At 70.9% G+C, this 55,843-nt stretch carries 57 protein-coding genes (1 of these 57 only partly in view); 30 read left to right on the forward strand and 27 right to left on the reverse strand.

All coding sequences use genetic code 11. The features are described from left to right. Positions 1-107: 107 nt before the first annotated feature. The 3 genes from argG to J5V96_RS16450 form a co-directional block, all read right to left on the reverse strand. Entirely contained in the window at positions 108-1,550 is a 1,443-nt protein-coding gene (gene argG / locus J5V96_RS16440; RefSeq protein WP_208505465.1) for an argininosuccinate synthase, read from the reverse strand. Positions 1,551-1,735: 185 nt separating this feature from the next. After that, positions 1,736-2,464 carry an amino acid ABC transporter ATP-binding protein gene (locus J5V96_RS16445; protein WP_307793724.1) on the reverse strand — a complete coding sequence of 243 codons (729 nt, stop codon included), beginning with the start codon at positions 2,462-2,464 and terminating at the stop codon, positions 1,736-1,738. Then, positions 2,461-4,692 carry an ABC transporter permease subunit gene (locus J5V96_RS16450; RefSeq protein WP_208505467.1) on the reverse strand — a complete coding sequence of 744 codons (2,232 nt, stop codon included), beginning with the start codon at positions 4,690-4,692 and terminating at the stop codon, positions 2,461-2,463. Before J5V96_RS16450 ends, J5V96_RS16445 begins: the two co-directional genes overlap by 4 nt. Positions 4,693-4,818: 126 nt before the next feature. Here J5V96_RS16450 and J5V96_RS16455 point away from each other — a divergent pair, with 126 nt between their 5' ends. Continuing rightward, a complete protein-coding gene (locus J5V96_RS16455) occupies positions 4,819-5,532 on the forward strand; it encodes a ZIP family metal transporter (RefSeq protein ID WP_208505469.1) in 714 nt (237 codons plus the stop codon). 30 nt (positions 5,533-5,562) lie between these two features. Here the strand turns inward: J5V96_RS16455 and J5V96_RS16460 are convergent, their stop codons facing one another. After that, positions 5,563-6,315 carry a DeoR/GlpR family DNA-binding transcription regulator gene (locus J5V96_RS16460; protein WP_208505471.1) on the reverse strand — a complete coding sequence of 251 codons (753 nt, stop codon included), beginning with the start codon at positions 6,313-6,315 and terminating at the stop codon, positions 5,563-5,565. A gap of 47 nt (positions 6,316-6,362) precedes the next feature. Between J5V96_RS16460 and J5V96_RS16465 the strand changes: the two genes are divergently transcribed. Together J5V96_RS16465 and J5V96_RS16470 are read left to right on the forward strand one after the other, a co-directional pair. Continuing rightward, positions 6,363-6,731: a DUF4406 domain-containing protein gene (locus J5V96_RS16465; RefSeq protein ID WP_208505473.1), complete on the forward strand. Its 369-nt coding sequence runs from the start codon at positions 6,363-6,365 to the stop codon at positions 6,729-6,731. 10 nt (positions 6,732-6,741) lie between these two features. Beyond that, positions 6,742-7,011, forward strand: coding sequence for a hypothetical protein (locus J5V96_RS16470; RefSeq protein WP_208505477.1), 270 nt, complete (start codon positions 6,742-6,744; stop codon positions 7,009-7,011). A 31-nt stretch (positions 7,012-7,042) separates the two neighbouring features. Here J5V96_RS16470 and J5V96_RS16475 read toward each other — a convergent pair whose 3' ends face one another. Genes J5V96_RS16475 through J5V96_RS16505 form a run of 7 tightly spaced genes read right to left on the reverse strand, consistent with a single transcriptional unit; the run spans position 7,043 to position 13,310 of the window. Continuing rightward, positions 7,043-8,170, reverse strand: a complete 1,128-nt coding sequence (locus J5V96_RS16475; protein WP_208505478.1) for a hypothetical protein — start codon at positions 8,168-8,170, stop codon at positions 7,043-7,045. Further along, on the reverse strand, positions 8,164-8,928 hold the full coding sequence (locus tag J5V96_RS16480; RefSeq protein WP_208505480.1) for a hypothetical protein: 765 nt from the start codon (positions 8,926-8,928) through the stop codon (positions 8,164-8,166). Before J5V96_RS16480 ends, J5V96_RS16475 begins: the two co-directional genes overlap by 7 nt. Then, entirely contained in the window at positions 8,925-9,956 is a 1,032-nt protein-coding gene (locus tag J5V96_RS16485) for a vWA domain-containing protein (RefSeq protein WP_208505482.1), read from the reverse strand. Before J5V96_RS16485 ends, J5V96_RS16480 begins: the two co-directional genes overlap by 4 nt. Further along, complete coding sequence (locus tag J5V96_RS16490) at positions 9,953-10,942, reverse strand: VWA domain-containing protein (RefSeq protein ID WP_208505484.1); 990 nt, start codon at positions 10,940-10,942, stop codon at positions 9,953-9,955. The genes J5V96_RS16485 and J5V96_RS16490 overlap by 4 nt, the downstream gene beginning before the upstream one ends. Beyond that, positions 10,933-11,406, reverse strand: coding sequence for a hypothetical protein (locus J5V96_RS16495; RefSeq protein ID WP_208505487.1), 474 nt, complete (start codon positions 11,404-11,406; stop codon positions 10,933-10,935). The genes J5V96_RS16490 and J5V96_RS16495 overlap by 10 nt, the downstream gene beginning before the upstream one ends. Next, complete coding sequence (locus J5V96_RS16500) at positions 11,393-12,283, reverse strand: DUF58 domain-containing protein (protein WP_208505489.1); 891 nt, start codon at positions 12,281-12,283, stop codon at positions 11,393-11,395. Before J5V96_RS16500 ends, J5V96_RS16495 begins: the two co-directional genes overlap by 14 nt. A gap of 25 nt (positions 12,284-12,308) precedes the next feature. After that, a complete protein-coding gene (locus J5V96_RS16505) occupies positions 12,309-13,310 on the reverse strand; it encodes an AAA family ATPase (protein WP_208505492.1) in 1,002 nt (333 codons plus the stop codon). A gap of 206 nt (positions 13,311-13,516) precedes the next feature. On the opposite strand from J5V96_RS16505, the gene J5V96_RS16510 reads away from it, so the two are divergent. The 8 genes from J5V96_RS16510 to J5V96_RS16545 all read left to right on the forward strand — a co-directional run bounded on the left by J5V96_RS16510 (position 13,517) and on the right by J5V96_RS16545 (position 20,822). Beyond that, positions 13,517-14,803, forward strand: coding sequence for an adenylosuccinate synthase (locus J5V96_RS16510; protein WP_208505494.1), 1,287 nt, complete (start codon positions 13,517-13,519; stop codon positions 14,801-14,803). Between the two features lie 288 nt (positions 14,804-15,091). Beyond that, complete coding sequence (locus tag J5V96_RS16515) at positions 15,092-15,667, forward strand: alternate-type signal peptide domain-containing protein (protein WP_208505496.1); 576 nt, start codon at positions 15,092-15,094, stop codon at positions 15,665-15,667. An 11-nt stretch (positions 15,668-15,678) separates the two neighbouring features. Beyond that, positions 15,679-16,248 carry a signal peptidase I gene (locus tag J5V96_RS16520; protein ID WP_208505498.1) on the forward strand — a complete coding sequence of 190 codons (570 nt, stop codon included), beginning with the start codon at positions 15,679-15,681 and terminating at the stop codon, positions 16,246-16,248. Positions 16,249-16,284: 36 nt separating this feature from the next. Further along, entirely contained in the window at positions 16,285-16,950 is a 666-nt protein-coding gene (locus J5V96_RS16525) for a hypothetical protein (RefSeq protein WP_208505500.1), read from the forward strand. Beyond that, entirely contained in the window at positions 16,943-17,599 is a 657-nt protein-coding gene (locus tag J5V96_RS16530) for a hypothetical protein (protein WP_208505503.1), read from the forward strand. Before J5V96_RS16525 ends, J5V96_RS16530 begins: the two co-directional genes overlap by 8 nt. Further along, entirely contained in the window at positions 17,599-19,116 is a 1,518-nt protein-coding gene (locus J5V96_RS16535; RefSeq protein ID WP_208505505.1) for an Ig-like domain-containing protein, read from the forward strand. Before J5V96_RS16530 ends, J5V96_RS16535 begins: the two co-directional genes overlap by 1 nt. Positions 19,117-19,150: 34 nt before the next feature. Then, on the forward strand, positions 19,151-20,485 hold the full coding sequence (locus J5V96_RS16540) for a lactonase family protein (protein ID WP_208505507.1): 1,335 nt from the start codon (positions 19,151-19,153) through the stop codon (positions 20,483-20,485). Between the two features lie 19 nt (positions 20,486-20,504). Continuing rightward, positions 20,505-20,822 (forward strand): chorismate mutase, encoded by a 318-nt coding sequence (locus J5V96_RS16545; protein ID WP_208505509.1) that lies wholly within the window; start codon positions 20,505-20,507, stop codon positions 20,820-20,822. Positions 20,823-20,847: 25 nt separating this feature from the next. Here the strand turns inward: J5V96_RS16545 and J5V96_RS16550 are convergent, their stop codons facing one another. From J5V96_RS16550 to J5V96_RS16560, 3 genes are read right to left on the reverse strand one after another with little or no spacing between them, the layout of a single operon-like run. After that, complete coding sequence (locus J5V96_RS16550) at positions 20,848-21,564, reverse strand: hypothetical protein (protein ID WP_307793729.1); 717 nt, start codon at positions 21,562-21,564, stop codon at positions 20,848-20,850. Further along, entirely contained in the window at positions 21,561-22,481 is a 921-nt protein-coding gene (locus J5V96_RS16555) for an ABC transporter ATP-binding protein (protein ID WP_208505511.1), read from the reverse strand. Before J5V96_RS16555 ends, J5V96_RS16550 begins: the two co-directional genes overlap by 4 nt. Beyond that, positions 22,478-22,864, reverse strand: a complete 387-nt coding sequence (locus J5V96_RS16560) for a GntR family transcriptional regulator (RefSeq protein WP_208505513.1) — start codon at positions 22,862-22,864, stop codon at positions 22,478-22,480. The genes J5V96_RS16555 and J5V96_RS16560 overlap by 4 nt, the downstream gene beginning before the upstream one ends. Positions 22,865-23,169: 305 nt before the next feature. Here J5V96_RS16560 and gdhA point away from each other — a divergent pair, with 305 nt between their 5' ends. From gdhA to J5V96_RS16575, 3 genes are all read left to right on the forward strand, one after another. After that, complete coding sequence (gene gdhA / locus J5V96_RS16565) at positions 23,170-24,516, forward strand: NADP-specific glutamate dehydrogenase (protein ID WP_208505515.1); 1,347 nt, start codon at positions 23,170-23,172, stop codon at positions 24,514-24,516. Between the two features lie 188 nt (positions 24,517-24,704). Next, a complete protein-coding gene (locus J5V96_RS16570) occupies positions 24,705-25,172 on the forward strand; it encodes a nuclear transport factor 2 family protein (protein ID WP_208505517.1) in 468 nt (155 codons plus the stop codon). Next, positions 25,172-25,738 (forward strand): TetR/AcrR family transcriptional regulator, encoded by a 567-nt coding sequence (locus J5V96_RS16575; RefSeq protein ID WP_208505519.1) that lies wholly within the window; start codon positions 25,172-25,174, stop codon positions 25,736-25,738. The genes J5V96_RS16570 and J5V96_RS16575 overlap by 1 nt, the downstream gene beginning before the upstream one ends. 59 nt (positions 25,739-25,797) lie before the next feature. Here J5V96_RS16575 and J5V96_RS16580 read toward each other — a convergent pair whose 3' ends face one another. From J5V96_RS16580 to J5V96_RS16615, 8 genes are all read right to left on the reverse strand, one after another. Next, positions 25,798-26,193 (reverse strand): RidA family protein, encoded by a 396-nt coding sequence (locus J5V96_RS16580; RefSeq protein WP_208505521.1) that lies wholly within the window; start codon positions 26,191-26,193, stop codon positions 25,798-25,800. Between the two features lie 68 nt (positions 26,194-26,261). Further along, complete coding sequence (locus J5V96_RS16585; RefSeq protein ID WP_208505523.1) at positions 26,262-27,050, reverse strand: ABC-2 transporter permease; 789 nt, start codon at positions 27,048-27,050, stop codon at positions 26,262-26,264. Beyond that, on the reverse strand, positions 27,047-28,021 hold the full coding sequence (locus J5V96_RS16590; RefSeq protein WP_208505525.1) for an ABC transporter ATP-binding protein: 975 nt from the start codon (positions 28,019-28,021) through the stop codon (positions 27,047-27,049). Before J5V96_RS16590 ends, J5V96_RS16585 begins: the two co-directional genes overlap by 4 nt. A gap of 138 nt (positions 28,022-28,159) precedes the next feature. Next, on the reverse strand, positions 28,160-28,597 hold the full coding sequence (locus J5V96_RS16595) for a pyridoxamine 5'-phosphate oxidase family protein (RefSeq protein ID WP_208505527.1): 438 nt from the start codon (positions 28,595-28,597) through the stop codon (positions 28,160-28,162). A 121-nt stretch (positions 28,598-28,718) separates the two neighbouring features. Further along, on the reverse strand, positions 28,719-29,072 hold the full coding sequence (locus J5V96_RS16600; RefSeq protein WP_208505529.1) for a YciI family protein: 354 nt from the start codon (positions 29,070-29,072) through the stop codon (positions 28,719-28,721). Next, the gene (locus J5V96_RS16605; protein ID WP_208505531.1) at positions 29,069-30,355 is read right to left on the reverse strand and encodes an RNA polymerase sigma factor; all 1,287 of its coding nucleotides are present in this window, start codon (positions 30,353-30,355) and stop codon (positions 29,069-29,071) included. The genes J5V96_RS16600 and J5V96_RS16605 overlap by 4 nt, the downstream gene beginning before the upstream one ends. After that, the gene (locus J5V96_RS16610) at positions 30,352-30,726 is read right to left on the reverse strand and encodes a YciI family protein (protein ID WP_236015051.1); all 375 of its coding nucleotides are present in this window, start codon (positions 30,724-30,726) and stop codon (positions 30,352-30,354) included. Before J5V96_RS16610 ends, J5V96_RS16605 begins: the two co-directional genes overlap by 4 nt. A gap of 1 nt (position 30,727) precedes the next feature. Beyond that, positions 30,728-31,090: a YciI family protein gene (locus J5V96_RS16615; protein WP_208505534.1), complete on the reverse strand. Its 363-nt coding sequence runs from the start codon at positions 31,088-31,090 to the stop codon at positions 30,728-30,730. A gap of 272 nt (positions 31,091-31,362) precedes the next feature. Here J5V96_RS16615 and J5V96_RS16620 point away from each other — a divergent pair, with 272 nt between their 5' ends. Continuing rightward, complete coding sequence (locus J5V96_RS16620) at positions 31,363-31,521, forward strand: hypothetical protein (protein WP_208505536.1); 159 nt, start codon at positions 31,363-31,365, stop codon at positions 31,519-31,521. 70 nt (positions 31,522-31,591) lie between these two features. Here the strand turns inward: J5V96_RS16620 and J5V96_RS16625 are convergent, their stop codons facing one another. The 4 genes from J5V96_RS16625 to purL form a co-directional block, all read right to left on the reverse strand. Further along, positions 31,592-35,170, reverse strand: a complete 3,579-nt coding sequence (locus J5V96_RS16625; RefSeq protein ID WP_208505538.1) for an ATP-binding cassette domain-containing protein — start codon at positions 35,168-35,170, stop codon at positions 31,592-31,594. A 184-nt stretch (positions 35,171-35,354) separates the two neighbouring features. Beyond that, complete coding sequence (locus tag J5V96_RS16630; RefSeq protein ID WP_208505540.1) at positions 35,355-35,870, reverse strand: hypothetical protein; 516 nt, start codon at positions 35,868-35,870, stop codon at positions 35,355-35,357. A 68-nt stretch (positions 35,871-35,938) separates the two neighbouring features. Next, entirely contained in the window at positions 35,939-36,115 is a 177-nt protein-coding gene (locus J5V96_RS16635) for a hypothetical protein (RefSeq protein ID WP_208505668.1), read from the reverse strand. Next, the gene (gene purL, locus J5V96_RS16640; RefSeq protein WP_208505542.1) at positions 36,115-38,436 is read right to left on the reverse strand and encodes a phosphoribosylformylglycinamidine synthase subunit PurL; all 2,322 of its coding nucleotides are present in this window, start codon (positions 38,434-38,436) and stop codon (positions 36,115-36,117) included. Before purL ends, J5V96_RS16635 begins: the two co-directional genes overlap by 1 nt. Before the next feature lie 101 nt (positions 38,437-38,537). Here purL and J5V96_RS16645 point away from each other — a divergent pair, with 101 nt between their 5' ends. Then, on the forward strand, positions 38,538-40,181 hold the full coding sequence (locus J5V96_RS16645) for a hypothetical protein (RefSeq protein ID WP_208505544.1): 1,644 nt from the start codon (positions 38,538-38,540) through the stop codon (positions 40,179-40,181). Between the two features lie 549 nt (positions 40,182-40,730). Here J5V96_RS16645 and J5V96_RS16650 read toward each other — a convergent pair. Continuing rightward, positions 40,731-42,923 (reverse strand): beta-L-arabinofuranosidase domain-containing protein, encoded by a 2,193-nt coding sequence (locus J5V96_RS16650; RefSeq protein WP_208505546.1) that lies wholly within the window; start codon positions 42,921-42,923, stop codon positions 40,731-40,733. Between the two features lie 120 nt (positions 42,924-43,043). On the opposite strand from J5V96_RS16650, the gene J5V96_RS16655 reads away from it, so the two are divergent. The 14 genes from J5V96_RS16655 to J5V96_RS17440 form a co-directional block, all read left to right on the forward strand. Beyond that, complete coding sequence (locus J5V96_RS16655) at positions 43,044-44,036, forward strand: LacI family DNA-binding transcriptional regulator (protein ID WP_236015053.1); 993 nt, start codon at positions 43,044-43,046, stop codon at positions 44,034-44,036. After that, positions 44,033-45,022, forward strand: coding sequence for a LacI family DNA-binding transcriptional regulator (locus J5V96_RS16660; RefSeq protein WP_208505548.1), 990 nt, complete (start codon positions 44,033-44,035; stop codon positions 45,020-45,022). The genes J5V96_RS16655 and J5V96_RS16660 overlap by 4 nt, the downstream gene beginning before the upstream one ends. 144 nt (positions 45,023-45,166) lie before the next feature. Next, complete coding sequence (locus tag J5V96_RS16665; RefSeq protein WP_307793733.1) at positions 45,167-46,804, forward strand: type 2 periplasmic-binding domain-containing protein; 1,638 nt, start codon at positions 45,167-45,169, stop codon at positions 46,802-46,804. Then, a complete protein-coding gene (locus J5V96_RS16670; RefSeq protein WP_208505558.1) occupies positions 46,801-47,781 on the forward strand; it encodes an ABC transporter permease in 981 nt (326 codons plus the stop codon). Before J5V96_RS16665 ends, J5V96_RS16670 begins: the two co-directional genes overlap by 4 nt. A 5-nt stretch (positions 47,782-47,786) precedes the next feature. Beyond that, positions 47,787-48,698, forward strand: a complete 912-nt coding sequence (locus tag J5V96_RS16675; protein WP_208505664.1) for a carbohydrate ABC transporter permease — start codon at positions 47,787-47,789, stop codon at positions 48,696-48,698. Next, positions 48,695-49,396, forward strand: a complete 702-nt coding sequence (locus tag J5V96_RS16680; RefSeq protein ID WP_208505561.1) for a YesL family protein — start codon at positions 48,695-48,697, stop codon at positions 49,394-49,396. Before J5V96_RS16675 ends, J5V96_RS16680 begins: the two co-directional genes overlap by 4 nt. Positions 49,397-49,556: 160 nt before the next feature. Further along, on the forward strand, positions 49,557-50,372 hold the full coding sequence (locus J5V96_RS16685) for an amino acid ABC transporter substrate-binding protein (RefSeq protein ID WP_208505564.1): 816 nt from the start codon (positions 49,557-49,559) through the stop codon (positions 50,370-50,372). A gap of 147 nt (positions 50,373-50,519) precedes the next feature. Continuing rightward, positions 50,520-51,179, forward strand: coding sequence for an amino acid ABC transporter permease (locus J5V96_RS16690; protein WP_208505566.1), 660 nt, complete (start codon positions 50,520-50,522; stop codon positions 51,177-51,179). Then, a complete protein-coding gene (locus tag J5V96_RS16695) occupies positions 51,166-51,939 on the forward strand; it encodes an amino acid ABC transporter ATP-binding protein (protein WP_208505568.1) in 774 nt (257 codons plus the stop codon). The genes J5V96_RS16690 and J5V96_RS16695 overlap by 14 nt, the downstream gene beginning before the upstream one ends. 470 nt (positions 51,940-52,409) lie before the next feature. Continuing rightward, the gene (locus J5V96_RS16700; protein WP_208505570.1) at positions 52,410-53,327 is read left to right on the forward strand and encodes a PhnD/SsuA/transferrin family substrate-binding protein; all 918 of its coding nucleotides are present in this window, start codon (positions 52,410-52,412) and stop codon (positions 53,325-53,327) included. After that, the gene (gene phnC / locus J5V96_RS16705; RefSeq protein WP_208505573.1) at positions 53,327-54,157 is read left to right on the forward strand and encodes a phosphonate ABC transporter ATP-binding protein; all 831 of its coding nucleotides are present in this window, start codon (positions 53,327-53,329) and stop codon (positions 54,155-54,157) included. The genes J5V96_RS16700 and phnC overlap by 1 nt, the downstream gene beginning before the upstream one ends. Beyond that, positions 54,138-54,986, forward strand: coding sequence for a phosphonate ABC transporter, permease protein PhnE (gene phnE / locus J5V96_RS16710; RefSeq protein WP_208505576.1), 849 nt, complete (start codon positions 54,138-54,140; stop codon positions 54,984-54,986). Before phnC ends, phnE begins: the two co-directional genes overlap by 20 nt. Further along, complete coding sequence (locus tag J5V96_RS16715; protein ID WP_208505578.1) at positions 54,983-55,771, forward strand: tyrosine-protein phosphatase; 789 nt, start codon at positions 54,983-54,985, stop codon at positions 55,769-55,771. The genes phnE and J5V96_RS16715 overlap by 4 nt, the downstream gene beginning before the upstream one ends. After that, positions 55,752-55,843 carry the 5' end (the start) of a TetR-like C-terminal domain-containing protein gene (locus J5V96_RS17440; protein ID WP_208505580.1) on the forward strand. Its footprint extends 562 nt past the window's final position, so only the first 92 of its 654 coding nucleotides appear in the window; the start codon lies at positions 55,752-55,754; its stop codon lies off the right edge, out of view. The genes J5V96_RS16715 and J5V96_RS17440 overlap by 20 nt, the downstream gene beginning before the upstream one ends.

Genomic DNA, 55,843 nt, shown 5'->3' on the forward strand with positions numbered 1-55,843 from the left:
GCCCGCCCGGCGCGCGCGCCCCCCCCCCCCCCCCCCCCCCCCCCCCCCCCCCCCCCCCCCCCCCCCCCCCCCCCCCCCCCCCCCCCCCACTTCTGTGCTTTTGAGGGTCAGTCGGTGCCGGTGTCGAACGCGGCCGACTCGCTGGCGGCCTCGACGGCCGAAGCGGCCTCCTCCTCGCCGAGGCCCGCGGGCTCGGCGGCGAGGGTAATGTCCGAGGCGTGGCCCTGCTCGAGCGCGCCGACAAGCTCGGCGGTCGGGCCGCCGATGAGGCCCATGCCCGCGTACTGCTCGAGGCGGGTGCGCGAGTCGGCGATGTCGAGGTTGCGCATGGTCAGCTGGCCGATGCGGTCGGTCGGGCCGAAGGCGGCGTCGCCGACGCGCTCCATCGAGAGCTTCTCGGCGGCGTAGGAGAGCGCGGGGCCCGAGGTCTCGAGGATCGTGTAGTCCTCGCCGCGGCGCAGACGCAGCGTCACCGAGCCGGTGATCGCCGATCCGACCCACTTCTGGATCGACTCGCGCAGCATGAACGACTGCGGCTCGAGCCAGCGGCCCTCGTACATCAGGCGGCCGAGGCGGCGACCCTGCTCGTGGTAGGTGGCGAGGGTGTCCTCGTTCAGGATGCCGTTGACGAGGCGCTCGTAGGCGATGAACAGCAGGGCCATGCCGGGGGCCTCGTAGATGCCGCGCGACTTCGCCTCGATGATGCGGTTCTCGATCTGGTCGCTCATGCCCAGGCCGTGGCGCCCGCCGATGCGGTTGGCCTCGAAGACCAGCGCCACCGGGTCGGTGTACTCGACGCCGTTGAGGGCCACCGGGCGGCCGGCCTCGAACGTGACGGTGACGTCCTCGGTCTCGATCTGCACCTCCGGATCCCAGAAGCGCACGCCCATGATCGGCTCGACGGTCTCGAGCGAGACGTTGAGCTCCTCGAGGGTCTTGGCCTCGTGCGTCGCGCCCCAGATGTTCGCGTCGGTCGAATAGGCCTTCTCGGCCGAGTCCCGGTACGGGAAGTCGTGGGCGACGAGCCACTCGCTCATCTCCTTGCGGCCGCCGAGCTCGCTCACGAACGTGGCGTCGAGCCACGGCTTGTAGATGCGCAGGCGGGGGTTGGCCAGCAGGCCGTAGCGGTAGAACCGCTCGATGTCGTTGCCCTTGTAGGTGGAGCCGTCGCCCCAGATCTCGACGCCGTCCTCCTTCATCGCGCGCACGAGCAGCGTGCCGGTGACGGCGCGCCCCAGGGGCGTGGTGTTGAAGTAGGTGCGGCCGCCGGAGCGGATGTGGAACGCACCGCACGCGAGGGCGCCGAAGCCCTCTTCGACGAGCATCGGCTTGCAGTCGATGAGGCGCGACGCCTCGGCGCCGTACTGCAGGGCGCGACCGGGGATCGCCTCGATGTCGTCCTCGTCGGGCTGGCCCAGGTCGCCCGTGTAGGTGAAGGGGATCGCGCCCTTGTCGCGCATCCACGCGACGGCGACGGAGGTGTCGAGACCCCCGGAGAAGGCGATGCCGACGCGCTCGCCGACGGGAAGGGACTCGAGGACCTTGGACATGGATCCGAGTTTACCGGGGCCCGACACGCCGCCCTGACGGCCCCGCGCCTGTTGCGGCCCCGCCCCGCCCGGCCCCGTCGCTGAGAACACGTGCTCTCAGCGACGGGGTGCCAGATCCGGCCGGATCCGGCATGTGCTCGCTGAGAGCACGTGTTCTCAGACAGACAGACAGGGAGGCTGGCCGCTCAGAGCACCTTCGAGAGGAAGTCCTGGAGGCGCTCGTTCTTCGGGGCGCCGAACAGCTCGGCCGGCGGGGCCTCCTCGACGACAACGCCGCCGTCCATGAACACCACCCGGCTCGAGACCTCGCGCGCGAAGCCCATCTCGTGGGTGACGAGCACCATGGTCATGCCGCCCTCGGCCAGGTCGCGGATGACCTGCAGCACCTCGCCCACCATCTCCGGGTCGAGCGCGCTGGTGGCCTCGTCGAACAGCATCACCTCGGGCTCCATCGCCAGGGCGCGGGCGATGGCCACGCGCTGCTTCTGGCCGCCCGAGAGCGAGGCCGGCTTGGCGTCGGCCTTCTCACGCAGCCCGACGCGATCGAGCAGTCCCAGGGCCCGCTCGCGGGCATCCGCCTTCGACAGCTTGCCGAGCTCGACCGGCGCGAGGGTGATGTTCTCGAGCACGGTCATGTGCGGGAAGAGGTTGAAGTGCTGGAACACCATGCCGATGCGCTGGCGCACGTCGTCGAGCTTCACCGACTTGTCGGTGAGGTCGACGCCGTCGATGATCACGTGGCCCGCCGTGGGCTCCTCGAGCTTGTTGAGGCACCGCAGCAGCGTGGACTTGCCCGATCCGGAGGGACCGATCACGGCGACGACCTCGCCCTGGGCGACGGTGAGGTCGATGCCCTTGAGCACCTTGTTGTCGCCGAACGACTTGTGCAGATCCTGCACGACGATCTTGCTCACGAGTTGAACTTCCTCTCCAGGCGGTCGGCGAGCAGGGTCAGCAGGGTGATGACCACGAAGTAGATCACCGCGACCACCGTCAGGATCTGGGCCGACATGTAGGTCGAGGCGATGATCTGCTTCGACTGGAACGTGAGCTCCGCGAGGCCGATCACGCTCAGCAGCGACGTGTCCTTGAGCGTGATGATGCTCTGGTTCACGAACGACGGGATCATGATGCGGAAGGCCTGCGGCAGCACGACCTTGCGCATCGTCTTCCAGTGGCCGAGGCCGAGCGAGCGCGACGCCTCGTTCTGACCCGGGTCGACGGCCAGGATGCCGCCTCGGATGATCTCGGTCATGTAGGCGCCCGTGTTCAGGGCGAGCGTGATCGCACCGGCGACGAACGGGCTGAACTTGATGTCCGACCCCTCCAGCAGCTGCGGCACGGCGAAGAACACGAAGAACGCCTGGATCAGGATCGGGGTGCCGCGGAACACGTACACGTACGCGGTCGAGATCCAGCGGAACGGCAGGATCTTCGACAGGCGGCCGAACCCGAAGATGATGCCGAGGACGAAGGCCGCCACCAGCGCCACGATCGTGGACAGGAGGGTCCAGCCGAGACCCTGCATCAGGGTCGGCCAGTACTTCGCCGTGATCGAGAAGATGTCGCTCGGGGCCTGCTCGGCAGACGCCCCGGATCCGCCCTCGGATCCGTCCGTGCCGACGTAGGTCGCGATGATCTCGTCGTACTCGCCGCTGGCCTTGAGGTTCGCGAGACCCGCGTTGAACATCTCGATCAGCTCGGGGTTCTGCCCCTTGTTCACGGCGAAGCCGTACTCGCCGCCGAGCGCGGGCTCGTCGATGAGGCGGAAGCCGGATCCCTGCGTGATGCCGTAGGCGAGCACCGGGTAGTCCTCGGCGTAGGCCACGGCCTGGCCCGCCTTGACGGCGTCGACCATGTCGGTGGTCTCCGCGTAGGGCGTCACCTTGAGGTCGTACTTCTCCTTCAGCGACTCCGCATAGGTCTGGCCCTGCGTGCCCGTCTTGACCGCGACGGTCTGGCCCTGCAGGTCGTCGAGCGTCTCGATGTCGCTGCTGTCGAGCACGCCGAACTGGATGCCGCCGGTGAAGTAGCCGTCGCCGAAGTCGAAGGTCTGGCGGCGCTCATCCGTGATCGACATGCCGGCCATGACGCCGTCGACCTGGTTCGACTGCAGCGCCTGGAGGGCGGCGTCGAAGCCCAGCTGCTGCCACTCGACCGTGAAGTTCTGGTTCTTCGCGATCGCGTTCAGCAGGTCGATGTCGATGCCCTTGAGGGCGGATCCGTCGTTGAACTCGAACGGCGCGTACGTGGTGTCCGTGCCGATGAGGAAGTTCTCGCCGTTGCCGAGCGGCGGGGTCTGCTCTGCGTCGCCCGATCCGTTGTCGGATCCGGATCCGATGTAGGTCGCGATGATCTCGTCGTACTCGCCGCTGGCCTTGAGGTTCGCCAGGCCCGCGTTGAACTTCTCGATCAGCTCGGGGTTCTCGCCCTTGTTGACCGCGAAGCCGTACTCGCCGCCGAGGGCCGGCTCGCCGATGAGGCGGAAGCCGGATCCCTGCGTGATGCCGTAGCCGATGACCGGGTAGTCCTCCGCGTAGGCGACCGCCTGGCCCGCCTTGACCGCGTCGACCATGTCGGTGGTCTCGGCGTAGGGCGTGATCGTGAGGCCGAGCTCCTCCTCGAGCGACTCGGCATACGTCTGCCCCTGGGTGCCCGTCTTCACGGCGACGGTCTGGCCCTCGAGGTCGTCGAGGCTCTGGATGTCGCTGCTGTCGAGCACGCCGAACTGGATGCCGCCAGTGAAGTAGCCGTCGCCGAAGTCGAACGTCTGCTCGCGCTCGTCGGTGATCGACATGCCGGCCATCACGCCGTCGACCTGGTTCGACTGCAGCGCCTGCACGGCGGCGTCGAAGCCCAGCTGCTGCCATTCGACCGTGAAGCCCTGATCCTCGGCGATCGCGTTCATCAGGTCGATGTCGATGCCCTTGAGCGTCGACCCGTCGTTGAACTCGAACGGCGCATAGGTGGTGTCGGTGCCGATGACGTAGGTGTCTTCGGTCGCGGCGGCGGCCGGCGACGCGACGGCGAGGCCGCCCACGAGAGAGCCGGCGGCGATGCCGGCCGCGGTGAGCAGGGCACCGAGCCGGGGCAGGAGAGTTCGTCTCCGCTGCGGCTCGGGAGTCGGGGTGATCTTCGCCATCTTCGGCAGATTCCTCCACATCGGGTGAATGGGCCGGTTGGCCCCTCACACTTTAGCTGGGCGTTCCCGGGCGTCCGCGGGCGCTCCTTCGCCGCGAGGCGGCTCGCGGCGTGAGATCGTGGCGCTGTGATCGAGAGCCTGCTGTGGGGTGTGGTCGGGGCGGCGCCCCTCGTGCTGGGCGCTGTGCTCGCGGGCCTGCGGCGCTGGCCGGATCGCCTGATCGGCATCGTGCTCGGCTTCGGCGCGGGCGCGCTGGTTGCGAGCATCGCCTTCGAGCTGTGGGAGGAGGGCCTCCAGCAGGGAGGCCCTCTGCCCCTCGTGCTCGGTGTGGTGCTGGGCGCGGCGGTGTACTTCGTCGCCGACCGGCTCGTCGAGCGCCGCGCCGCCAAGGCCGGCGGCGCTGCGGCCGCCGGCGTGCCGCTCGCCCTGGGCGCGCTGCTCGACGGCGTGCCCGAACAGCTCGTGCTCGGCTTCGGCCTCGCCGATGGCCAGGGCGTGAGCATCGCTCTCGTCGTGGCGATCTTCGTGTCGAACCTGCCCGAATCGGTCGGATCGTCCGCGGATCTCCTCGACGGCGGTGTGAAGAAGCCGGCCGTGCTCGGGATCTGGTCGGCGGTGGCCGTGGTCTGCGCGCTGTCGACCGTGCTCGGCTGGGCGCTCGCCGACGTCGCGACGGTGGGCGTGCGCACCGGCCTCAACGGCTTCGCCGCGGGAGCGCTGCTCGTGATGCTCGTCGACTCGATGGTGCCCGAGGCGCAGCGACGTGCGAAGGACGTCGCCGGGGTGGCCACCGTCTTCGGCTTCGCGCTCGCCGCGGGACTGGCGACCGTGCCCTTCTGAGGCGCCGCCCGGCGGATCAGGCGCGCCGGATCAGGCCCGCACGATGCGCGTGCCCGCCGCGTCGAGCGCGCGGAGCGTCGGATCGGATGCGGGGGCGTCGGTCACGATGCCGGCCACCCCGTCGAGGCCCAGCACCGCGTAGCGCGAGGCCGATCCGATCTTCTCCTCGCTGGCGAGAACGAACGTCTCGGCCGCGCGCGACGCGAGCGTGCGCTTCATGGCGGCCTCGTCGGCATCGCCGGTGGTGAGCCCGGCGGTCGGATGCACTCCCGTGACGCCCAGGAAGAACAGGTCGGCGCTCACGCGCATCGCCGCCTCGACCGCCGCGGCGCCGCAGGCCACGGCGGAGTGCTTGAACAGCTGCCCGCCGATGAGCAGCACGTCGGCGCGATGGTCGAGCAGGGCCGCGGCGATCGTCGGGCTGTGCGTGATCACCGTGCCGTCCCAGGTGCGGGGAAGAGCCTCGATCATGGCGAGCGTGGTGGTGCCGCCGTCGAGGATGACCGCGGCGCCGGGCTCTATCAGGGCGACGGCGGCCGCCGCGACCCGGCGCTTGCTGTCGGGGGCGACGCTGGCGCGCGACGCGTAGTCGACGACCGCCGGGGAGGCCGGGAGCGCGCCGCCGTACACGCGCTGCGCGAGCCCCGCCGCGTCGAGCTCTCTCAGATCGCGCCGGATCGAGTCCTCCGAGAGCCCCAGCTCGGCCGCGATCTCCTTGGCGACGATGCGCCCGTCGCGGCGTAGCCGATCCAGCAGCAGGTCTTTGCGAGCCGCAGCGAGCATCCGTATTCCTTCCCGTTCTTTCACGTTCTTGCACTATCGTACCGGACATGACGAAAAAACCCCTGCTGATTCTGATCGCCGGTCCCTACGCCTCCGGAACCGACGGCGACCCCGAGCTGATGGCCCGCAACCTGAAGCGTCTCGAGGAGGCCGCGTGGCCGATCTTCCGCGCCGGGCACGTGCCGATGATCGGCGAGTGGGTGGCCCTGCCGGTGCTCTCGAGCGCGGGGGCGTCGGGCCCGACCGACCCGCTGGCGGCCGAGGTGATGTACCCCACGGCCGACAGGCTGCTGCAGCACTGCGACGCCGTGCTGCGCCTGCCGGGCGCATCCCGCGGGGCGGATCAGGATGTCGCCATCGCCCGCGAGCGCGGCATTCCGGTCTGGTACAGCCTGGAGGAGATCCCGGCGGCATAGCCTGGGGGACATGACGAACTACGCGCCGCGCGCCAAGAACGGAATCGCCTGGGCCGCCTTCTGGTTCGGCCTCGCCGGGCTCGTGCTGATGCCGATCCCGCTCTTCATCGGCTTCATCCTGGGCGGCGGTCTGTCGCTCGTCGCGGCGGTCCTCGCGGTGATCGCGCTGCTCAAGGGCCTCTCGCGCGAGGGCAAGGGCATCGCCCCTACCGTGTTCGCGGGCATCTTCATCGCGCTCACCTGGACCGGCATCGCCAACGGCGGCGGCATCCTCTGGTGACGCCCGGGCGTCGGATGCCCGAGGGCGGGTCTCAGTACTCGGCCATCCGACGCTCGAACTCCTCGCGGTCGGAGTCCTTGAGCAGGCGCTCCGCGTAGAACGAGATCCGCAGCCCCTCGATCGGCTCGCCGGTCTTGTCGTGCTGCACCTGGCGATCCGCGGTCCACTCGCCGTCGGGGTCGTTCGAGAGGTCGACGATCGACGCGTAGAACGCGATCGCGCCGCTCGGATCCTCGGTGTACCACTCCCACGCCACCTGTGTTCGCGGGTCGTCGCTGCCGTAGAACTTCTCGAGCAGATCCGGATCCATGCCGGAGGCCGGGTCGTTGAACGCGTACAGCTCCCACCAGTCGTGCCGGGCGAGCACGTCGTCGATCGTGTCGAGCACGGCGAGCTTGGTGTCGTAGTCGTCGAGGGCCTCGTTGGTCGACCACGTGGTCGACGTGTAGCGCACGAGCATCGACTCGCCGCCGTAGCCGTTGCGCTCGGGGCGGATGTCCTCGGCGGGTGCGGGCGTCCAGGTGTATCCGAATCGGTCGGTGAGCTCGGTGCGGATCTCCGACGAGATCTGATCCCAGAGCGTGCGCACCTCCTCGAGAGACGGACGCGCGAGGGTCGTGGAGGCGTCCTCGCCGGCCACCCCGGGGAAGGCCTCCTGATGGCGCTCCTGCTCGGTCTTCTGCTGAGCCTCGAGGCCGTGGGCGGTGGTGCGCATCGCCGCGAGGGCGCCGACCGTGCCGACGTTCAGCAGCAGGGCGATCGCCAGCCCCCACGCGCCGAGCGTGCGGCCCCGCGGCGAGAACAGCGCGGCCACGAGCGCCCCGACGACCAGCAGCTGCAGCGCGATGACCGCCGCGGAGTAGAGAGCGTGGACGGCGCCGAACACGAGCATCACCACCAGCGTCAGGGCGAAGGCGGCCGCCGCGCTGAACGCGATCCACGCGAAGAGCGAGGGCCTCACACGGGCGGGCGCGAGAGCAATGGGCGCGCCTGCCACCGGCGGGCCGCCGACCAGGGCGGCGCCGCGGGGGCGGGCCGCGCCGCGGTATCCGCCCGGCGGCGGCAGGGGAGGAGCGCCGTCGGAGTGCGTCACGTACCGCTGGCCGGTGTGCGCGTCGAGGCGACCCTGCGGCCTCGGGAAGGGCTGCTGGTCTACCACGGCTTCTCCGCCCCTCCCGCGTCGTCGCCGTCGCCGTCGTCCCGGTATTGCTGGCGCTCGCCGTCGCCCTCGTTGAGCTGATCCTCGAGCCGGTCGAGCTGCTCGTCCGATGGCTGGTTCTCGTCGGACTGGTCCGGATCCTCCGACGGCTGGGGGCTCGGCTCGGTCTCCGGATCCGGCTGCTGCTTGTCCTTCAAGCGGTCCTCGAGGTCGCCCAGGCTCTGACCCGCGCTGCGCTGGTCGTCGGGCGACTGCTCGTCGGCCTCCTCCGAGCGGCAGTCCTCGGGGGTGTCGGCCACGATCCCCAGGGCGTCTGCGAAGTGCTGCTCGGCGGCGGCCTCGTCGCCCGCGGCGCGGGCGGCGTCGCCCTGGCGCTCGATGGTGATGCCGAGGTTGATGTACACGGCGCACGACTCGAGAGGCGGCGGGTTCAGCGCGAGCGCCGACTCGAACTGCGCGCGGGCACCCGGCAGGTCGCCCGACATCGCCAGGCCGACGCCCACGTTGTACGGCGCCTTGTACGGCTCGAAGACGTTCAGGGGCTCCTGGCCGTGGGCCGCGGTCGTCGATCCGGCGTGGTCGCCCGCGACGTGCGCGGTGATCGCGTGGTGCGCGAAGGCGTACATCGAGACGATCTTCACCGGCAGGATCAGCGCGGCGACGGCGATCGGGATGGCGATCGCCAGCAGCAGGCGCCGCCGCCGCGCGCGCCGGCGGTTCGCCTCGAGGAGGGCGGCGCCGTCCAGGGGAGTGCTCATCGGACACCTCCCTCGCGCTCGACGTCCCCGCCCGGGCGCGCGCCGGCCGCGGGGCGCACGAGGCGCAGCACGGCGGGCGCACCGGCGGAGACGAGGAGCAGGTCGGCCGCGAGCAGCGCGACGAGCAGCAGCGCCAGGATCCATCCGAGCTCGGTGACGTCGCCGGTCGTTCCGTCGGACCGCGTCGTCGTGGACGTCGGCGCCTCGGGAAGGTCGGGCTCCGTATCGGCCGTGCGCAGCTGGAAGCCGACGCCCAGGTCGGAGGCGATGGTCTCCAGCGCGGCCTGGTCGACCTTCGACAGGGCGGGCTGCCCCGAGCCGTCCGGGATGAACTCGCCGCCCCCCGTCGCGACATCGCCCGTCTGCACGCGCATCCGGCCGCCCTCGGTCGTGCCGTAGCCGAGCACCGCGCCGCCGTCGAGAAGCCCCGCGGCCTCGCGGAACGACTCGGGAGGCGTCTGCGCGGTCTGCTCGCCGTCGCCGAGGTAGAACACCATGCGGGATCGGTCGGGCGCGCTCTTCGCGGCCTTCTCGAGCTCGTCGACGAGCACACGGTGCGCGATGCCGATCGACGACCCCTTCGACCGCGCGGTGACCTCGGGCGTCAGCACGTCGAGGGCCGACGCGAGCGCCGCCGTGTCGGTGGTCAGCGGCAGGCGCAGCTCGACGGCCGCGTCGAAGGTGATGAGCGCGAAGCGGGCGCCCGGGTACTCCCGGATGATCGCCGCGACGTCCTCGCGCACGCCCGTCAGGCGCGGCTCGCCGTCGCCCCAGTCCTCGGCGACGATGCTGGCGGTGCTGTCGATCAGCAGCACGATGTCGGTGTCCGTCGTGAGCGTCTCGGTCTCGCCGCCCGCGATCCCGGGGCGCAGGGCCAGCAGCCCGACCGCGAGCAGGGCGCACAGGCGCAGGATCCACGGGGCGCGGCGCACGCCGCGGGCGCGCCAGAGCGCGCGCACAGCCAGGAAGCCGGCGCCCAGCAGCAGGGGCGCGAGCAGCAGGGGGTGCAGCACCGGTTGGAAGATCACAGCCTGACCCTCCACAGCAGCGCGACGGCCGACAGGACGAGGGCCAGCAGCACCGCGATCCACACGTCGGGCACGTCGCGGTGCACGATGCGCGGCTCCGCGAGCGCGGTGGCCTGCTCCTCCTGCACCTCGTCGATGATGTCCGCGACGGTGGTGGCGCCGCGCAGCGCGTAGGCGTAGCCGCCCGTCGTCTCGGCGGCCGCGGTCAGCTCGGCGCTGATCTCGTCGTCCTTGCCCTCGACGGGGTTCAGGGCGAACACCCGGATGCCCCGCTCGGCCGCGTACTGGGCGGCCTCGTCGATCGACACGATGCCGGCGCCGAACGCCTCGTTGTCGGTCGCCAGCACGATCGAGCGCGAGCGCTCCTCGTCGAGGTGGTCGAATCGCAGCGCGCAGGAGGCGAGGCCGTCGCCGATGAGCGACGATCCGGTGCCGTTCAGCGTGCCCACCCAGTGCTCGGGCACCTCGGCGACGTAGTCGTCGAAGGCCGCGCGGATGGACTGGATGTTCTCGCGCACGAACGTGTAGTCGTCGGTGAGGGGGAAGATCTGCACCGCCGAGCTGTTGAAGATCGTCAGGCCGATGCGCTCGCCCTCGAAGCCCTCGAGCAGCTCGAGGAAGACGCTCAGCACCTCCTTGTCGACCTCGCTCATGGATCCGGAGACGTCCAGGCACAGCATGATGTCGCGGCTGGTGTCGACCGGCTGGATGGTCTGCGCCGCCATCGGGCGGGCCGCGACGACGCCGGCGATCACCGTCGATCCGGCCAGCAGGGCGACGGCGCCCGCGATCGCTGCGGCGCGACGGCGCACGGCCCGGCGGACCGAGGGCAGCTCGCGCAGGCGCTCGGCACGCGACACGGGAGCACCGGCGCCCGATCTGCGCAGAGCACGTCGCCCGAGCAGGATGCCGCCCGCGATCGCCGCGGCCGCGAGCAGCGCCGCCGCAAGGAGGGCCCAGGGGTTCGCGAGGTCGATCAGTGCCATTCGCTCACCACCTTGCGCGCCGCCGCGGCGCCGGCGGCCGGATCGACCGCCGGCCCACGCCCGAAGATGCTCGGGTAGTAGTGGCGGCGCAGCGCGTCGATGAGCGCCGGATGCACGTCGAGCCGCACGAGGTCGTCGAGGGCGAGCACGGGCGCCTCGATGCCGCTGTACTCGTTCACGAACGCGCGCGTCAGGCGGCTCAGCTCGAGGTTGGCCTGGCGTGCGCCGATCTGCCGCGCCTGCCAGCGCTGCGCGACGCCGTCGATCGCACCGAGGTACTCCTGGCGCAGCAGCGCGAGGGCGTCTGCCGACACGCCGCCGACGAACTGCGTCGCGCGGCGCGCACGCGTGACGTGCACGATGACCCAGATCGCGGCGATCACCAGCACGATGATCCCGAAGGCCAGCAGCATCCAGCCGGGCGCGTACTGCACCGGCGGGTAGAACTCGTCAGGTTCGGACACGAGCCGCCCTCCGCCCCAGCAGCCGCAGCAGCGCGGGCACCGCGTCATCCTGCGTCGCGAGCTCGGCGTGGTCGACCTCGAGCGCCGTCAGCAGCGCGTCGCGGCGCGCGGTATCGGCGGCGTGGCGCTCGTCGATCTCGCCGAGCACCTCCTGGTCGCCGTGCAGGAATCCGGGCACGACCCATCCGGTGTCGACATCGCGGCGGGCGGATCCGTCGCTCACGCGCAGCACGGGGTCGGCGTCGCGCAGCGTCAGCCACAGCACGTCGTGCTGCGTGCGCAGGCGGCGCAGCAGCCGCTCGGTGTCGCCGGCGATCGGAGCCTCGTCGGTGACGATCACGACGATCATGCGGCGCGCGATCGTGCGCGCGACGAAGTCGAGCAGCCTCTCGCGGTCGCTCGCGGCGCCCTCGGGCAGGGAGGCGGCGTCGATCGTGCGCAGCGCGTGCTCCAGCGCGCCCTCGGAGCGGCGCGGCGGGAGGCGCTTCACCCCGCCCGCGTCGCCCCACACCATCGAGAAGTCATCGTCGTGGCGCAGCGCGAGCACCCCCAGCGCGCCCACCGCCAGCACGGCGAGCTCCCGCTTGGGGCGGTCATCGGCCGCGAGCGCCGACAGGCCGCGGCCCGCGTCGACCACGAACAGGATCGTGTGCATGCGGTCGGCGCGCATGCGCTTGATCATCGGCACGTTCTTGCGCGCGGTGGCCCGCCAGTCGATGTCGCGCACCTCGTCGCCCTGCTGGTACTCGCGCAGATCCTCGAAGTCGTGGCTGCGCCCGCGCATCAGCGACGCATAGGCGCCGTCGAGCGCGTGGGTCGACTTCTTCGACGAGTGGATGAAGAGCTTGCTCTTCACCCGCGTGATCAGCGAGGGCATGGTGATCCTGTATCGGCGGCCCGGATCAGGGCGTGGGCACGGAGGCGAAGATCGCGTCGATGATCTCCTCGCTTCGGATGCCGTCGGCCTCCGCCTCGAAGTTCAGCAGCACGCGGTGGCGCAGCACGAGGTGGCGGAGCGCGCGGATGTCCTCGGGGATCACATGGTTGCGGCCGTTCAGCAGCGCGAGGGCGCGTGATGCCTGCAGGAAGGCGATCGAGGCGCGGGGGCTGGCGCCGTACTTGAGGTAGCGCGCCTTTTCCTCGCCGATGTACGGCTCCGGATTGCGGGTGACGTACGCGAGCCCGACGATGTAGTTGCGGATCGCCGCCGAGACATGGATCCGGCTCGCCACGTCCTGCAGGTGGAGCACGTCGGCCAGCGACACTGTGCTGTGCACGTGGTGCTCCGGATCCAGGGCGCCGGAGTCGATGCGCGCGAGGATCTCGAACTCCTCCTGCGGGGAGGGGTACTCGACGATCTCCTTGAGCAGGAAGCGATCCATCTGCGCCTCGGGCAGCTCGTAGGTGCCCTCCTGCTCGATCGGGTTCTGCGTCGCGATCACGAGGAACGGCTTGGGCAGGCGGTGCACCTCGCCGCCGATGGTCGTCTGGCGCTCCTGCATCGCCTCGAGCATCGCGCTCTGCGTCTTGGCCGAGGAGCGGTTGATCTCGTCGAGCAGCACGAAGTTGGCGTGCACGGGACCGAGCACGGTGCGGAAGGATCCGGTGCTCGCGTCGTAGATCTGGTTGCCGGTGATGTCGGAGGGCAGCAGGTCGGGGGTGCACTGGATGCGCTTGAAGAGCGCATCCACCGTGTCGGCGAGCGTCGAGGCGGCCGTGGTCTTGGCGAGTCCCGGAACCGACTCGAGCAGGATGTGCCCGTTCGCGAGGAGGCCGATGAGCAGGCTCGTGCGCAGGCGCTCCTGGCCGACCATCTTCGACGAGTACGCGTGCGAGACGGTCCTGATCACCTCGACGGCCCTGGCCATCTCCTCGGGCGTGGGACCGGCGACGGTCTCGCTCATGTTCGCTCTCCTCGTGTCGGGATCGCGCGGCGCTTCGCGCAGACGCTCCAGCCTATCCGGCCCATTTCATACCGGAATGATGGCCGCCCCAGGCGGGGGCAGCGGGCCCCGGTAGACTGGCACCGGCCCAGAACGCAGCCCGAAAAGCGGGAGAGAGGTCTTGGGCGAATCGAGCCTCGAGCTCGTGCACAGACAAGGGGAAACCCATGCCGGGAATCGTGATCGTCGGCGTCCAGTGGGGCGACGAAGGCAAGGGCAAGGCGACGGACCTCCTCGGTGAGCGCACCGACTGGGTGGTCAAGTTCAACGGCGGCAACAACGCCGGTCACACGGTCGTGATCGGGGGCGAGAAGTACGCGCTGCACCTGCTGCCGTCGGGCATCCTGTCGCCCGGCGTCAACGCCGTCATCGGCAACGGCGTCGTCATCGACCTCGAGGTGCTGTTCCAGGAGCTCGACGCGCTGGGTGCGCGCGGCATCGACACGTCGAAGCTGCGGGTGAGCGCCAACGCGCACGTCATCACGCACTACCACCGCACGCTCGACAAGGTCACCGAGCGCTTCCTCGGCAAGCGCCAGATCGGCACCACCGGTCGCGGCATCGGCCCGGCCTACGCCGACAAGATCAACCGCGTCGGCATCCGGGTGCAGGATCTGTTCGACGAGTCGATCCTGCGTCAGAAGGTCGAGGCCGCACTCGACCAGAAGAACCACCTGCTGGTGAAGATCTTCAACCGCCGCGCCATCTCCGCCGACGAGATCGTCGAGGACCTGCTGTCGTACGCCGACCGCGTGCGCCCCATGGTGTGCGACACGGGCCTGCTGCTCAACGACGCGCTCGACCGCGGCGAGGTGGTCGTGTTCGAGGGCGGCCAGGCCACCATGCTCGATGTGGACCACGGCACGTACCCGTTCGTGACGTCGTCGTCGGCGACCGCGGGCGGCGCCGCCACCGGATCGGGTGTGGGCCCGAACCGGCTCGACCGCATCGTCGGCATCGTCAAGGCGTACACCACCCGCGTCGGCGCCGGGCCGTTCCCGACCGAGCTGTTCGACGAGAAGGGCGAGTGGCTGCGCAAGACGGGCTTCGAGTACGGCACCACGACCGGTCGCCTTCGCCGCACCGGCTGGTACGACGCCCCCATCACGCGCTACGCCACGCGCGTGAACGGCATCACCGACCTCGTGATGACCAAGCTCGACGTGCTCACGGGCCTCGACGAGATCCCCGTCTGCGTGGCCTACGACGTCGACGGCACGCGCTTCGAGGAGGTGCCGGTCAACCAGACCGACTTCCACCACGCGAAGCCGATCTACGAGACCTTCCCGGGCTGGTCCGAGGACATCACGGGCGTGCGCCGCTTCGAGGACCTGCCGCAGACCGCGCAGGACTACGTGCTCGCCCTCGAGGAGATGTCGAACACCCGCATCTCCGTGATCGGCGTCGGCCCCGCCCGAGACGCCGTCATCGTGCGGCACGACCTGGTCGACTGACCCGCGCAGTCCCGAAGCCCCGCCGCTCCGCGGCGGGGCTTCTTCGCGTCCGGGGCGCTGGCCCGGCCGCGGCGGGGGCACATCCTGTGCGCCGGGGGCACGTGCGCGTCGCGAGGGCGCATCCGGCGGGGAGCGTCCTCGCGCGCGCGATGTGGTTTGGGTGCGGACCGGGCCGGGGTCCGGGCGTTCTCCCGGTGATCTAAGCGGGTCTACCGGTCTGCTGCGCATCCCGATATGCTGGCCGTCCGCGCCGTCGCGGATGGCGCCCGATGCCCTATGGGAGGGGCCATGAACAAGAGCACAAAGGGCGCACTCGCCATCACCGCGGCAGCGGTCTTGCTGCTGGGCGGGGGAGGCACGCTCGCCTACTGGACCGCGACGGCAGAGGTCGAGGGCGGTGCGATCACCCACGGCACCCTGGGGCTGACGGCCGGGGCCTGCGATGCGACGTGGTTCCATGCCGACGGCGGCACGGTGTCGACGGATGCGGCCGCCCTCGTCGTCCCGGGTGACCAGGTCGGGAAGACCTGCACCTTCACGATCGACGCGACCGGCGACCACCTCGCCGCGACGCTGTCGGTCCCGAGCACCCTCGTCTGGACGGGCACCGACGGCACGTCGTTCACCTCGACCGTGGCGGCCACGTACGCCGTGGGAGGCACCGCCATCGCCGACGGCGGTGTCATCACCGACGCCGACGACGGCCAGACCCTCACCGCGACCGTGCTCGTCGACATCCCCTTCGGTGATGCCGATGTGCCGGCCGGAAGCACCGGCACCGCGACGACGAACGGAAACGACACTCAGAGCCTCGTCGCGACCCTCGACACGCTGCTGGTCACGCTGACGCAGACCAACCACTGAGGCAGGCGCGCGTGGCCACCCAGGCACGCGCCGTCGGAGGCTGGATCGGCCAGGTCCTCGCCTGGACCGTCATCCTCGCCATCGGCGCGGTGCTCGTGATCGCCGTGGTGCTGCCGCGCGTGAGCGGCGCGGTCGCGTACACCGTGCTGTCCGGATCGATGCGGCCGGGGATGCCGGAGGGCTCGCTCGTGGTGGTGCGTCCGACGGATCCGGATCGGATCGCCATCGGCGACGTGCTGACCTACCAGCTCGAATCGGGCAGGCCGACCGTGGTGACGCACCGCGTGACCGCGGTCAGCAGCGCGCTCGACGGCGATCGCTTCTTCACCACGCAGGGCGATGCGAACAGCACGCCCGACGCGGCGGTCGTGCTGCCGGAGCAGGTGATCGGCGTCCGCTGGTATCACGTGCCCCTGCTCGGATACGTGAACACCCTCGTGTCGGGTGATCAGCGGCAGGTCGTGCTGGGCCTGGTCGTGACGGGGCTCCTCGGCTACGCCGCATTTATGTTCATCGGCAGCTGGCGCGACCGGGCGGCGGAGCGGCGGGTGCGCCCCGGCCCGGACGTCGTCGCCCGCTGAATCGAACTCCGAGTCGCACGAGAAGGGAGACACGAGATGCGTGCAGGATGCTGGGCGGCATGCGCCGCGATCGTGTCGGCCCTGCTCGGCGCGGCCTCACCGGCGTTCGCCGCGACCGACGACGGTCAGATCGGCGTGAGCCGCGACGGCGTGACGTGGGGCGACTCGCTCACCGAGCCGCTCTTCGATCCGTCGATGCTCTGGGTGCCCGGCGATGTGGAGATCCGGTCCTTCTCCGTGCGCAACCAGGCCGATGAAGAGGCCACGCTCTCGATCGGGGTGCGGGCCGCGCCGTCGTGGCTGCTCGACGCCGAGGCCGTGGAAGTCGAGGCGCGCGTCGACGGAGGCGACTGGGTCGATGTCGACGGCGACGACGTGCGGCAGCTGACCGAGGGCGGCGTGGTCGCCGGCGAGGTGGCGCGCGTCGACGTGCGCGTCAGCGCCGTCTGGGGCGCGTCGTCCAATCCCACCCAGGCGGAGATCGTGCCGTTCGACCTGCTCGTGACGCTCACCCAGGCCGAGGCTGTCGGAAAGGGCGATCCGGGCGAGCCCGCGGCACCGGCCGCTCGCGAGCCGCTGGCCGACACCGGATCCGTCTTCGGATACGGAGCCCTGTGGGCCGGGGCGATCCTCGTCGGAGGAGGCGCCGCGATGATCGCGACCCGTCGCCGCACTGCCGGGGAGGCGGATCCTCGTGGCTGATCACCGGATCGGCACCCGCCGCCAGACCCGCCGCGCCCGCCGCGAGAGCGAGCGCGAGCGGCATCCGTGGCGGGTGCCGACGGGCATCGGCGCGGTGCTCGTCGCGGGCACCCTGCTGCTGTGGGGCGGGCAGACCACCGCCGCCACGTGGTCGGGGGCGGCGTCGGCCGAGGCCGGTGGGCTCACGCACGGCACCCTCGACCTGCGGTGGAACGACGATGCCGACGACGCGGTCGCGCTCGCCGACTGGGGCCTGTCCGGGATGCTGCCCGGGGACAGCCGGGCCGTCACCATCACGGTCTCTAACCCGAGCCTCGCGTCGTCCCTCGCCTACGACGTGCACGCGCGCGCCACAAATCCCGCTCTCGCGCCGCAGCTCACCCTCGAGCTGTTCCTGGAGGGCACCGCGACCAACACCGGCTCCGCGGCGACCGGATTCAGCGGATCCTGTTCCGGAACCTCTCTCGGATCCGCCCAGCCGCTGACGACCGGAGACGCGCCGTACGGCGCGGTGGCCGGCCCCGTCGCGCCGGGTGCCTCGCACACGCTGTGCGCCCGCATCGTCTTCGTGTCCACGGCGCCTGCTTCGGTGCAGGGGCAGACCGCCCAGGTCGTGTTGACGGCCCTCGTCCGGCAGCTGGACTCCTGATGCGGCACCGCCTGTCCGTCTCCCGCCGCCTCGATCGCGCGCGCGCCTGGTCGCGCCCCCGGGTGGTCGTGGCCGCGCTGTGGGCGCTGATCCTCACGATCGTCACGGGAGCGCCGGTCGCCGCGTACTGGACCGACCAGGTCACCGCCACCTCGGGCGGCTGGACGAGCGGCACGGTGCCCGCGTTCGGACCGATGGCCTGTGCGAACGACGGCACCACCCAGATCGCGGTGTCGTGGCCCAACCCCGGCTCGCGGTTCGACTACCAGGCGACGCTCGTGCGCGCCGACACGCAGGCGCAGGTGGGCAGCGCGGTGACTCTCGCCGCCGGTGGATCCGAGGCCACGGTCGTGCGCGCGCTCGCGCCTACGACCTTCGCGTCCGCGGCGACCCTGCAGGCCACCGGCCAGCAGAACTTCGTTGTGCGGGTGCAGGCGCGTCTGACAAGCAACACGGCCTGGACCTCGAACACGGCCACCGCCGCCGTGCACGTCGAATCGGCCGCCACGGTGCTGCGATGCGGCTTCGTGGCGGACACGTCGACCTTCGTGACGATCACCGCGATGTCGACCGACAGCGGCCAGTCGGCGAGCGACTGGATCACCAACCAGCCGACGCAGATCATCTCGGGCACCGGGGAGCCCGGAGCCACGGTCGCTCTGACGCGCGGAGGCACGACCCTCGGCACGGCCGCCGTGGCGCAGAACGGCACCTGGTCGGTCCCGAACGTGACGCTGGCTGAGGGGCTGTTCACCTACACGGCCACCGCCACCGACGCCGCGAACAACACCGCGACCGACACCGAGGCGATCCGCCTCGACACGATCGCGCCGGCCGTCACCCAGGCCGCGAGCACCTGCACCCTGAACGGCAACCAGGTCACGGGCCAGACCGCCGGCACGCTGTGGTGTCGCATGACCTCGCGCGGGTGGACGATGACAGCCACCGACACGGGCGGCAGCGGCGTCGCCGCACGCGAGTACACCAACGCCGGATCCGCCTGGACCGCCTACTCGACGACCGTCTCCATGGCCGAGAGGAGCGCACGCGTGATGCAGGCCCGCGCCACCGACGTCGCCGGCAACGTGTCGCCGATCGCGACGGGCACCTATTGGATCGACGGCACGGCGCCGACCCTCGCCTACACCTATCCGACGCCCGGGCTGTCGGTCGCGGGATCGCTGCTGGTGCAGCTGATCGGCACGAACTGCGGCACCGGATCCGTCGGCTGCGGCACGATCACGGACGTGGTCAGCGGCCCGGCCGCCGCCGGCACGTACGTGCTGACGCGCTCCGCGCTGCTGTCGGCGCCCTGCTTCACCGGCACCGGGTACAGCAACAGCTCGCCGTGCCCCGCGCAGCAGGTCGCGATCTCGGGCGGCACCTGGCGTGCGCTCGGCACCACCTCGGCCGCCTACCCGCTGGGCCTGCTCCAGACCTTCACCTTCGTGCTGAACATCTCCGACCAGGCCGGCAACCCGGCGTCGTCGACGATCAGCTGGACCGCGCTGGCGTAGCGTCGCCGTGCCATCCATGGGGGAGGATCAACCCATGAGGTTCTGGATCGGGGCGCGTGGGTCGGACATGAAGGGCGAGGCCCGCGGCATCGCCGCCGCCACGGCGGGAGACGCCGACTCGCCGCTGGCGAGCGGATCGCTCGCGCTCGTCGGCGACGCGGTCACGGCCCCCTCGCCGACGTGGCTGGCCGCTCATCCGCGTCACGAGGTGGTGTACGCGGCCCTCGAGAAGCAGGGGCGCGTGGGCGCCTTCCGCCGCACGGGCGAGGCGACGCTGACTCCGCTCGGCGAGACCGTCGCCACCGGCGACGCGACCTGCCACGTCAGCGTCGCGCCCGACGGATCCCACCTCATCGCCACCTCGTGGGGCGAGGGCATCGTCACGCACATCGCGCTCGCCGCCGACGGGCGCCTGGGCACGGGCGTGCAGGGCGACCCCAGCGAGGATCCGTATGCGTCCGGAGCGAAGCCCGCCCCGGATGCCGCCGCGCTCGTCGCCGAGGACGGCGGCATCGCCGACCTGCGGAGCCTGATCGACCGAGGCGCCGACGCATCTCAGCTGGCCGCGATGCTCGCCGGATCGACGCCGAGCCCGGCCATCGGCGCCGACGCCGGGTTGGACGAGATCATGGCGATCCTCGGCCAGTCGCAGAACCCGTATGACGATCCGGCGGTGCGGGACATCCTGCGCGGCTCCGCGCCGCGCGAGGGCCAGAACCCGCTCGCGGGCGCGATCGATCTCAGCGGCAAGGCGCCCGAGGTGCCGGCCGAACGCGTGCCGCGCGCGCACTGCTCGGTGTTCCTGCCCGGCGGGCTCGTCGCCACCACCGACCTCGGCTACGACCTCGTGCGCTTCTGGCGCACCGGCCCGCGGGGCATCCGCCTCGACCACGAGGTCGCCCTGCCGATCGGCACCGGACCGCGCCACCTCAGCCTGCACCCCTCGGGCCACCTCCACGCCGTGACCGAGTTCTCGTGCGAGGTCTACGTGCTGAGGGCAGGACCGGATGGACGCTGGGTGCTCCGCTCGGGCATCGCCGCGTCGCGCGGGGCGCTGCCGGGCGACACCGCCGCAGAGCTCACCCGCTCCCGCGACGGCGAGTTCCTCTACGCGGGCCTGCGGGGCAGCGACACGATCGCCGTGCTGCGCGTGCGCGGCGAGGGAGACCGGCTCGAGCCGGTCGCGCTCGCGGAGTCGGGCATCCGCACCCCGCGCCACCACGTGGTGATCCGGGACGCCCTGCTCGTGGCCGGGCAGGGCTCGCATGAGATCGCGTCGCTGGCGCTGGACCAGCGCACGGGCATCCCGGGGCGTGTGCGCCACCGGCTGTCGACCCCGTCGCCGCAGCACATCCTGCCCGTGCGCTGAGCGCCGGTAATCTCGAAGCATGAGCGACCTCACGCCCGCCGAGACCCCCCAGGAGACGCTGCTGCGTCTGCGCGCCAGCATCGACAACATCGACGCCGCGCTGGTCTATCTGCTGGCCGAGCGGTTCCGCGCCACGCAGCAGGTCGGGCTGCTGAAGGCGACGCACGAGATGCCCGCCTCCGACCCGAAGCGCGAGGAGCAGCAGGTCGCGCGCCTGCGGGCGCTCGCCGAGGCCGCCCATCTCGATCCGGAGTTCGCCGAGAAATGGTTCAACTTCGTGGTGGCGGAGGTCATCCGCCACCACGAAGCCTTCAAGAGCACCGCGGCCGACGCGTAGCGGCCGCTCGCGCGGCGCCGGCGGCTCAGGCCACCGTGCGTCGCAGGGTGAGGTAGCTGCCGAGCGCCATGAGCGCGATGAACGGCACGGCCCAGAAGGCGAGGCCCAGCGGGCCGGTCTCGACGAGCCAGGTCCATGTGGCGGGCCAGGCCTCGAGCCGCGTGATCAGGAACACCACGCCGACCAGCAGAAGGCCGATGCCCGAGAGCACGAGGGTGACGGCGATCGTGCCCCAGCGCTTGAAGATGGTCGCTGCCCAGAACCCGATGACGAAGAGGAACATCGTCACGACGAGGTACGTGAACCAGGCGCCGAGCCATCCCGACTCCCACATGGCCGGCAGGTAGGCGAAGTAGCCGTTCACGCCCATGCCGTTCGTCGCGCGCTCGAGCAGGCCGATCAGCACGAACGCGGTGGACAGCATCACGCCGGTGACGGATGCGGCTGCCAGTGTGCCGAGGTAGAACTCGCGGCGCGTGAGACTCATGGCCTGCGAGAACGGGAACGACAGCGTCATCGCCTGGATGCCGACCGCCATCAGCGCCCACAGCGGCGCCTGCGCCCCGCCGCCGAACTTCGGCTCGTCGATCGGGATCATCGCGAAGATCAGGATCGAGATCACCCAGGAGGCGCCGAGCACCAGCAGCGGCATCCAGATGTAGGTGACCTTGTTGATGAACTGCAGCCGGACGACGTTCAGGATCCGGTTGCGCCCCAGGGGGCTGCTGACGACGGCGCTCACGACGCCACCTCCTTCAGATCGGCGGACGGCGCGCCCTGCTCGGAGGCGCCGGCGTGCTGAGTGCTGCGCACGATGAGCTGCTGCAGCGAGACGGGGGCGAGCTCGAGGCCGGCGGCCGAGACCTCGCTTCGCTCGGCGGCGGTGAGCGTGCCGAGGAACGTGACGGACGAGACGCGGCCGAGCGACTCGCGATGGATCACCTCGCGACCACGCGTGAACTCCTCCACGGCGTCGGCGGGGCCGACGAGGTTGGTGGCCTTCTGGAGGGCGTCCTCGGTGGTCTCGTCCATGATGATCCGGCCGTGGTCGATCACCAGGACGCGCTCGACCAGGTTCGCCACCTCGTCGATCAGGTGGCTGGAGAGCAGGATCGTGCGCGGATGCTCCGCATAGTCGGCGAGCAGGCGGTCGTAGAAGATCTGGCGGGCCACGGCGTCGAGGCCGAGGTAGGGCTCATCGAAGAAGGTGATCTCGGCGCGCGACGCCAGGCCGATGATCACGCCCACCGCCGACAGCTGTCCCCGCGAGAGCTTCTTGATGCGCGTGCGCAGCGGCAGCTGGAACTCCTCGATCAGCTGGTCGGCGAGCTGCTGGTCCCAGTGGGGGAAGAACAGCCGCGCGGCGGCCAGGGCGTGCTTCGCCGTCGCGTCATCCGGGTACTTCTGGCTCTCTCGCACGAAGCACACCCGGCTGAGCACGCGGGCGTTCTCGTACGGGTCGTCGCCGAAGACGCGGACGGATCCGCTGGTGGCGAAGTTCTGCGCGGTCAGGATCGACATCGCGGTCGTCTTGCCGGCGCCGTTGCGGCCGAGGAAGCCGTAGATGGTGTCCTTCTCGATCGCGAAGCTGACGGCGTCGAGTGCGAGCGTGTCCTTGTACCGCTTGGTGAGGCCCTGCACCTCGATGACGGCGGTCATGACGTTGTCCTTCCGGTTTCGGTGATTCGGGCGCCGTGCTCGCGGACGAGCGCGGCGAGGTCGTCGGGGGAGAGGCCGATGCGGCGGGCCTCGTCGATGAGAGGGGAGACGTAGCGGTCGGCGAAGGCGTCGCGGCGTTCGCGCAGCAGCAGTTCGCGCGCCCCCTCGGGCACGAACATGCCGATGCCGCGGCGCTTCTCGAGCACGGACTTGTCGACGAGCATCGCGACTCCCTTCGCGGCGGTGGCCGGATTGATGCGGTAGAAGGCGGCCAGTTCGTTCGTGGACGGCGCCTGTGATCGCTCGGGGAGGCTGCCATCCACGATGGAGTCCTCGATGCGCTCGGCGATCTGCACGAACAGCGGCTTGCCTTCTTCGATCAACGCGACCCCTGGGTGGTGGTTGGGTTAGTTACTTGAGTAATGAACCACCGAACGCGGCCGGTGTCAAGAGCCGCCGATCCGCTTCTCGTGTTACGAGCCGGAGAACAGGTGCTCACCGCGGCCCCCACGCGGTGGTGAGGTTTGCCGGATTGCGCCCGTAAGCTGGAGGGCGACATGCCCGGGGAGAATCAGAGCCCCGCCGGCAGTCGCAATCGCGGTGTCACCGCTAAGGCCCATCCGGCCGGATCCTTTCACGAGCGCTGCTCACCCCACCGAGCCTGCGCTCCTTGCTGATGGAGAGTTCCATGCCGCAGCTGCATGCCCACCTGGTGCCGATCTTCGACGAGATCGTGACCCGAAACGCCGGCGAGCCCGAGTTCCACCAGGCTGCTCACGAGGTGCTCGAAAGCCTCGGCCCGGTCGTCGAGAAGCACTCCGAGTACGTCGACGCCCAGGTCATCCGCCGCCTCTGCGAGCCGGAGCGCCAGATCATCTTCCGTGTGCCGTGGGTCGACGACGCCGGTCGCGCCCAGGTCAACCGCGGCTTCCGCGTCGAGTTCAACTCGGCCCTCGGCCCCTACAAGGGCGGCCTGCGCTTCCACCCCTCGGTGAACCTCGGGATCGTGAAGTTCCTCGGCTTCGAGCAGATCTTCAAGAACTCCCTCACCGGTCTGCCCATCGGCGGCGGCAAGGGTGGCTCCGACTTCGACCCCAAGGGCAAGTCGGACGCCGAGATCATGCGCTTCTGCCAGTCGTTCATGACCGAGCTGTACCGCCACATCGGCGAGTACACCGACGTCCCCGCGGGTGACATCGGCGTCGGCGGCCGCGAGATCGGCTACATGTTCGGCCAGTACAAGCGCATCACCAACCGCTACGAGTCGGGTGTGCTCACCGGCAAGGGCATCAGCTGGGGCGGATCCCTCGTGCGCACCGAGTCCACGGGCTACGGCGCCGTGTTCTTCGCGCAGGAGATCCTCGGCACCTCGGGCGACTCGCTCGAGGGCAAGCGCGTCATCGTCTCGGGCTCGGGCAACGTCGCGACCTACGCCACCCAGAAGGTGCACCAGCTCGGCGGCACCGTCGTGGCGATCTCGGACTCGAGCGGCTACGTCGTCGACGAGAAGGGCATCGACCTCGACCTGCTCAAGGACGTCAAGGAGGTGCGCCGCGCCCGCATCAGCGAGTACGCCGATGCCCGCCAGGGTGCGAGCTTCGTCGCCGGCGGCTCGATCTGGGACGTGCCGGCGGATGTCGCCATCCCGTCCGCCACGCAGAACGAGCTCGACGAGGCCGCGGCCATCCAGCTCGTCAAGAACGGGGTGAAGGTCATCTCCGAGGGCGCGAACATGCCCGACACCCCGGAGGCGATCCGCGTGTTCCGCGAGGCGGGCGTGAAGTTCGCCCCCGGCAAGGCGGCCAACGCCGGTGGCGTCGCGACCTCGGCGCTCGAGATGCAGCAGAACGCCTCCCGCGACTCCTGGTCGTTCGAGTACACCGAGGAGCGCCTGCACCGCATCATGAAGTCGATCCACGACCGCTCGCTCGAGACCGCCGACCAGTACGGCGCCCCCGGCGACTACGTGGTCGGCGCCAACATCGCGGGCTTCACGAAGGTCGCCGACGCGATGCTCGCCCAGGGCGTCATCTGATCCGCTGATCCTCTGCGAAGGGGCGGGGCGCTGCGGCGTCCCGCCCCTTCGGCGTTCCCGGGGACCGGGCGTCACGTGGGGCATCTGGAACTTCTTCCCGATTCGTGTTGACGCTCGCGTGCTCGGTCTGTACCGTTAGGTACACACTGAACCGATCGGTACAGAACACAACACCCAGAGGAGTCCTCATGTCCCGTCCGCCCCTTCCCCCGTTCACCGAAGAGACCGCCATCCAGAAGGTGCGCGCGGCCGAAGACGGCTGGAACACCCGCGATCCGGAGCGCATCGCGCTCGCCTACAGCGAGGACAGCTGGTGGAGGAACCGGTCCACCTTCGTGCAGGGCCGCGAAGCCATCATCGAGTTCCTCGCCGGCAAGTGGGACCGCGAGCTGGACTATCGGCTCATCAAGGAGCTGTGGGCCTACACTGGCGACGTCATCGCGGTGCGCTTCGCGTACGAGTACCGCACGGCCGAGGGTCAGTGGTTCCGCGCGTACGGCAACGAGAACTGGCACTTCGACAAGGAGGGACTCATGACGCACCGTCACGCGAGCATCAACGACGTCGAGATCGACGAGTCCGACCGCAAGTTCTTCTGGGACAACTCCGGTCCGCGCCCCGCCGACCACCCCGGCCTGAGCGAGCTCGGTCTCTGATGGCCAGAACCGTCCTCGACCGGTCCGACGTGGTTCTCGCCCTCGCCGGCGTATTCCGCAAGCGAGGCTTCGAGGGTGGTTCCCTGTCGGTCATCCAGCAGGAAACGGGCGTCGGCCGCGGCAGTCTCTACCACTTCTTCCCCGAGGGGAAGACGGACATGGCCCGCGCCGTCCTCGAGGAGGTCAGCAACTGGTTCGAAGAGAAGGTCTTCGAGCCCCTTCGCACCGCGACCGATCCCCGCGAGGCGATCGCGGACATGACCCGCGAGGTCTCCGAGTACTTCCTCTCCCGTGAACGCGTGTGCCTCTTCGCCGCGATGACGCTAGGGGAAGAGCAGGAGACCTTCGCCCCGTCGGTGAAGGCCTACTTCACCGACTGGGTCGAAGCGCTCGCGAGCGTGCTCCGCAGCGCGGGGCTCTCTTCCGAGGAGGCGGCGGACCGTGCGCTGGACGCGGTCGCCGTCATCCAGGGCGGGCTGATCCTCGCCCGCGCTTACGGCGACGACGCGACCTTCCTCGGGGTCGTCGACCGCACCGAGAAGCACCTCCTCGCCTCCATCAGCTGAGCGGATCCCCGCTCGGCGAGGCTTCCGCCGCCCGAATCGTCGGTGTGCCCCGGGCCGGATCAGCGGGCCGCGACCGCACTGACCTCGATGAGCGCCCCGGGAACGGCGAGGGACGCGACGACCGCCGCGGTGACGAGCGGCGGCTCGGGAGAGGCGATGCGTGCGGCGATCGCGCCGTAGGCAGCGCCCAGGTCGGCGCCCTTGGCGATCAGCACGGTCCACTGCACCACGTCGGCGGGCGTGGCGTCGGCGGCCGCGAGCGCGGTGATCGCGTTCTCGACCGCGCGGGTCGCCTGGGCCGCGACGTCGCCGGCACCCACGAGCTTTCCATCGGCGTCGACGGCGTTCTGACCGCCGACGTAGATCGTCGTCGCTCCCGGCGGCACGATGGCGACATGGCTGAAGGCGGGGCTGTGGACGAGCCCCTCGGGGCGGAGCTTCTCGATGCGGATCATGCGCCCACGGTCCCACCAGCCTCCGACATCCACCAGAGGAGACCGGATCCGTGCGCCCCCGGCGCGGATCAGCCGCGCAGGTCGCGCCCGCGGAGGGCGAGCATCGCGATCACGGGGAACGCCACGACGAACAGCCACAGCGGCCACTGGTCGGCGAGGGTGACACCGCCCTGAAGCGGCGAGTCGGCGAAGGCCCACGAATAGGGCGACGCGTTCGCGATCCAGTCGGCATCGGGGGTCTGGGCCGCCACCGCGTTGAGCGCGTAGCTGACGACGGCCACCAGCGCTCCCACACCCGCCGACAGCGCGCGTCCGCCGATCGCCGCGCCCGCCAGAAGCGTCCACACCCCGCAGAAGAGGGCGAGCCCCGCGAGCGCACAGGACGCCACAAGAACCGGGCCGAGCTCGAGGCCGAGGTCGGCAGGCCCGTTGAAGGCCAGGACCGACACCGTGCCCACCAGCACGAGGAACAGCACGCGGATGATCAGCGCCTCGGTCTGCGCGAGCACGTAGCCGCCGCGGCCGATCCCGTGCGCCAGGTCGAGCTCCAGCCGGCCCGACTGCTCGTGGCCGCCGATCGCGGTGGCCGCCCAAGACACGGACGCCGCGGTGATGAGGAAAAAGCCCATCAGCCCGTAGAACGTCGCCTGCACGTAACCCGCGCCGGAGGTGAGGTCGTCATAGCCCAGCGTCTGCACGAGCTGCGGCGGCAGCGAGTCGAGCAGCGACTGCATGTCGCCCGTGACGAGGTCGTCGTAGAGCGGCAGGTAGAGCGCCAGGATGCCGACGATCGCGAGCGACCACAGCAGCGTCGCGCGCCACGATCCGCGCAGCTCCCTCCGCAGCACGGCGGTCACTTCGCGGCCCCTTTCTGCGCGAGGGCGACGAGGTCGACCGGCTTCGTCTTCCGATCCGGATCGCGCTGCGTGCGGTAGAGCTGCAGGATCGCGTCCTCGAGGTCCGGCTCTTCGATCGACAGCTCGGTGGTCGTGAGGTGCGAGAGGGTCTTGACGAGGGCGTCGAGGTCGCCGTCGTAGAGCGCGTCGAGATGCACGCCGTCGGGCTCGTCGGCGAGCACCACCTCGCGCAGCGGTAGCTGCCGGATCTGATCCCACACCGTGTCGGAGTCGGTGCCCGCGAACACCGCGCTGATGCGTCGAGCGGCCCCCCGACGCAGCGAGGGCACGTCGCCCTGCGCGATGATGCGACCGTCGGCCAGCACCGACACCTCGTCGGCCACGTGCTGGATCTCGCTCATCACGTGCGAGCTGAGCAGGATGGCCGCGCCGTCGTGGCGAGCCTCGCGCACGAGCTCGAGAAAGGTGCGCTGCACCAGCGGGTCGAGGCCGCTCGTCGGCTCGTCGAGCACCAGCAGGTCGGGTTCGTGCTGGAAGGCCTGGATGAGGCCGAGCTTCTGGCGGTTGCCCTTGGACAGCGTCCCCACCGGGCGGGAGAGGTCGAGGCCGAGGCGGTCGGCGAGCTGCTCTGCGCGATGGGGCGCGACGTCGCCCGAGACCCGGGCGTAGAACGCGAGCACGGCGCGGCCGGTGGGATCACCCTCCAGGCGCAGGTCGCCGGGCAGGTAGCCGATGCGCCTGCGCAGGGCCGGGCCGCCCGTGCGCGGATCTTCTCCGAGGACCCGCACGGTGCCGCCCGAGGGGCGCAGGAGGTCGAGCAGGATGCGCAGCGTTGTGGTCTTGCCGGCGCCGTTCGGCCCGACGAGTCCGAGCACCGACCCCGGCGCGACGTGCAGGTCGATGCCGCGCAAGGCCACGTGACGTCCGTAGCTCTTGCGCAGATCCTGGACCTCGATGGCGGCCGTCGTCACGAGCTCACCCTATCGACGCGCGCCGGCCCGCCGTCAGTGCGCTCGTGGTCACAAACCGCCGCAGCAGCGTCGATGGCCGCGGCGTTTCGTGACCAGGGGCGGACGGATCCGGCTCCGCGCAGGACCGGCGCAGGCGCGTCAGTACATCTGCGGTCCGTCACGATCGGGCTCCGCTCCGCGAGCGAAGGCGCGGCCGGACACCGATGTGGGCACGATGCGCACGAACACACGCTTGAGAGTCGGGATCCAGGGTCGCAGCTCCGCCGTCTCTGCTCGCTCCACGTCGGCACTGGTCTCCAGGGGCGTGGCGTGTCCGCGCACGACGACACTCCACGCCTCGGTATCGGTATGGCTGTCGACCTCGAACAGCACGTCCGCGTTCACGGTGAGCTCGAACAGCTTGGTGCCGGGCGCGGTGCGGAACAGGATGCCGTCGGCGTAGACGGCGTAGTTGACGGGGAAGATGTCGATCGTGTCGCCGACGTGTGTGACCAGTCGTCCTAGCTCCTGCTCTCGCAGGCGGTCCCAGCTCTCGGCTTCGGTCAACATCCTGATGGGGTCGCTGTACGGGGTCATGCGGCCATCATCGGCAGGGGGACGACGCCGTGCCTCTCAACGGTCGGATTTGCGCGCGGGATGGGCGGAGATTAGGTGGTGGATGACGGAGTTTCACCGCGGCCATCGCAGCTGACCGGGGTCACTCCTCCCAGGGGAGTCGGACGGTGGGCAGGATCAGGATGCGACCGAGCACGGCAGAGGGGTGCGTGGCCATGTAGGCGGCGGCCTCGTCGATCGTCTCCGCTTCGAGCAGGTCGTAGCCGGCGAACCACTCCTTGAACTCGGGGAACGGGCCGTCGGTCACGATCGTCCGGCCGTCGCGCACGACGACCGACTTCGCGCTGTCCCGGCCGGCGACCGGCGCACCGGGGCCGAGCGCGCCGGTCTTCTCACCCTCCTCGGCCCAGCGCTCGAGCATGCGCTTGTCCTCCTCGCGCGGCAGGTCGGATCCGGTCGGGTCGGTCAGGTGCAGGACCAGGAACTTCTGAGTCACGATGCGTTCTCCCTTGCAGGTGTGTGCGGTTGTGGCGTCGGCGCCGCGAGCTGAGCTCGCCGGCGGATGAGGTGGGCGGTCTCGGCGGTGTTGCCCGCGAGCTCGATCGCCCGGTCGTAGGCGGCGTGGGCGTCGGCCGAGCGGCCGACCAGCCGCAGCAGCTCGGCTCGCGTCGTGTGGAACGCGTGGTACTCGCTCAGCCTGTCGGCGAGCCGCTCGACCTGCGCGAGGCCCACCTCCGGAGAGTCGAACTCGCTGATCGCGATGGCCTTGTTGAGGCTCACGATGGGGCTCGGATCGATCCGCTCCAGCTGACCGTAGAGGGCGACGATACGGCCCCAGTCGGTGTCGCGCGCGTGCGGCGCGGTGACGTGCACCGCGTTGATCGCGGCGAGTAGCTGGTAGCGCCCGGCGCGCTCGCCGCCCCGGGCTGCCTCGATCCGCTCCTGCACAAGGGCGATGCCCTCGGCGAGCAGCCGTCGATCCCAGGCGCCGCGATCCTGTTCGTCGAGGCGCACGAGCTCGCCGTCGGACGAGAGCCGCGCGCCGGCCCGCGCCTCCGTGAGCAGCATCAGGGCGAGAAGCCCCGTCGCCTCCCCGTGATCCGCGGGCGGGAGCAGATCGCACACAAGCCGCGTGAGCCGGATCGCCTCGCCCGTGAGATCGCGGCGGATCGGATCCGTGCCCTCCCCGGAGGCGAGGTAGCCCTCGTTGAAGATCAGATAGAGCACCGCGAGCACTCCATCCAGACGCTCGGGCAGATCAGCGGTCTCGGGCACCCGGAACGGGATGCGAGCGGCCTTGATCTTGGCCTTCGCGCGGCTGATGCGCTGACCCATCGTGGTCTCCTGCACGAGGAACGCGTGCGCGATCTCGGGCACCGTGAGACCGCCGACGATGCGCAGAGTGAGGGCCACGCGCGCCTCCGGCGCGAGTGCGGGGTGGCAGCAGGTGAAGACCAGGCGCAGGCGATCGTCGTCGACCGCGCCCACCGGATCCGGCGGGCTGTCGTCGTGCAGCATCATCGCCTCCTGGTGCTTCTGGTCTCGATGGCTCTCGCGCCGGATCCGGTCGATCGCCTTGCGCTGGGCCGTGGTGGTGATCCACGCGCCGGGGTTGGGCGGCACGCCCTCGGCCGGCCACCGCTCCACGGCGGTGGCGAACGCCTCGGCGGCCGTCTCCTCGGCGAGGTCGAGGTCGCCGAAGCGCCGCGCCAGCCCGGCGACCACGCGCGCCCACTCGTCGCGGTGGGTGCGGGCGATCGCCTCGGCCGCGGTAGTCATGCGGTCTGCGCGAACGCGGTCGCGAACGGCCGCACCTCGACGAGCTCGCGGCACACGTGCGAGGCCTCGGCCGCGACCTTGAGCGCGGCGTCGAGATCGGGCACGTCGATGATCCACAGGCCGTTCAGGCCCTCTTTCGACTCGATGAACGGGCCGTCTGTCAGGATCGCCTCCGCCCCGCGACCGTCGACCACCGTCGCCGTGTCGGGCGCCTCGAGCCCGTCGACGAACACGAGCACGCCCTCGGCCGCAAGCCGGTGGTTGAATGCGCCCGTGGCGGCCATCGCCGCGTGCATCTCCTCGACGGATCCGTAGCCGCCGAACTCCGGGTTGTCCTGCCGGCCCATCACCGACAGCAGATAGCGCGCCATGTCAGTCCTCCTCGACCGATGCCCGGGCGGGCACAACGTACATACGCCCGATGCGGGCGGTGGGGTGGTTCTCGAGCAGCCGGGTGGCGTGCGCCATCGACTCGGCCTCGATCCACTCGACACCGAGGAACCACTCCTTGAACTCGGGGAACGGCCCGTCCGTGGCGACGAACTCGCCGTTATGCGCGGTGAGGCGCCGGGCGTGATCGGGGCCCGCGACCGTCTCGCCGTTGGGCTGCCAGCCGTCGGGTCCCTCGCGGTGGGCGAGCCAGGCGTCCATCCGGGGCTGATCGATCGCCGGATCCCACTCCGCCGCTTTCGGATCGGACATGTGGATGACGAGGAACTTCTGTCGTGCACTCATCGGGTGCCTCCTTCGAGAGGTCTACGAACGGACCCGGGTCGATTCGACAGCCTCCGGAGAAGAAATCCAAGGGGTGCCCCGGCTCCGGGACCGCTCCCGATCGGATTGCATGCGCGGATTCGCCCTCTGACCTGCGGATCCAGGGCTGGCGGGATGAGGCGAATCGGGAGCGCTTCCGAACATCCGCGCCCTAGAGCCGGTCGAAGGGGAGCGCTCTCGGCCGTTGTCTCCGCAGCGGGGTCACCGCCCGCTCGTCTACGAAAGGCACGGACATGAACGACATCATGAGCCCCTCCGAGCAGCGCGAGTTCGCCGACCGGATCACCGACCTGCGCTGGGAGCGCCGCCAGCAGCGCCGGGCGCGCCGCCGCGCGTTCGCCGACTTCCTGCTCTCGATTCCCGGGACCGCCCTGCTGCGCCTGGGCGCGTGATCCGGCGACCGCCCTGCTGCGCCTGGGCGCGTGATCCGGCGGGGCAGCAGGGCGGCGGTGCCGGTGAGCGTCAGCCGGCGAGGTGACCCCACCGCGACGAGAGCTCGTGCCAGGGCCCGACGGCCACGACTTCTCCGTCGGAGAGCACCACGACCCGGTCGGCCCGGGCGAGCGCGGCGCGCTTGGAGGTCGCACCGATCACGGTGGTGCCGCGATCGCGCAGGGCCTGCCAGAGCTCGATCTCGGTGCGAGCGTCGAGTGCGGATGACACGTCGTCGGCGAGCAGCAGTTCGGTGTCGGCAGCGAGCGCCCGGGCCAGGGCGAGGCGCTGCACCTGCCCGCCCGACAGGCGCACGCCGCGGTGCCCGACGAGGGCATGCGCACCGCCGGCCTCGCTGACGTCCTCGGCGAGACGCGCGCCGTCGATCGGGCCATCGATGTCGCGGTGGTGGTCGAGGCGCACGTTGTCGGCGAAGGTGCCGCTCAGCACTCGCGGCACCTGGGCGACGTGAGCCACCTGGCCCGGGCGCAGGAACGCCTGCGCGTCGCCGATCTCGGTGCCGTTCCACCGGATCGATCCGGTGTGCTCCATCAGCCCCGCGAGCGAGGCGAGCAGGCTCGACTTGCCGGATCCGACCTGCCCGAGCAGCAGCACGAGTTCGCCCCGCCGCACCTCGAGGTCGACGCCCGAGACGCCGAGCGTGCCGTCGTCGTGCACGGCGGTGAGACCGGTCAGCTGCAGGGTCTCGAGTGGCTCGCGGCCGGTGGCGGGCGGCTCGGGAGCCGTGCCGGCCACCAGATCGACCCCGGGCACCGGGTCGACGAGGTCGACGCCCCCGGCGAAGCGCGAGGTCGCCTGCTGCCAGGCGCGGGTGCCGGGCGCCTCGGTGACGACCGCGCCCGCGACGACGCCGAACCATCCGAAGCCGGTGACGGCGTTGGCGACGAGCAGGGTGGTCGCGAGGTTCCACTCGCCCAGAAGGAATGCCGCCCATGCCGCGACCGCGCCCAGGTGCAGGGCGACGATCGGCACGCCGTCAAGCACCGCCTGTACGCGGTGCTCGAAGATGGCGGCGCGGACGCGCCCGCTGTCGACGTGCTGCAGGTGGCGGTGCACCTCGGGCGTGCGCGCGGCGAGCTTGACGGTGCGCGCGGCCTCGAGCGCCGACACCAGGGAGCGGCCGAAGCGCGCGCGTGCCGCCGACGACCGCGTCGCCGAGCGGCCCGCGATGGGCCGCCCCACGGCGGCGGCCAGCGCCGACACCACCATCACCGCGAGCAGCACGCCGCCCGCCAGCCACGACCGCGAGACGATCGCGGTGACGGCGGCGATGATCAGGCCGTTGACGAAGTCGACCCAGCGATCGGCGTACATGACGTACCGGTCGGCGTCCATCGCGCGTGCGACGATCTCGCCCGGCGGGGTCGACGGCAGGCGGTGCTGACGGGTCTGCCCGTACATGACCCGCATGCGCACGCGCAGCAGGTTCTCGATCCACCAGCTGGGGTAGAGGTGAATGGCCTTGCCCAGCGCGATGGGGCTGAGCAGCACGAGCACCACCAGACCGCCGAGCAGGGCCCACGGCAGATCTCCCGCCTGCAGGGCCTCCACGATGCGGCCCCACAGGAAGCCCGTCAGCGCTCCCTGTGCGGAGGCGAGGGCGGACACCAGGAACAGCGCGGCCCCGACAACGCCCCATCGAGGGCGGACGAACAGCACGTGCAGGATGCCGCGCGCCAGCGATGGTCCGTCGCCGGGCTCGGGCACCTCGGGTGGTGTGCCGATGCGGCGGGGCGTGCCGACGGCCGCCACGGCGTCGTTGACGGCTGCTCCGGCGTCGCCCTCCGCTGCAGGAGGCGTGGAAGGCACCTCCGCCTCCGCCGACTCCTCGGCCGTCTCGGCGATCACGCCGTCCGCGGCGGCGGCCTCTCGCAGGCGTCGGAACGGGCCGTCGGCCTGCGCGAGCACCGAACGCGGGCCCGCCTGCACAACACGCCCGTGGTCGAGCACGGCCACGAGATCGGCGCGCTCGATGGTGGTGAGGCGATGCGCGACCAGCACACCCGTGCGGCCGCTCAGCAGCCGCTCGGCGGCCGCGACGACGCGAGCCTCGGTGAGCGGATCCATCCGGGCCGTGGCCTCGTCGAGCACCACCACCTGCACGTCGCGCACAAGCAGCCGCGCGAAGGCGACGAGCTGCTCCTCGCCGGCGGACAACGCCACCCCTCCCGGGCCGAGCGCGGTGTCGAGCCCCTCGGGCAGGCCCGCGACCCAGTCGGTGAGCCCGAGCTCGACGACGGCGCCCTCGACCTGGGCGCGGGGCACGTCGGCGAACAGCGCGATGTTCTCGGCGAGCGTTCCCGCGAGGATCTCGGTGCGCTGTGTGACGACGCCCACGGCGGCGCGCAGCTTCTGCAGGTCGAGGTCGCAGACATCGATGCCGCCCAGGAAGACGGTGCCGGGAGCGGGCTCCTGCGCCCGAGAGAACAGCGCGGCGAGCGTCGACTTGCCCGATCCCGTGCGTCCGACGAGGGCGATGGTGTGTCCCGCCGGCACATCGAGCGTGACGCCGTCGAGTGCGAACTGGCCTTCTTCGTACGCGAAGGTCAGATCGCGCACTTCGAGCCCCACCGAGCCGGCCGGCACGTCGAGGCCGCCCGTGGGCTCGGGATCGACCTCGAGCATCTGCCGGATGCGCACGAGCGCGCCCAGGCCCTCCTGGATGTCGGGCAGGTGGTGCACGAGGTTGGACACGGATCCCACGAGCAGCGCGGTCGCGAGGAACAGGGTGACGAGCTGCGGCACCGGCAGGCTGCCGTCGAACGCCAGCATCGCGCCGACGACCGCGATGCCGCCGAGCAGCGCGTGCAGCAGCACCTCGGAGCGATTGATGAGGCGCATCTCGAGGCGGGTGAGCCCGCTCAGGCGCTTGTGCACAACCGCGGAGATCTGCGCGAGGCGGCGGACCGCGAAGGCCTGCCCGAGGCTCGTGCGCAGGTCGTTGCGGGCCGCGACGGCCTCCTCGAACGCGGCTGCGTGATCGGTCCAGGCGATCTCCTCGGCGATCTTCTGCCGGGCGATCTCGGCCAGCAGCGGCCGGGCGACGAGGGCCACCACCACGCCCAGCACGGGGAACAGAATCCAGGCGGGCCACCACGTGGCGCCCGCCACGATCCACAGCGGCAGGACGCCCGCGACCGTGCGGCCGGCGCCCCACAACTGGCGGCGCACGAGGGATCCGACCGCGCGGGTGTCGTCGTCGACGCGGTCCATGACCTCGCCGACCGCCTGTTCGGAGAGCACCGCGAGCGGCTGGCTCATCGCGGCGGTGAGCAGGTCGGCGCGCAGCCGCCCCTCTGCGCGGTCGACGACCCCCGCCCACAGCACCTGGCCGATGCTGTCGACGACGGCGCCGCCCACGACGCACGCCGCGAACAGCAGCAGCAGGGTGGAGGTGGGGTCGCCCGAGAGGCGACCCGCGATCACCGTTCCGACGGCCTGCGCGGTGGTGCCCGCGAGCAGCAGGAGCAGCGCGACGACCGACGCGGCCCCGGCGAGGCGCCGCCAGTCGAGGCGGCGCCACGCGGGGCGCGCCGATGCGCCCGCGCGGTCGTCGGGGACGGGAGGAGTGGGGTGAAGCGTGGACATCACCTCTCACGCTAGAGCGAGCCACCGACAAATGTGCGTCGCACCGGTCGCGGCGCGATCACGATCCGAGGAGATATCCCCTCGCGAGGACGCTTGCGGAGGATCCGGCCCGTGATCCGGGATTTCTCCTCGCCTCCGGATCAGCCCGGTCGCCGCGCACGCGGCCGGTCTCCTCGCCCCCGGATCAGCCCCGATCGCCGCGCAGGCGGCGCGCGTTCTCCTCCGCGGCGTCGAACGCATCCTCGAGCCCGTGCACCGCGTCGCGATACGCGCCGAGCTCGGCGACGCCGAGGTCGGCATCCGGGGCCGGGCGCAGCGCATCGGCCTTCTGCCGCGCGCGCAGGAAGACGGCCGTGAACGGATCGCCGCCGTCGCTCATGGCCGGGAACGCGATGCGCTTCGCCTCATCGAGCTCGTAGTCGAGCCACCGGCGCGACACGTCGTCGTGCGACTCGAGCAGGCGAGCCAGGCGATCGCGCCGCACCTGCTGATCCGACGCCTCCAGGGCCGCGGGCGTCGCGCCGGTGAGCGCCTCGACCTCGGCCTTGGCGCGCATCAGCTCGATCCGCTGCTCGTGACGCAGCCTCGCGCGCCGGTCGGACCAGGCAGCGATGCCCTTCACGCCGCCGACGATCGAGCCGCCGAAGATGAAGGCAAGCCACCAGTAGGAGCCGATGAAGTCGAAGAGCGGGTCGAGCACGCCTCGACTCTAGGGCGGGAACGACGAAGCCGCACGATCGGAGGGATCGTGCGGCTTCGCGGAAGAGGTCAGCCGAACAGCAGCGTCAGCACGGTCGCGCCGCCGCCGGTGATCAGCAGGGCGCCGATCACCACCCAGGCCGTCGCGCGCACGCGGCGGTTGCGCTTCTCGAGCCCGTAGTCGGCGGCCTCGCCGTCGGCCTCCAACTCGGAGTGGTTGATGCGCACGCCCCCGTCGCCGGACATCAGGCCTCGACAGGCTCCGAGACGGTGGCGCCGAAGGCGGCCGGCAGCGTGCCGGTCGACAGGGCGCGCAGCTCGGCGACGGGCACCTGGAACAGGTCCTGCACCTCGAGGGTGGGCTCGACGTCGGTGACGCCGATGCGCAGCACGGGGTAACCGCGGCCCTCGCACAGGCCGCGGAACTTCACGTCCTCCTCGCGCGGCACCGTCACGATGACGCGTCCGGTCGACTCCGAGAACAGGGCCGTGGCGGCGTCCACGCCGTCGCGCTCCATGATCTCGGTGAGCCACACGCGGGCGCCGACGCCGAAGCGCAGCACCGCGTCGGTGAGCGCCTGGGCGAGGCCGCCCTCCGACAGGTCGTGCGCGCTCGAGACGAGCATCTCGTCCTTCGCCGCGCCGATGATGCCGGCCAGCGTGCGCTCGCCCGCGAGGTCGACCTTCGGCGGGCGACCGCCGAGGTGGTCGTGGATGGTGCCGGCCCAGGCCGAGCCGTCGAGCTCGAGGGCGGTCGTGCCCAGCAGATAGATGTTCTCGCCGGCGTCCTGCCATCCCGAGGGGATGCGGCGCGCGACGTCGTCGATGATGCCGAGCACACCCACGACCGGAGTCGGGTGGATCGGCACGTCGCCGGTCTGGTTGTAGAACGACACGTTGCCGCCGGTGACCGGCACACCCAGCTCGAGGCAGGCGTCCGACAGGCCGTCGACGGCCTGCGAGAACTGCCACATGACCTCGGGGTTCTCGGGCGATCCGAAGTTGAGGCAGTCGGTGACGGCGGTGGGCTGGGCACCCGTGACAGCGACGTTGCGGTACGCCTCGGCGAGCGCGAGCTGCGCACCCGCGTACGGGTCGAGCTGGCAGTAGCGGCCGTTCGCGTCGGTGGCGATCGAGACGCCGAGACCCGACTCCTCGTCGACGCGGATCATGCCGGCGTCGTCGGGGAAGGCGAGGGCCGTGTTGCCCAGCACGTAGTAGTCGTACTGATTGGTGATCCAGCTGGCATCGGCGAGGTTCGGCGACGCGACCAGCTTCTTCACCTGATCCAGGATCTCCGCACCCTCGGTCGGACGCGCGAGAGACGCGGCCGAGTCGGCCTGCAGCGCGTCGATCCAGGAGGGGTAGGCGACCGGGCGCTCGTAGACCGGGCCGTCGACCGCGACCGTGGAGGGGTCGACATCGACGATGACCTCGCCGTTCCAGGTGATGACGAGGCGGCCGTCGCCGGTCACCTCGCCGAGCACCGAGGTCTCGACATCCCACTTCTTGACGACCTCGAGGAACGCGTCGAGCTTCTCGGGCGCGACGATCGCCATCATGCGCTCCTGCGACTCACTCATGAGGATCTCCTCGGCGGTCAGCGAGGGGTCGCGCAGCAGCACGTTCGTCAGCTCGACGTTCATGCCCGATCCGCCGTTCGCGGCGAGCTCGCTCGTGGCGCACGAGATGCCGGCGGCACCGAGGTCCTGGATGGCCTCGACGAGGTCGCCCTTGTAGAGCTCGAGGCAGCACTCGATGAGCACCTTCTCGGCGAACGGGTCGCCCACCTGCACGGCGGGCCGCTTGGTGGGGCCGCCGTCGGCGAACGTGTCGGAGGCCAGGATCGAGGCGCCGCCGATGCCGTCGCCGCCGGTGCGGGCGCCGAACAGCACGACCTTGTTGCCCGCGCCGGTGGCGTTGGCGAGGCGGATGTCCTCGTGGCGCATCACTCCGACCGCGAGGGCGTTGACGAGGGGGTTGGCCTGGTAGACGCCGTCGAAGACGGTCTCGCCGCCGATGTTCGGAAGGCCCAGGCAGTTGCCGTACGAGGAGATGCCCGACACAACACCGTGGACCACGCGCGCGGTGTCGGGGTGGTCGATGGCGCCGAAGCGCAGCTGGTCCATCACGGCGACCGGACGGGCGCCCATCGAGATGATGTCGCGCACGATGCCGCCGACACCGGTCGCGGCGCCCTGGAACGGCTCGATGTAGGAGGGGTGGTTGTGCGACTCGACCTTGAAGGTCACCGCCCACCCCTCGCCCACGTCGACGACGCCGGCGTTCTGGCCCATGCCGACCATCAGGCGCTTCTTCATCTCCTCGGAGACCTTGTCTCCGAAACGACGCAGGTAGATCTTGCTCGACTTGTAGGAGCAGTGCTCCGACCACATGACCGAGTACATCGCCAGCTCGCCCGAGGTGGGGCGGCGGCCGAGGATCTCGCGGATCTTCGCGTACTCGTCGGGCTTCAGACCGAGCGCGTCGAACGGCTGCTCGCGCTCAGGCGTGGCGGCGGCGTTCTCGACGGTGTCGGCGACGTGTGCGGTGGGGACGTTGGTCACGCGGGGAGCTCCTCGGCGGGCGGCGGGCCGGACCTCCCCAGTCTACGGGCGCGAAGCGGGTACGATCCGCCGCCCGGGACGGGCCCGCCTACGCTGGTCACATGGTGCGCCGCGACCTCGATCTCATCCGCAATGTCGACGAGTCGCTGCGCGGCGACGCGTACGACCTGCTCACCTACGCGAGCCGGGTGCTCGAGATGCTGACGCGGCCGCTCGATCCGAACGGCAACCCGGTGCAGGGCATGCCCGAGGTGTCGGAGATGGTCGACCGCACCCTCGGCGACGCCGTGCGCCAGAGCGACGCGCTGCTGCTCGCGATGGCCCCGCTGCTCGAGACCCAGGGCGCGTCGGACACCGCACTCGCGGCGCGCATCCGCGAAGAGGCCCGCGGACGCTGGAAGACGCTGCCCGCGTGGCTCGACGAGCTCGAGCCCTCGACGCCGCTCGAGATCACCGGCGTCACCGCCATCGAGCACGTGCTCGGCGCCGCCTCGACCATCGTGATCGGCGCGACGCTGCCCGACGGCACTCCCGCCACCGCCACCGTCTTCATCGATCGCGACGGCGGCCACACCATCGAGGACGCCTTCGTGGCCCCCGAGGAATTCCGCGCCGCGCTCGCCGCGGGCACCAAGGGCGCCGACTTCGACCGATTCCAGATCGTCGACATCGACCCCGCCGACGCGCGTGAGCGCGTGTTCGCGGCGCTGGCCGCCGACCTCGCTCTCGAGCCGCCCCTGGTCACCGAGACCTGGCCCGGCCACCGCTCGCTGCTCGCCTGGATCCTGCGGTCTCTTCCCGAGGGCGGATCCCTCGCCGCGCGTCCCGCGGAGGACGCCGCGCTCGACGAGCAGCTCGTCGCCGCCGCGGAGGCCGCCGCCCCCGGCACCGCCGAGGTCGCGCGCCTGCTCGTCTCGCTCAACCGGGAGCGCAGCGGATCCGGCGATCCTCGCCTTTGGAGCGACACGTTCGTCACCGATCTGCTGCTCGACCACCTGCCCTTCGAGGACGTCGATGCCGAGGAGGTGCTTGCCGCGCTTCCCGCGCTCGTCGAGGCGGGGCACGCGCTCGCAGAGATCGCGCCCCGCGTCACCGCGGACACGCTCGAGGCCATCGAGGAGCTCGGCGGGGAGTTCCTCGACCTGTCGGCGATGGAGGCCGACGGCGATCTGCCCGACGACGATCCCGCCGCGCACGAACTGGCCGTGCTGTCGCTGCGCGTCGGCGGCCGCCGCCACCTCGATGCGCTGCAGGCGGCGCCGATCACGCGCGTGGTGCCCGACCTCCGCCACCTCGACGAGCGCGCCGCGGCGGGGCTCGCCCGGGTGCAGGCGCTGGTCGAGACCGCCGGCGCCGTGTTCGAGGACGACCCGGAGATCCGGATCGCCGCGGCGGGGGTCGCAGACCTGCTCGCCGAGACCGACCCGAGGCTGTTCGCGAAGGGCAAGCCCGAGCTCGCCGCCGCCGCGATCGCCTGGATCGCCGGCGTCGCCAACGACGCGTTCGCGCCGGTCGGCCCGGTGGATCCGTCCCGTCTGATGGCGGCGCTCGGCCTGCGCGGTCAGACGCCCGCGGCCCGCGCGGCGCAGTACCTCGCGGCCCTCGGCCAAGACGCCCCCGAGACCTGGGCGGCCGTGCCGTCGCTCGGCGACCCCTCGCTGCTCACCGCCCGCACCCGTCGCGCGCTCATCGCGCGCCGTGACGAGGCCCGCGCCGCCCTCGGCGCGGAGCCCGCGGAGGCGTAGGCGCAGGGCGCTCGGGCCTCTCGCGGGGTGGTGCCGACTCCGTTCGTTGAGCGAGCGCAGCGAGTCGAAACGGGGCGACCCGGCGCGGCGTGGGGCGCGGGGGTGGTGCCGACTCCGTTCGTTGAGCGAGCGCAGCGAGTCGAAACGGGGTGACCTGGCGCGGGCGGTGGGGCCGGTTCCGTTCGTTGAGCGAGCACGGCGAGTCGAAACGGGGTGACCTGGCTCGGGGGTTTGGGCGTTTCGACTCGCTCGTTCCTCGCTCGCTCAACGAGCGGGGGTGCGGGGCGCGGGGTGGTGCCGGTCTCGTTCGTTGAGCGAGCGCAGCGAGTCGAAACGGGGTGGCCCGGCGCGGGTGGTGGTGCCGACTCCGTTCGTTGAGCGAGCGCAGCGAGTCGAAACGGGGCGACCTGGCTCGGCGTGGGGCGCGGGGGTGGTGCCGACTCCGTTCGTTGAGCGAGCGCAGCGAGTCGAAACGGGGTGACCTGGCGCGGGGGTTTGGGCGTTTCGACTCGCTCGTTCCTCGCTCGCTCAACGAGCGGGCGGCGGGGGTCAGCGGAGGAGGCGCAGCTCGCGGATGACCGGTGCGCCCTGCATCGGGGCGAGACGCACCGTGGGGGAGGCGACGGGGGAGAGGTCGATCGTGGCGTGCTCCTCACCCGCGGCGATCAGCACCGCACGGGGCTCGCCGCCGCCCCAGGTGACCGCGATGACGACGGTCTCCGACGACGGGCGCACGCGGATGCGCAGCCCTCGCCCGGCGCCGTCTGGATCCCTCAGGGTCGCCGTGAGCGGGGCGCGCAGCTCGCGTCCGTGGTCGTCGCCGTCGTTCCACACCGGGCAGCCGTCGGCCGACAGCGCGTGGTCCGACTCCGGCTGCTGCTCGCCGAGGGCGATGCGGTCGATCGTGGCGCCGTCCAGGGCCAGCCGGGAGTCCTGCGCGCGCAGGGCCTCGCGGCGCCCGGGCTCCTCGATCGGCCAGTACAGCGTGTAGCGGCTGTCGTGCAGCCCGGCGAACGGCTCGAGGTCGATGACGCCGGCCGGATCCGTCGACGGCACCCGCCACGAGGCGGGGCCCGTGCGCACGACCTCCTCGGCACCGGCGGTCACCAGCGGCAGGTCGCCGAACGGGCGGAGCGGGCCCGCGGCCACGTGGCCCATCCGGCTGTCGTCGGCGCGCAGGCCCGCGAGGTCGCCCGAGTCATCCCGGGCGGCGAGGACGAACGGGCCGGCGAGGTAGGCCTGCCAGGCGGATCCGTCGGGCATCCGCTCGGCGCGCACCGTCAGCGGCACGCGGAACGAGACCACATCGCCGTCCCGCCACTCGCGTTCGATCGTCACGGCACCGGGCGTCGTCACCGCATCGGCCGGGGCGCCGCCCACGCGCAGGTCGTCGAGGCGCCCGGCCCATCCGGGAACCCGCACGCGCAGCGGGAAGCGCGTCGGCGCATCCGCGTGCACGGTGATCCGGATCTCGTCGGAGGCCGGCAGGTCGGCCTCCACGCGCAGCCGCGCGCCGAAGCCCGCCGCGTCGAGGGTGGCGGGCACAAACAGGTTCACGCAGAGGGCGTCGCCCTCGGTGCCGAACACCCACTCGCCCATACGCGCCTGCATCTCCATGCCCGTGCCGACGCAGCACCAGAAGCACTCGCCCGCGGTGGAGTACACGCGGTAGTGCCGCGGCCGCATCGACGTGAAGTAGACGTAGCCGCCGCCCGGGTGCTGGGCCGAGAGCACGTGGTTGAACAGCGCGCGCTCGGCGTAGTCGAGCATCTCGGGGCGCATCCGGGTCTCCGCGAGCAGTCGCGTGAGCTTGAGCATGTTGTAGGTGTTGCAGGTCTCGGGGCCCTCGCGGTCCTCGATCATCGGAGTGAAGTCGGCGGGGTCGTGGAAGTGCTCGCGCACGCTGTTGCCGCCGATCGCGACGGTGCGGTGCTCGACGACGGTGCGCCAGAACGCATCGGCGGCGTCGAGCTGCTCGCCGCCCACGGCGGCGTAGCCCACGGCCTTGGGGATCTGCGTGTTCGCGTGGCGGCCGGTGAGCGCGTCGCGCCCCTCGAGCAGCGGATCCAGGATCGCGCGGTGCGAGAAGCGCCGCGCCATCGCCGCGTAGGCGTCGTCTCCGGTGAGGCTCGCCAGCAGCGCGAACGCCTCGTTCATGCCACCGAACTCGGTGTCGAGCATGGCCTCGAAGGCCTCGTCGTTGATGTCGGCCGCGATGCCGAGCCACCAGTCGGCCAGTCGCGTCGCCACGCCCAGTGCGCGGGGATCACCCGCCACGACGTGCGCGTCGATCAGCCCCTGGAACGTCTTGTGCAGGTTGTACCAGGGCACCCAGTGCGTGTGCGATCCGAACTCGCGGGCGGCCGCGATGCCGCCATCGCGGAGGTCTTCGAACAGCGCCGCGCCTCCGGGCACGCCGCCGATCCACCCCGTGCCGAGCGCGCTCTGTGCCCGCTCGAGCTCGCCCACCGCGTAGCCGAGGCGCTCGAGCGTGCGCGGGTCGCCGGTCGCGGCGTGCAGGTGCGCCAGGGCCGAGAGCCAGTGTCCGAGCGTGTGGCCGTCGAGGCCGGAGTCCTCCCAGTTGCCGTACGACGGGGCCTTCGGTTCGAGCCCGGCCTCCCGCAGGAACGGCGCGAGCAGGCGGTCGGCGTCGTGGCTCAGCACGGTGTCGAGATCGGCCTGCAGGGCGACGGCGAACGGACCGCCCGTCAGGCGCACCGCGTCGGCGGGGAAGGACTTCATCGTGGCTCCCGGAAAGGCATGAACGGCGCCGAGGCCGGAGAGCTTCAGCGTTGTCAAAGTCAAGATACATCGCGGTGAGGCCGCCGGGGGCGCAAACCTCCCCGGCAGTACTCTGATCGGATGGCGGTGACGATGGCGGATGTGGCGCGCGAAGCCGGCGTGTCGCTCAAGACCGTCTCCCGCGTCGTCAACCGCGAACCGCACACGAGGCCCGAGGTGGTCGAGCGCGTGACACGCGCGATCGCGGAGCTCGGCTGGGTCGCCCACGGCGGCGCACGGGCCATGCGCACCGGCCGCACCGGCCGCATCGCGATCGCGGTGTCCTCGCTCGCCAACCCGACCACGACCATGCTGGTCGAGGCGCTCGTGGCCGAGGCGGGCCGTCGTGGTCTCACCGTCGGCCTCGAGCCCACGCACGACGACCCCGAGCGCGCCGAGCGCGTGCTGGCGGCGTGCGGGCGTCTCTACGACGGCGTGCTCGTGCTGGGCGGCGCGGCCGCCGGGGTGTCTCTCGCGGGCGTCGGCGGCACGGTCGTCACCGTGCAGGGCGCGCGGCGCGGGCCGGATCACCTCGGATCCGACCTCGACGCGGCCGCTGGCGTGCTCGTGCGCCACGTCGCCACCATGCGCCGTCGCCGGGTTGTGCTGCTCGGCGTCGAGCGCGCGAGCGACGCCGAGGCGGACGCCACCGCCGTCACGCTCGTCGACGCCGTGGCCCGTGCGCTCGCGGAGCCGCCCGTCGCCGTGCTCACGGTGGCGGAGGGCACGCGCGAGGCCGGCGCGGCGGCGGCCGAGACGCTGCTCGGCGACCATCCCGACGCCGACGCGGTGCTGTGCGAGACCGACGAGATCGCCCTCGGGCTCTTGTCTGCCCTCGCGCGGCGCGGGGTGCCGCTGCCGGGTCGCATCGCGATCACGGGCTTCGGTGCGACCGAGGACGGGCGGTACACCACCCCGAGCCTGACCACCGTGGATCCGGGCTATCCGCTGCTCGCTCGCGAGGCCTTCGACGTGCTCGATGCCCGCCTGGCAGGGCGCCCGGCCGAAGCGCGCCGCCCGACTCCCATCGAGCTGATCCGGCGCGAGTCCACCCTGGGAACGGTGCTCGGATGACGCGCCCCACGCTCGACGACGTCGCCCGCGAGGCGGGCTGCTCGGCGAAGACCGTGTCCAACGTCGTGCTCGGCCGACCGGGCGCATCGGCCGCGACGCGCGCCCGCGTCGAGCAGGCGATCGCGCGCCTCGGCTACGTCGCCGACCCCTCCGGCCGTCAGCTCGCCTCCGGGCGCACGGGCCGCATCGCGGTGGTCGTGCCGGATCTGCACCAGCCGTACTTCGCCGAGACCGCCGAACGGCTCATCCTCGAGATCGAGCGGGCGGGGATGAGCTCGACGCTCGTCATCGCGGGCGACCAGGAGAGCGAGCTGCGGGCGGTGGCATCGGCGCAGGATGTCGACGGGGTCATCGTCTGCCCCCACTGGCTGCGCGACGACCTGTTCGACCGATCCCCGCCGAGCCGCCCGACCGTGCAGCTCGGATCGGGCCCGACGCGGGTGTTCGACAGGGTGGTGATGGGCGAGTACGAGGGCTTCCGCCGGCTCACGTCGCACCTGCTCGGGCAGGGGCGCCGCCGGATCGCCCTGATCTGGACGGGTGCCGAGGGGGTCGCCCCCGAGGGTGCGCGCTACGAGGGCTACCGCGACGCCCTCGAGGAGGCGGGCGTCGCGCTCGATCCGGGTCTGATCGCCTTCGGCTCCGACTGGGATCGCCGCGCCTCCGGGTTCGAGGCGATGATCGCGCTGCTGGCCTCGGGACGGCGCTTCGATGCGGTGCTGTGTGTCAATGACGCGATGGCCATCGGCGCGATGCGCGCACTGCGCATGCGGGGCGTGCGTGTTCCCGGCGATGTCGCCGTCACGGGCTTCGACGACACCGTCGAGGGCGCGCATCTTGTGCCCTCGCTGACCTCGGTCAGCCCGCGCACGGGCGAGATGGCGGCCACCGCGGTGCGGCTGCTGCGCGAGCGCGTCGAGGGCGAGAGCGGCCCGCCGCGCGAGGTGCTGGTCGGCGTCGACCTCATCGTGCGCGACTCCGGCTGACCCGAGCCGGTTCCCGGGCAGGTGCCCATGCGTGCTCGCATGCCAATTTCTGTCTTGTCGTTGCCAACGCTGAATCAACCTCCCTATGCTGACCCGCGGGACGACCGGGGCTGGTCGGCTCTGCACCAGATCGAGGAGGATTCAGTGCTCTCATTCACGTTCCGTGAACCGACGGCCCGGCGCCGCGGCATCGCGGTGGCGGCCACGGTCGCCCTCTCATCGCTCGCCCTCACGGCCTGCACCGGCGGCGGATCCGGCGAGGGCGGTGGCGGGGAGGCGGGAGCGCTGCAGGTGCTCGTCATCAAGCACCCGCTGACGCAGGACATGGCCAAGATGCAGTGGGCCAAGGATCTCGAGGAGGAGATCGGCGTGCCCATCGAGTGGCAGGAGGTGTCGGCCGACTGGGACCAGAAGAAGTCGACGATCCTCGCCTCCGGCGACATCCCCGACCTCATCGTCGGCACCAACGCGATCACCGACTCCGACCTCGCCACCTACGGGTCGCTGTTCGAGGACCTCGCCCCCCACCTCGACGACGACGCCCTCCCCAACGTGGCGGGCATGTTCGAGGCCCAGCCTCTGCTGAAGCAGATGGCGACGCAGGCCGACGGCCAGATCTACAGCGTGCCCGGCTACAAGCGGTTCTGGCCCGAGACGGTGACGCACCAGTACATCAACCAGCAGTGGCTCGACAATCTCGGCCTCGCGGTGCCCACCACCTGGGACGAGCTGTTCGACGTGCTCGTCGCCTTCAAGGAGGAGGACGCGAACGGCGACGGAGACCCGAACGACGAGATCCCGTGGGACTGGAGCCCCGTCGGCACGGGCGGCTTCGGCTACTTCCAGCCCACGGTCATGCTCGGCAGCCTCGGCCTGCCGATCGCCAGCGGCGGAGGCGCGGGCTACTTCCTGGAGGACGGCACGGTCGGCAACTTCCTCGTCGACGACCGCTACCGCGAGCTCATGGAGTTCCTGCACAAGGCCTACGCCGCGGGGCTGATCTCCGAGGAGGTCATGACCCACGACTACTCCGCCTACCAGTCCACCGCCCGCGGTGAGGGCGACACCGCCAAGGTCGGCTTCAGCTGGGGATGGACCGCATCCGACCGCTTCGGCGCACAGCTCGCGCCGCAGTACACCGCCACCGCGCCGCTGCAGGCGGAGGCCGGCCAGAGCGAGCCCGTCGCCTGGAGCTACGACGGCTACGGCGAGAACTTCCCCGCCAACCAGATCGCGATGTCGGCTCGCTCCGACAACAAGGAGGCCGCGCTCGCCGCGATCGACGCGTTCTACGACCAGGACATGTCGATCCAGGTGCTGTTCGGCGACATCGGCCCGAACATCGAGAAGGTCGATGACTCGACCTACACGGTGCTGCCGCCGGCCGACGGCACCAGCGACCCGTCGACGTGGAAGTGGACCTCGTCGCTCGCGGACAACGGACCCATGTGGATCCGGGACGACATCGAGGTCGAGCTGCCGACCGACCTGCAGGAGGCGCGCGATCAGGCCGTCCCGCTCGCGGACGCGATCGCGAACATCGACCTGGAGGAGGACGTCTATCCGTTCCAGTTCATCAAGATGAGCGCCGAGGACCTCAACACGATCTCGCTGAACAACACGACGATCCTCAACCTCACGCAGACGAAGTTCGCCGAGTGGCTGACCCAGGGCGGCATCGAGGAGCAGTGGGACGACTACGTCGCCCAGGTCGAGGGCGCGGGTCTCACGCAGAACGTCGAGATCCACCAGAAGTACTACGACGAGTTCGCCGCCGGATGACGACGACGCGCCTCGTGACGACCCTGCCGCCGGAAGGCGGCAGGGTCCGTCCCCCGTCCTGGATCCCGCGGCGCGGCGGCCGCCGGCTCAAGTCCGCTCACGGGTGGCAGCTGTGGGTGATGCTCGCGCCGGCCGTGGCCTTCACGGTGCTGTTCGCCTACGTGCCGATGTACGGCATCCAGCTCGCCTTCCGCGAGTTCGACTTCGCCAAGGGCATCACCGGCGGCGACTGGGTGGGCCTGAAGTACTTCATCCAGTTCTTCGAGTCGCCGATGTTCTGGACGCTGATGCGCAACACGGTCGTCATCAGCCTCACGACCCTGGTGGTCGGCTTCATCGCCCCGATCCTGCTCGCCCTGATCGTCAACCAGGTCGCCCACGCGCGGGCCAAGCGGCTGGTGCAGACGGTCACGTACATGCCGCACTTCATCTCGATCGTTGTGATCGTCGGCATGCTGCAGGTCTTCCTGTCGCCGTCCACGGGCATCCTGACGCGCCTGTTCGAGCTGTTCGGCGCGACCGACGTCAACGTGCTGGGTGACCCCGGGGCGTTTGTGCCGCTCTACGTGATCTCCGACGTCTGGCAGCACTGCGGATGGAACAGCATCATCTACCTCGCCGCCCTCTCGAGCGTCGACCCGCAGCTGTACGAGGCCGCGAAGATCGACGGCGCGCACCGGTTCCAGGTGATCCGCCACGTCGACATCCCGGCGCTCGTGCCGACGATGGTCGTGCTGCTGATCCTCAACATGGGCGGGGTGCTGGCGACGGGCTTCGAGAAGATCTACCTGATGCAGAACCCGCTGAATCTGCCGGTCTCCGAGGTCATCGCGACCTACGTCTACAAGATCGGAATCCTCAGCAGTCAGTTCAGCTACTCGACCGCGATCGGCCTGTTCAACACCGTCATCAACTTCCTGTTCCTGGTCGGCGCGAATCAGATCGCCAAACGCGTCTCGAACACAAGCCTGTGGTGAGCCTCATGTCCCGTCTGTCCCGCCTTCGCCGCCAGCGTCCGATGGACGTCTTCTTCACCGCGATCGTCGTCACCCTGTGCACGCTCGTGGTGGTCGTCACGGTGTACCCGCTGTTCTTCGTCGTGATCGCATCCATCTCGGATCCGGCCCGCGTCGCCACGGGAGACGTCGTCTTCTTCCCGCGCGACATCAGCTGGTTCGGCTACGAGCAGATCTTCGCCGACGAGCGCATCTGGGTCGGCTACCGCAACACGCTGCTCTACAGCTTCGTCGGCACCGCGCTGAACCTCGTGGTCACGATGCCCGCGGCGTACGCGCTCTCGCGCGCGGAGTTCGTCTGGCGTCGCCCGATCATGCTGTTCTTCGCGTTCACGATGTTCTTCTCGGGCGGTCTCATCCCGACCTACCTGCTCTACAAGGACATCGGGCTGCTCGACAACTGGCTGGTGTTCATCCTCCCGTCGGCGCTGAACGTCTATAACCTGATCATCGCGAGGGCGTTCTTCGAGACGTCGCTGCCGAACGAGCTGTTCGAGGCCGCGATGATCGACGGCGCTTCGTACTTCCAGTTCTTCCTGCGGATCGCGCTGCCGCTGTCGAAGGCGATCATCGCGGTCATCGCGCTGTACTACCTCGTGCAGCACTGGAACGACTTCTTCACCGGCCTGATCTTCGTGCGCGACGCCGACAAGCAGCCACTGCAGATCGTGCTGCGCGACATCCTGCTGTCGAACCAGGCGTTCGCCGGCGGAGCGGGCGGGTCGGGCGGATCCGGGGGCGGCGAGTACGGGCAGAAGTTCGCGGATCAGATCAAGTACGGCGTGATCGTCGTCTCGACGCTGCCGCTGATCATCCTGTATCCGTTCCTTCAGCGCTACTTCGACAAGGGCGTCATGATCGGATCGGTCAAGGGATGACCGCGCCGACCGTCAGCCGGCAGGAGGATCGATCCGGATCCGGATCCGGATCCGGTTCCGGTTCCGGAGTGGGGCGTCTGCTCGCGATGCACCTGCGGGTCGCCGAGGTGCTGCTGCGGCTGGTGCAGCTGCACGTGCTGTGGCTGGGGTGGGCGCTGCGCGGCGGCGTGGTGCTCGGGGTGTTCCCGGCCACGGCGGCCGTGGCCGCGATCGCGCGAGCCGACGCGCGGGGACGCTCGGGGGAGGGGTGGCGCGAGCTGCGGCGGGAGTTCGCCGGGCACTGGCGGGCGCAGTTCCGTCACGCGAACGCGCTCGGGTGGATCCTCGCGGCGGCGGGCGCGGTGGTGCTGGTCGAGGAGCGCGTGATGCGCGCGGCCGGTGACGGCGGGCTGGGGGTGTTCGTGGCGGGGGTGCTCTGGATGCTCGGCGCGGCGGTGATCGCGATCGGGGTGCTCGTGTGGCCGCTCGCCGCGCACTTCGAGGCCCGCCCGCTCGCCGTGATCCGGGGCGCGGTCGTGCTGATGCTCGGGCGTCCGCTCGCGGCGCTCGCGCCCCTCGGCACGGCCGCCGCGCTCGCCGCGGCCTACTACCTCGTGCCCGGGCTGATCCCCGCGTTCGGCCTCGCCGCACCCGTCTGGCTGGTCACCACGATGCTCCTGCGCACGGGCGCCCTGCCGGCGCCGTCCGATCCGGACTGAGGCGCCGTCATCCGGGCGCAACTCCCAGCAGGTGACGGAATCCCGGATGGCGCGGAAGAAACATGGCGTCATGCGGGTTCGACGTAGAGGGCGTCCGGTGGTGAGCTTTCTTGTCACGGGTTCACACGCCCGCACCACAGCACCCTCACGAAGGATCCTCATGCGCCTCACCCGAATCGCCGTCGCCACCTCCGCGGTCGCCCTCCTCGCCCTCGCCGGCTGCTCGTCGCAGCCCGCCGCGAACGACTCGGAGAAGCCCGCGGGCGAGAGCACCGCCGCCGCGGCCGCGCTCGAGGACGGCAAGCTCGTCGTCGCCACCGAGGGCACCTACGCCCCCTTCAGCTACCACGAGGACGGCGCCGGCGAGCTGACCGGATACGACGTCGAGGTCGCCAAGGCCGTCGCCGAGAAGCTCGGTGTCGAGATCGAGTTCCAGGAGACCCAGTGGGACGCGATCTTCGCGGGTCTCGACGCGGGCCGCTTCGAGACCATCGCCAACCAGGTGACGATCAACGACGAGCGCTCGGCGAAGTACGCGTTCTCCGCCCCCTACACCGTCTCGCCCGGCGTGCTCGTTGTGCCCGAGGACAACAAGGACATCGCCTCGTTCGACGACCTCGAGGGCAAGAAGACCGCGCAGTCGCTGTCGAGCAACTGGGGCGCGCTGGCCGAGGAGTCGGGCGCCACGGTCGAGCCCGTCGAGGGCTGGGCGCAGGCCGTCGCCCTCCTCGAGGACGGCCGCATCGACGCCACCATCAACGACAAGCTGACGTTCCTCGAGTACGCGAAGCAGAACCCCGACTCGGGCCTGAAGATCGCCGCCGAGACCCCCGACGCCGGCGAGCAGGCCTTTGTGTTCACCAAGGACAACGCCGACCTCGCGGAGGCGATCGACGCCGCGCTCGCCGAGCTGGCCGAGGACGGCACGCTCGCCGAGCTGGGCGACAAGTTCTTCGGCGCCGACGTCTCGAAGTAATCGCCACCGGGCCCCGCGGTCGGTTCGCCGCCGCGGGGCCTCCGCCTGTGCGTCGACTAGTCCTCCGCGGGATTACTAGTCCAGGCTGGACTAGTAATCCCGCGCGGGACCAGTCAACGCCCGCACGGCAACCACGGAGGGAGCCAGATGGACTGGCAGCTCGTCCTCGACTCACTCGGGCCGCTGCTGTGGGGGGCGCTGGTGGGCACCATCCCGCTGACGCTGATCTCGTTCGCGGTCGGGCTGATCATCGCGCTCGGCATCGCGCTGCTGCGGATGTCGGCCAACCCCGTGCTGTCGTGGATCGGGCGCGCGTACGTCTCGGTGATCCGCGGCACGCCGCTGCTGGTGCAGCTGTTCCTCATCTTCTACGGCCTGCCGTCGATGGGCGTGGTGCTCGACCCCTGGCCGAGCGCGGTCATCGCCTTCTCGCTGAACGTCGGCGGATACGCGGCCGAGATCATCCGCGCCGCGATCCTCTCCGTCCCCAAGGGGCAGTGGGAGGCCGGCTACACGATCGGCATGTCCAACGCCACCACGCTGCGCCGGATCATCCTGCCGCAGGCCGCGCGCGTGAGCGTGCCGCCGCTGTCGAACACCTTCATCTCGCTCGTCAAGGACACCTCGCTCGCCTCCGTGATCCTCGTCACCGAGATGTTCAAGCAGGCGCAGAAGATCGCCGCCGTCACGCTCGAGTTCATGACGCTGTACCTCGAGGCCGCGCTGATCTACTGGGCCATCTGCACCGTGCTCGCCGCCGTGCAGGACCGCCTCGAGAAGAGACTGGATCGCTATGTCGCGCATTGACGGACCCGTGCTCCTGCAGACGAAGGGGCTGTGCAAGTCGTTCGGCGACCACGAGGTGCTCAAGGGCATCGACCTCGAGGTGCGCCGCGGCGAGGTGGTGGCGCTCATCGGGCCCTCCGGCTCGGGCAAGACCACCGTGCTGCGCTCGCTCAACGGGCTCGAGACGCCGGATCAGGGCACGCTCGCGTTCGACGGCGGACCTTCCGTCGACTTCGGGCAGGGTCTGCCGAAGCAGCAGCGCTTCGCGATCCGCGATCGGTCGGCCATGGTGTTCCAGCACCACAACCTCTTCCCGCACCGCACGGTGCTGCAGAACGTCATCGAGGGCCCCGTCACGGTGCAGGGCGTGTCGAAGCCCGAGGCCGTCGCGCACGCCGAGCAGCTGCTCGACCGCGTGGGCCTCGCCGACAAGCGCGATGCCTACCCGCACGAGCTCTCGGGCGGTCAGCAGCAGCGCGTCGGCATCGTGCGCGCCCTCGCTCTGGCCCCCGACCTGCTGCTCTTCGACGAGCCGACCTCGGCCCTCGATCCCGAGCTGGTCGGCGAGGTGCTCGTTGTGATGAAGGAGCTCGCCGACGAGGGCTGGACCATGGTCGTCGTCACCCACGAGCTGCAGTTCGCCCGCGAGGTCGCCGACGAGGTGCTCTTCCTCGACGGGGGAGTGGTGGCCGAGCGCGGCGCTCCCGCACAGCTCTTCACGGCGCCCCAGAACGAGCGCACGCGCCGCTTCCTCGATCGCATCCTGCGTCCGTTCGACTGATCCGGCCGACGATCCCGCGCCCGCGCGCCCCCGCCGGCGCCCCCGCGTGCCGCGTGCGACACGCCCGGGATGCGCGTTTCAAGGAGTTTGGCGAAACCGCGTAACCGATCCGGCCGATCCGCGTCTCTTCCGGTGAAGACGTCGCCAGACGTGTGAAGCCGGGGGGCTCCCACGTCAGGCTGTGCGGCTCGGAGGCCCGTTCCCGACCGCGCGGGGTCCGGATGCCTCGGGGGAGGACGTCCGGACCCTGACTCTTCCAACCCGGGCCGGCCCCTGCGTCGTCCTCGTGTCGGTTGTCGCATTCCCCGACACGCCCGGGAGGCGCGCCGCCGCGGCCGCATCCGGGGTTGACAACCCGGGGGTGATTCACGCGATGTTCACGCGGCATTCCGTAACGAGTACGGCGTTCTCGTAATTGCCGGACACCCTCGCGCAGTGAACTCTCGGACGACCCCTCCGAAAGGAACACCATGCGCCGCCGTGCACTCCTCCCCGCCGCAGGCCTGCTGGGCCTGTCCGCCGTCCTCGCCCTTGCCGGCTGCTCCGGCTCCTCCGTCGACGGCGCCGCCGCCGCGGATCAGGACGCGCCGATCACCTTCGCCACCACGCCGCTGGGCGACGACCCCGCCGCCAACCCCGTGGTCGCCTTCGCCGACCTCATCGAGGCCGAGACCGGTCGCGAGGTCGAGGTCGTCGACGTGCCCGACTACACCGCGGTGCTCGAGGCGCTGCGCAACCACCACGTCGATATCGGGTTCATGAGCGGGTTCCCGTCGGCCCTCGCCGTGAACACCGGCGAGATCGATCCGCTGGTCGCCTGGGCCGGCAAGGACGAGCCGGTCTCGACCTGCATCGTGAAGCAGGACTCCCCGCTGCAGACGCTCGAGGACATCACCCCTGAGACGGTGGTCGCCTTCGCCGACCCCGCGTCGAGCTCGGGATACTTCATGCCCGTCAAGATGCTCCACGACGCAGGTCTCGAGAAGGACGCCGACTACACCGCCCTGTTCGCGGGCGACCACGTGATGGGCTTCCAGGCGCTGAAGCAGGATCAGGCGGATGTCTCGTGCACGTCGACGATGTTCCCGACGATGACCGGCACCGACATGTTCCCCTTCGCGGAGGGCGAGACGCGATCGATCGGGCTCAGCGACTCGATGCCGATCTCGGTCACCGTGCTCGCCGATCAGCAGATCGCCGAGGACAAGGCCGAGCTGCTCAAGGACGTGCTGCCGAAGGTGTTCGTCGAGGAGAACGCCGAGAAGCTCGGCGCGATGTTCGAGGCGATGCAGGGCGGCGAGGCCATCGTCGACCCGAGCCCCGAGCTGTTCACGCCCTTCGTCGAGATCGCCGCGGTCGCCGACGTGGACATCTCGGACCTCGGCTGATGCCCTCCGTCAACCCGCTGACGGAGCCCGCGCCCACCACGGCCGAGCTGCGTCAGAACCTGCCCCTGGTCACCGTGCGCGACCTCCGTGTCGCGTACGGCGACGGTCCCCTCGTGCTGGACGGTGTGGATCTCGATCTGCATCCGGGCGAGGTCGTCGCGCTGCTCGGATCCAGCGGATCCGGCAAGTCCACCCTCATGCGCGCGCTCACGGGCTTCGCCCCGGTGACGAGCGGATCCGTGCGCGTGGCCGGCCACGACGTCGCCAACCTGCAGCGCGGCGAGCTGAGGGACCTGCGCGCGGATGTCGGCCAGGTCTTCCAGCAGTTCAACCTGATCGGGCGGATGAGCGTGCTCACCAACGTGCTCACGGGGGCGCTGCACGACGCCGGGCCCCTCAACCTCGTGGGCGGCTTCTCCTCGGCGCACCGTCGCCGCGCGCTCGACCTGCTCGACCGGGTCGGCATCGCGCACAAGGCGAAGGATCCGGCCCGCTCGCTGTCGGGCGGCCAGCAGCAGCGCGTCGCGATCGCCCGGGCGCTGATGCAGCAGCCGAAGCTGATCCTCGCCGACGAGCCGGTCGCCTCCCTCGACCCGAGGCTCTCGCACACCGTGCTCGAGCTGCTGCAGGGCATCGCCCGCGAGGACGGCATCCCCGTGCTCGTCAGCCTGCACGTGCTGCCGCTGGCGCTCGCCCACTCGGATCGCATCGTGGGCCTGCGCCACGGCGAGGTCGTGGTGTCGGGCCGCACGGCCGCCCTCGATGCCACGGCGCTCGCCCCGATCTACGCCCACGACGAGGAGCCCCGCGATGTCGACGACCGCGCCTGACCGTCCCCGCGCCGCCGCATCGCTGTCGCCGACGCTCGATCCGCGAGATCGGGCCCGCCTCGAGCGCTCGATCGTGATGCCCCGCGCTCGCACGCTCATCACGATCCCCCTGGTGGTCGTCGCCCTGTTCTGGTCGTTCGCGGGAGCCGAGTTCGACTTCCTCAAGCTCGGCGAGGGCACGGTCAACATGGGCGACTTCCTGGCCCGCCTGTTCCCGCCCACGTGGGACAAGTTCGGCACGATCGCCGCCCTTCTCATCGAGACGCTGCAGATGGCGATCGTCGGAACCGTGCTCGGCACGGTGCTGTCGCTCGTGATGGCGTTCGGAGCGGCGTCGAACATCGCACCGCGCTGGCTCTACTACCCCTGCCGGTGGCTGATGAACGTCATCCGCTCGCTTCCCGAGCTCGTCTTCGCGCTGATGTTCGTCTCGGCGGTGGGGCTCGGTCCGTTCGCGGGCATCCTGGCCATGACCGTCGGATCCGTCGGATCCATCGGAAAGGTCTTCGCCGAGGCGATGGAGTCGGTCGATGAGAGCCCGATCGTCGCGATGCGCGCGGTCGGCGCCTCCCGGCGCCAGGTGGTGCAGTACGGCGTGCTCCCGCAGGCCGCGCCCCTGCTCGTCTCGTACACGCTGCTGCTGTTCGAGGGCAACGTGCGCGGCGCGACGATCCTCGGCATGGTCGGCGCCGGCGGCATCGGACTCGAGCTCACCACCGCCATGCGCATGTACGACTACGGCCACCTCAGCGCCATCGTCATCTGCATCATCGTGCTGGTCACGGTCATCGACCAGGTCAGCGCTCTCATCAGAAGGAAGATCACATGACCCTCATCGACACGCTGCCCGTCGCATCCGGCACGCTCGAGCGCAGCGCTCCCGTCAACCTGCGCGACCTGGCGGGCACGCCCGTCGCGGGCGGGGAGATCCGCCCCGGCTTCGCCCTCCGCGCCGACGACCTGTCGTACGTGAGCGACGAGGTCGCCGCCGCCCTCGTCGCCGACGGACTGGCGCACGTCATCGACCTGCGCTCGAACATCGAGATCCGGATCACCGGGCGCGGTCCGCTCGCCGACCACGCCGTCTCGTATCACCACGTCTCGCTGCTGACCGACCTGCAGGGATCGATGTCGCGGGACGACCTCGTCGGCGGCGACTACCGCGACGTGTATGTGCCGATGTACGTGTCGATGTTCGAGCGCTCCGCGCCGCTCATCGTCAACGCGCTGGCCGTGATGGCGACGGCGCGCGGCGCGGTCGCGTTCCACTGCGCCGCGGGCAAGGATCGCACGGGCGTGCTGGCCGCATCGCTCCTGCTCGCGCTCGGCGCCGACGACGACGCCATCGTCGAGGACTACGGTCGCACCGGCCCCAACGTCGCCGCGATCATGAGCCGCACGCGTGCCGTGGTGGGCCCCATGATGAAGGCGATGGGCATCGAGATCGACCCGGCCGTGCTCGCCGCGAGCGAGCAGGCCTTCCACGCCGACGCGATGCGCGACACCCTGTCGGCGCTTCGCGCGCGCCATAACGGCGACGCCCTCGCCCCCGTGCGCGAGGCGGGGCTGAACGGCGCGCTCATCGAGATGCTGCGTGAGCGCGCCCTCGCCTGAGACGCCGCGCGCGGATGCCGGGGCGCCCGAGACGTCATCACGTCGCGGGCGCCCCGGCCGCCCGCGCGAGGA

The sequence above is a fragment of the Microbacterium stercoris genome (assembly GCF_017592545.1).
Classification (GTDB): Bacteria; Actinomycetota; Actinomycetes; order Actinomycetales; family Microbacteriaceae; genus Microbacterium; species Microbacterium stercoris.

What these genes read in the sequence shown, in the direction of transcription:
- argG (WP_208505465.1), bottom strand. Translation starts at nt 1,550, where the DNA reads ATGTCCAAGGTCCTCGAGTCCCTTCCCGTCGGCGAGCGCGTCGGCATC.
- J5V96_RS16450 (WP_208505467.1), bottom strand. Translation starts at nt 4,692, where the DNA reads ATGGCGAAGATCACCCCGACTCCCGAGCCGCAGCGGAGACGAACTCTC.
- J5V96_RS16460 (WP_208505471.1), bottom strand. Translation starts at nt 6,315, where the DNA reads ATGCTCGCTGCGGCTCGCAAAGACCTGCTGCTGGATCGGCTACGCCGC.
- J5V96_RS16465 (WP_208505473.1), top strand. Translation starts at nt 6,363, where the DNA reads ATGACGAAAAAACCCCTGCTGATTCTGATCGCCGGTCCCTACGCCTCC.
- J5V96_RS16470 (WP_208505477.1), top strand. Translation starts at nt 6,742, where the DNA reads ATGACGAACTACGCGCCGCGCGCCAAGAACGGAATCGCCTGGGCCGCC.
- J5V96_RS16480 (WP_208505480.1), bottom strand. Translation starts at nt 8,928, where the DNA reads ATGAGCACTCCCCTGGACGGCGCCGCCCTCCTCGAGGCGAACCGCCGG.
- J5V96_RS16490 (WP_208505484.1), bottom strand. Translation starts at nt 10,942, where the DNA reads ATGGCACTGATCGACCTCGCGAACCCCTGGGCCCTCCTTGCGGCGGCG.
- J5V96_RS16500 (WP_208505489.1), bottom strand. Translation starts at nt 12,283, where the DNA reads ATGCCCTCGCTGATCACGCGGGTGAAGAGCAAGCTCTTCATCCACTCG.
- J5V96_RS16505 (WP_208505492.1), bottom strand. Translation starts at nt 13,310, where the DNA reads ATGAGCGAGACCGTCGCCGGTCCCACGCCCGAGGAGATGGCCAGGGCC.
- J5V96_RS16510 (WP_208505494.1), top strand. Translation starts at nt 13,517, where the DNA reads ATGCCGGGAATCGTGATCGTCGGCGTCCAGTGGGGCGACGAAGGCAAG.
- J5V96_RS16515 (WP_208505496.1), top strand. Translation starts at nt 15,092, where the DNA reads ATGAACAAGAGCACAAAGGGCGCACTCGCCATCACCGCGGCAGCGGTC.
- J5V96_RS16525 (WP_208505500.1), top strand. Translation starts at nt 16,285, where the DNA reads ATGCGTGCAGGATGCTGGGCGGCATGCGCCGCGATCGTGTCGGCCCTG.
- J5V96_RS16535 (WP_208505505.1), top strand. Translation starts at nt 17,599, where the DNA reads ATGCGGCACCGCCTGTCCGTCTCCCGCCGCCTCGATCGCGCGCGCGCC.
- J5V96_RS16540 (WP_208505507.1), top strand. Translation starts at nt 19,151, where the DNA reads ATGAGGTTCTGGATCGGGGCGCGTGGGTCGGACATGAAGGGCGAGGCC.
- J5V96_RS16545 (WP_208505509.1), top strand. Translation starts at nt 20,505, where the DNA reads ATGAGCGACCTCACGCCCGCCGAGACCCCCCAGGAGACGCTGCTGCGT.
- J5V96_RS16555 (WP_208505511.1), bottom strand. Translation starts at nt 22,481, where the DNA reads ATGACCGCCGTCATCGAGGTGCAGGGCCTCACCAAGCGGTACAAGGAC.
- gdhA (WP_208505515.1), top strand. Translation starts at nt 23,170, where the DNA reads ATGCCGCAGCTGCATGCCCACCTGGTGCCGATCTTCGACGAGATCGTG.
- J5V96_RS16570 (WP_208505517.1), top strand. Translation starts at nt 24,705, where the DNA reads ATGTCCCGTCCGCCCCTTCCCCCGTTCACCGAAGAGACCGCCATCCAG.
- J5V96_RS16575 (WP_208505519.1), top strand. Translation starts at nt 25,172, where the DNA reads ATGGCCAGAACCGTCCTCGACCGGTCCGACGTGGTTCTCGCCCTCGCC.
- J5V96_RS16580 (WP_208505521.1), bottom strand. Translation starts at nt 26,193, where the DNA reads ATGATCCGCATCGAGAAGCTCCGCCCCGAGGGGCTCGTCCACAGCCCC.
- J5V96_RS16595 (WP_208505527.1), bottom strand. Translation starts at nt 28,597, where the DNA reads ATGACCCCGTACAGCGACCCCATCAGGATGTTGACCGAAGCCGAGAGC.
- J5V96_RS16605 (WP_208505531.1), bottom strand. Translation starts at nt 30,355, where the DNA reads ATGACTACCGCGGCCGAGGCGATCGCCCGCACCCACCGCGACGAGTGG.
- J5V96_RS16610 (WP_236015051.1), bottom strand. Translation starts at nt 30,726, where the DNA reads ATGGCGCGCTATCTGCTGTCGGTGATGGGCCGGCAGGACAACCCGGAG.
- J5V96_RS16615 (WP_208505534.1), bottom strand. Translation starts at nt 31,090, where the DNA reads ATGAGTGCACGACAGAAGTTCCTCGTCATCCACATGTCCGATCCGAAA.
- J5V96_RS16620 (WP_208505536.1), top strand. Translation starts at nt 31,363, where the DNA reads ATGAACGACATCATGAGCCCCTCCGAGCAGCGCGAGTTCGCCGACCGG.
- J5V96_RS16625 (WP_208505538.1), bottom strand. Translation starts at nt 35,170, where the DNA reads ATGTCCACGCTTCACCCCACTCCTCCCGTCCCCGACGACCGCGCGGGC.
- J5V96_RS16635 (WP_208505668.1), bottom strand. Translation starts at nt 36,115, where the DNA reads ATGTCCGGCGACGGGGGCGTGCGCATCAACCACTCCGAGTTGGAGGCC.
- J5V96_RS16645 (WP_208505544.1), top strand. Translation starts at nt 38,538, where the DNA reads ATGGTGCGCCGCGACCTCGATCTCATCCGCAATGTCGACGAGTCGCTG.
- J5V96_RS16650 (WP_208505546.1), bottom strand. Translation starts at nt 42,923, where the DNA reads ATGAAGTCCTTCCCCGCCGACGCGGTGCGCCTGACGGGCGGTCCGTTC.
- J5V96_RS16655 (WP_236015053.1), top strand. Translation starts at nt 43,044, where the DNA reads ATGGCGGTGACGATGGCGGATGTGGCGCGCGAAGCCGGCGTGTCGCTC.
- J5V96_RS16660 (WP_208505548.1), top strand. Translation starts at nt 44,033, where the DNA reads ATGACGCGCCCCACGCTCGACGACGTCGCCCGCGAGGCGGGCTGCTCG.
- J5V96_RS16670 (WP_208505558.1), top strand. Translation starts at nt 46,801, where the DNA reads ATGACGACGACGCGCCTCGTGACGACCCTGCCGCCGGAAGGCGGCAGG.
- J5V96_RS16675 (WP_208505664.1), top strand. Translation starts at nt 47,787, where the DNA reads ATGTCCCGTCTGTCCCGCCTTCGCCGCCAGCGTCCGATGGACGTCTTC.
- J5V96_RS16680 (WP_208505561.1), top strand. Translation starts at nt 48,695, where the DNA reads ATGACCGCGCCGACCGTCAGCCGGCAGGAGGATCGATCCGGATCCGGA.
- J5V96_RS16685 (WP_208505564.1), top strand. Translation starts at nt 49,557, where the DNA reads ATGCGCCTCACCCGAATCGCCGTCGCCACCTCCGCGGTCGCCCTCCTC.
- J5V96_RS16690 (WP_208505566.1), top strand. Translation starts at nt 50,520, where the DNA reads ATGGACTGGCAGCTCGTCCTCGACTCACTCGGGCCGCTGCTGTGGGGG.
- J5V96_RS16695 (WP_208505568.1), top strand. Translation starts at nt 51,166, where the DNA reads ATGTCGCGCATTGACGGACCCGTGCTCCTGCAGACGAAGGGGCTGTGC.
- J5V96_RS16700 (WP_208505570.1), top strand. Translation starts at nt 52,410, where the DNA reads ATGCGCCGCCGTGCACTCCTCCCCGCCGCAGGCCTGCTGGGCCTGTCC.
- phnC (WP_208505573.1), top strand. Translation starts at nt 53,327, where the DNA reads ATGCCCTCCGTCAACCCGCTGACGGAGCCCGCGCCCACCACGGCCGAG.
- phnE (WP_208505576.1), top strand. Translation starts at nt 54,138, where the DNA reads ATGTCGACGACCGCGCCTGACCGTCCCCGCGCCGCCGCATCGCTGTCG.
- J5V96_RS16715 (WP_208505578.1), top strand. Translation starts at nt 54,983, where the DNA reads ATGACCCTCATCGACACGCTGCCCGTCGCATCCGGCACGCTCGAGCGC.